Genomic DNA, 57,671 nt, shown 5'->3' with positions numbered 1-57,671 from the left:
GCGCGCAGCAGCGGGCCGTGTTCCAGGTCGAGGCTGCGTTGGGTGTCGGTGAACAGCGCGGTGCAGTGCGCCATATCGCGCACTTGCGCCTGCATCAACACGCCGCCTCGCGGCACGGCCAAATGCTCGGCGTGCCATTGCGCGTCGCGCTGGCAGAAGCTCAGGCGCAGGGCGTCGTGATGTTCCAACACTGCCAGCAGCGCTTGCTCCAGGCGATGGGGATCGAGCAGTTGCAGCGGCTTGAGGACCAGCGCCTGGTTCCAGTGCTGACGCTGTGGAATCTCGGTGTCGAAGAACCAGTGCTGGATCGGCGTGAGCCCCGAAGGCCCGGTCAGTACGCCCTGATCGGCCGTGACCTGCTCGGAGCGGGTGGCGACGGCGGCCAGGGTCTGCACGGTCTGGTGCTGGAACAGGTCGCGAGGGCTGAAATGAATCCCGGCCTGCCGCGCACGGCTGACCACCTGGATCGACAGGATCGAGTCGCCACCCAGCTCAAAGAAGTTATCGTCCAGGCCGACTTGTTGCACGTTCAGTACCGCACACCAGATCGCAGCCAGGGTGCTTTCAAGTTCATTGCGTGGCGCCACATATGTTTGGCGGTTTGCCTCAGGATCTGGTTGCGGCAGGGCACGGCGATCAAGCTTGCCGTTGGCGGTCAGCGGCATGCTGTCCAGCACGATCAAGTGCGCGGGCACCATGTAGTCCGGCAGTTGCGCCTTGAGATGGGCCTTCAGCGCGTCACGCAGCGCGCCGTGCTCGGCATCGCTGACCAGATACGCCACCAGCTGCTTGCCGCTCGGCGAATCCAGCGCCAGCACCACCGCTTCGCGCACGGCATCGTGCTCCAGCAGGCGGGTTTCGATCTCGCCCAGTTCGATGCGGAAACCGCGAACCTTCACTTGATGGTCGATACGCCCCAAGTACTCCACCAGGCCATCGGCGCGTTGGCGCACCAGGTCCCCGGTGCGGTACAGGCGCCCACCGTTGCGCGCAAACGGGTCCGCGACAAAACGCTCGGCGGTCATGCCCGGACGCTGGTGATACCCCTGGGCCAGGCCGGCGCCGCCGACGTACAACTCGCCGGTCGCGCCTTGCGGCACCAGGGCCAGGTCGGCGTCGAGAATGTAAGCCACGCGGTCACCGATGATGCTGCCGATCGGCACGCTGGCGGCGCCCTCCTCCAACTGCTCCGGTGCAAGGCTGGCCAGCGGCATCACCACGGTTTCAGTCGGGCCATAGGCGTTGAAGAACACCTGTGGCTTGAACGCGGCACGGATGCGCTGCAAGTGTTCGCCGGTCAGGGCTTCGCCGCCGGTGATGCACATACGCACCGGCAAGGTCTGCTGCTGAGTGGCCAACCACTGCGCCAACTGGCTGCCGTAGCTCGGGGTGAAGCCCAGGATGTTGATGCCATGGGTGCGGATCAATCCGCAGATTTCCTCGGCATCCCACTGGCCCTGGGCGCGCAGTACCACCTGCGCGCCACTGAGCAGCGGCACCAGCAAACGCTCGGTGGCGGCGTCGAAGTTGATCGAATAGAAGTGCAATTCGCAGTCATCCGGGCGCATGCCAAACCGCTCGATCACCGCTGTGCAATGCATGGCGATTTCACCGTGGGACACCACCACGCCTTTCGGCTTGCCGGTGGAGCCGGAGGTGTAGATCAAGTACGCCTGGTGTTGCGCCAGGCTGATAAACGGCAGCGCATCGGCCGGGTAGTTGGCGAGCACCGGCAAGTCATCTTCCAGGCACCAGCAGGCCACGCTCGCCGGCAATTCGCCGAGCGCTGCGAACATCGCCGCATCGCTGAGCAACAGGCCGATGCCGCTGTCTTCGATCATGTAGTGCAAGCGGTCCAGCGGGTATTCAGGGTCCAGCGGCACGTAGGCGCCGCCCGCCTTGAGGATCGCCAGCAGGCCGATGACCATTTCCAGCGAGCGCGGCAGTGCCAGGCCCACCCGCACCTGCGGGCCGACGCCGCGCTCACGCAGCATCCAGGCCAGGCGGTTGGCGCGGGCCTCCAGCTCGCGGTAGCTCAGCGTTTCACCGGCGAAGGTCAGCGCCGGTGCATCGCCACGGGCTGCCGCTTGCTGGCTGAACAGTGGATGGATGCACTGGTCAAGGCGGTGTTCGCCCGCCTCGATGCCCAGGCTGTCCTGCACGGCCCGCTGCTCGGCGACGCTCAGCAAGGGCAGCTCGCTGAGGCGCTGTTGCGGGTTGGCGATCAAGGCTTCCAGCAGGTTGCGCCAATGTTCGGCCATGCGCGCAATACGCGGCTCGTCGAACAGGTCGGTGCTGTAGGTCAGGCAGCAACCCAGCCGATGGTCGAGGTCGGTGACTTCCAGGTTGAGGTCGAACTTGGTCGCACGCGCATCGTTGGCCAGGTATTCGACGGTCATGCCGGCCAGTTGGCGGCTTTGCTGGAATTCCCAGCGCTGCACGTTGCACATCACCTGGAACAGCGGGTTGTACGCCGCACTGCGCGGTGGCTGCAGGGCTTCCACCAAGTGATCGAACGGCAGGTCCTGATGGGACTGGCCTTCGATCACGGTGTGGCGCACCTGCTCGAACAATTCAGCGACGTTCATCTGCCCAGTGAGCTGGCAACGCAGCACCTGGGTGTTGAGGAAGGCGCCGATCAGCCCTTCGCTTTCCGGGCGAATACGGTTGGCCACGGGCGCACCGATGCGCAGGTCGGTCTGGCCGCTGTAGCGGTAGAGCAACACAGCCAGGGTGGCGGTCATGGTCATGAACAGAGTCAGGCCGCGCTCGGCATTGAAGGCTCGCACGCGGGCCGCCAGGTCATCGCTCAGGTCGAAGCGGTAGAGTTCGCCCTGGTGGCTTTGCACCGGTGGCCGTGGACGGTCGCCGGGCAGCTCCAGCAAGGGGTGTTCGCTGCCCAATTGCGCAGTCCAGTAGTCCAGTTGACGCTGACGTTCGCCAGCCTCCAGCCATTGGCGCTGCCACACGCTGTAGTCGAGGTATTGCACTGGCAGCGGTGCCAGTGGCGATTCACGCTCATCGATAAAGGCTTCGTACAGCGCACTGAGTTCACGGGCAAAGATGTCCATGGCCCAGCCTTCGGTGACGATGTGGTGCAGGGTCAGCACCAAGTAGTGTTCGCGCTCGCCGGCCTTGACCAGGCAGGCTCGCAGCAACGGCCCGGTCTCCAGGTTGAACGGTGTATGGGCCTCGTGATCTGCCAATTGTTGCAACCGTGGCTGGCGTTCGGCTTCGTCCAGCGCGGAGAAGTCCTGCCAGCCCATGCGCAGGCCGGTCTGCGCCGCGACCTTCTGATAGGCCACGCCGTCGACACTCGGGAAGGTGGTGCGCAGGGTTTCGTGACGCATGATCAAGGCCTGCAACGCCGCCTCGAAACGCCCCACATCCAGTACGCCACGCAAGCGCGCCATGCCGCCGACGTTGTAGGCCGGGCTGTCCGGTTCCATCTGCCACAGGAACCACATGCGCTGCTGGGAATAGGACAGCGGCACCGGCTGGCTGCGGTCGACCTTGGCGATGGCGGTCTGCTGGTTGCGTTGGCCCGACGCCTGGATCAGTGCGACCTGCTCGGCAAATGCCCCCAACTCACTGGCTTCGAACAATGTGCGCAATGGCAGCTCGACGTCACATGCCTGGCGGGTGCGGGAGATGATTTGCGTGGCCAGCAACGAATGGCCACCGAGGGCGAAGAAGTCATCGCGCAGGCCGATTGGCAGGCCCAGCACTTCGCGCCAGATCGCAGCGATCTGCTGTTGCAGCGGGGTTTCGGGCTCGACATGTTCGCGCACGTGCCACACCGGTTCCGGCAACGCCCGGCGGTCCAGCTTGCCGCTGGGGCTCAGGGGCATGCTGTCCAGGCGCATCAGCAGCGCGGGCACCATGTACTCGGGCAGCTCGGCGGCCAGGGCGGTCTTGACCTGTTGTTCGTCCAGCTCGGCAGGGGCGGTGTAGTAGCCAATCATCTGAGCATCACGCACCAGCACCACGGCTTGGGCGATGCCTTCCAGGGCGAGCATGCGCGCTTCGATTTCTTCCGGCTCCACGCGAAAGCCACGCAGCTTGACCTGCTGGTCGAGGCGCCCGAGGTACTCGATCACACCGTCGGCATTCCAACGCGCGCGGTCACCGGTGCGGTAAAGGCGTGCCCCTTGGTGGTCAGCGACAAAACGCTCAGCCGTCAACCCGGCGCGGCCCAGGTAACCCCGTGCCAGGCCAATGCCGCCGATGCACAGTTCACCCGGCACACCCAGTGGCGCCGGGTTGAGCTGCTCGTCCAGCACGCGGCAGATCACATTGCCCAGCGGGCGGCCAATCGGCGAGCGCTCGCCGTCTTCGACACGGCAGTGCCAGTGGGTCACGTTGATCGCGGTTTCGGTCGGGCCATAACGGTTGTGCAGTTGCACCGCAGGCAACTGCGCCAGCACGCGGTTGCGCAGTTCGGCGGGCAAGGCTTCACCGCCGGAGAACAGGCGGCGCAGGCTGGTGCATTCGGCTACCAACGGTTCGTCGATAAACAACTGCAACAGCGGCGGCACAAAGTGCAGCGTGGTCACGCCGTGCTCCTGCACCAACTGCGCAATGCGATGCGGATCGCGATGTTCACCGGGGCCGGCCAGCACCAGGCGGCAACCGCTGATCAGTGGCCAGAAACACTCCCACACCGACACGTCAAAACTGATCGGCGCCTTCTGCATCAACACGTCGGTTTCATTGAGTTGATAAGTGGCCTGCATCCACTGCAAGCGCTCGGCCAGGGCCGCATGGGTGTTGCCCACGCCTTTGGGTTGGCCGGTGGAACCGGAGGTGTAGATCACGTAGGCGAGGTTGTCACCGTGCAGGTGCAAGCCGGGCGGCTGGGTGGGCCAGCTGTCGAGGTGCAGGCTGTCCATCGCAATCACGCACACGCCTTCGGCGCTCGGCACCTGTTCCAGCAATGCGGTCTGGGTCAGCAGCAGGTGGACGCCACTGTCCTTGAGCATGTAGGCCAGGCGCTCGGCGGGGTAATCCGGGTCCAGCGGCACATAGGCGCCACCGGCCTTGATGATTGCCAGCAGGCCGATCAGCAGTTGCGGCGAACGCTCGGCGGCGATGGCCACGCACACGTCCGGGCCGACGCCTTTATCGCGCAAGTAGTGGGCCAGGCGGTTGGCCTGGGTGTGCAGTTGGGCAAAGGTCAGGCTACCACCGTCCCAGACCAGCGCGGTGGCGTCCGAGGTCTGCTGGTTAAGCAGCTCCGGCAGCCACTGCTGGGCTGGCGCGCAGGGTGCTTCGCTGTAAAGCGCCTGTTCGTCCTGCTGCATCAGCGCGATGTCGCCGATGGCTTGCTGGGGGTGCTCGCAGACGGCGTGCAACAGGTTGATGTAGTGCTCGGCCAGGCGCTGGATGGTCGCGGTTTCGAACAGCTCATCGGCGTAGTCGAACGACAGGCTCAAGCGCCCGTTGCGGTCTTCTTCGGTGTGCAGTTGCAAGTCGAACTTGGCTTCGCGGCTGTGCCATGGCAGTTCATCGGCAAGCATGCCCGGCAAGCGGCGCAACGCGCTCAAATCGCGCTGTTGGTGGTTGAACATGACCTGGAACAGGCCCTGTTCGCGGGCCTGCGGGAAGGCTTCCAGCAGTTGTTCGAACGGCAGGTCCTGATGGGCCTGGGCGCCCAGTGCCGTCTGGCGCGTCGCGGCCAACAGCTCACTGAACGCCAGGCGCCCGTCCAGCTCGGCACGCAGCACCAGGGTGTTGATGAAGAAGCCGACCAGGCCTTGGGTTTCCTGGCGCGGACGGTTGGCGTTGGGCACGCCGATGCGAATGTCGCGCTGGCCGCTGTAGCGATGCAGCAGGCTTTGGAAGGCCGCCAGCAACAGCATGAAGGGCGTGGATTCGTTGGCCTGGGCGGTCTGGCGAATCGCTTCGCTGAGGCTCGTGCCAAGCCGCACGGTGTGGCGTGAGGCGGTGTGACGGTGGTGCGCCGAACGCGGGTGGTCGGTGGCCAGGCTCAGGGTTGGATGCTCTTCACCCAGTTGCGCTTTCCAGTACGCCAGTTGGCGCTCGCCTTCGCCCTCGGCCAGCCATTGGCGCTGCCAACTGCCGTAGTCGGCGTATTGCAGGGCCAGGGGCGGCAATTCCAGGGGTTGGCCCTGGACAGCGGCGGCGTAGAGGCGCGAGAACTCGTCGATGAGAATGTTGAGCGACCAGCCGTCGGCGATGATGTGGTGCAGCGTCACCAGCAGTTGGTGATCCTCATCGTCCAGGCGCACCAGCGTCACCCACAGCAGCGGGCCTTTTTCCAGGTCGAACTGGGTGCGGGCTTCGTCCTCGCGGATCTGTTGCGCGCGGGCTTCGCGTTCGGCCGCAGGCAGGTCACTGAGGTCGATGACTTGCAGCTCGAACTCCACCTTGGCATCGATGCGCTGGAAAGCCTGGCCGTCTCTTTCGTAGAAGCGCGTACGCAGCGCTTCGTGGCGCTGGATCAGTTGCTGGAAGCTGGCGCGCACGGCGTCTTCATCCAGCTCGCCGCGCAGGCGCAGGGCACCGGGGATGGTGTAGGCGCTGCTGTGCGGGTCCAGTTGCCAGGTGATCCACAGGCGGTTCTGCGCCAGGGATTGGGGCAGTTCATCCTGGCGTGACAGGCTGTGGATCACGCCTTGGGCGACGCCACCGTCTTGCTGCAACTGCGCAACGTTGGCCGCGAAGCCTTCCAGGGTCGGCGCTTCGAACAGCATGCGCAGGTTCAGTTCCAGGCCGAGGGTTTCGCGCAGGCGTGCGACCACCTGGGTGGCAGTGATGGAGTTGCCGCCGAGCAGGAAGAAATGATCATCGGCGGCAACGCTTGCGATGTTCAGTTGCTCACACCAGATCGCCGCAATCTGGTTGTGCAACTCGGATTCCAGCGCCCCATCGCTCACCTGCGCTTGCAGGTCGGGGAACTGGGCATAGCTGTCGAGGCTGCCGTCCTTGTGACGAAGCGCACAGGCTGCGCGCTGCACTTTGCCGCTGGAGGTCTTCGGCAAGGCGCCGGGGTTGAGCAGCACCACCACGCTGGGCGCCTCTTGGTAAGCCTCGGCCACGGCTTGGCGGATCGCCTTGATCAGCGCTTCGGGCGGCAGGATTTTCTGCACGCTGCGGCTGATTTCGGCGGCAATGCCAATGCCTTCCAGCCCCTTGTCGCTCACCGCAAATGCGGCGACCCGGCCTTTGCGCACCACTTCGACTTCGCGCTCGATGGTCTGCTCGATGTCCTGGGGGTACAGGTTGTGGCCGCGCACAATCAGCAGGTCTTTGAGGCGGCCGGTGATGTACACCTCACCGTCACGGATAAAACCCAGGTCGCCGGTGCGCAGCCAGGTACGGCCAGCATGTTGCACGAAGGTCTTGGCGGTGGCTTCCGGGTTGCGCCAGTAGCCATGGGCGATGCTCGGACCGCTGGCCCAGAGTTCGCCGACGCGGTTATCGGGCAGTTCGGTGAGGGTCTGTGGGTCGGCAATCAGTACGGCATGCTCGGGCTGGCTGGTGCCGCAGCTCATGATCGCACTGCCCTGCCCCGGTTCGGCGCGGTTGGCGGCCAGGGCCTGCTCGTCGACGCGCAACGCGGCAATACCCTGGCCCCGGGTGCCGCCGGCGACAAACAGGGTCGCCTCGGCCAGGCCGTAGGAGGCGAAGAAATTGTTTGGGGTGAAACCACAGGTGGCGAACTTTTCGGCGAAGCGTTCCAGGGTGTCGAGGCGGATCGGTTCCGACCCGGAATAGGCCACGCGCCATCGGCTCAGGTCCAGCCGCTCCAGCGCCGAGTCACTGACCCGTTCACTGCACAGGCGATAGGCGAAATCCGGACCACCGCTGATGGTACCGCCGTATGCGCTGATCGCCTCAAGCCAGCGCAACGGCCGGCCGAGGAAGTAGGCCGGCGACATCAACACGCACGGCACACCACTGAAGATCGGTTGCAGCAGGCCGCCGATCAGGCCCATGTCGTGGTACAGCGGCAGCCAGCTGACGATCACGTCATCCGGGTTGAGGTCGATGCCAAAACCACGGCGGATCAGCACTTCGTTGGCCACCAGGTTGCCGTGGCTGACCTGCACGCCCTTGGGCAGCGCGGTGGAGCCGGAGGTGTATTGCAGGAAAGCGATGTCGTCGGGGTGCAGGTCGGGAGCGATCCAGTTACCAGCGCTCTCCAGGCTATCGACGCTTAACACCGGCGGCGCATTGTCGAGCTGCGACAAGCCGTCGGCGAGGCTGGCGATGGTCAACAGCAGGCGCGGCTCGGCGTCGCTGATGATCGACAGCAGGCGCTCCTGATGGTGACGCCGCGTGGACTCCGGCGGGTAGGCCGGCACCGCAATAACCCCGGCGTACAGGCAACCAAAGAACGCCGCAACGTAATCCGGGCCACTGGGGAACAACAGCACCGCACGGTCACCCAGCTCGGCATTGGCTTGCAGCGCAGCGGCGATGGTGCGGGCGCGCTGGTCCAGGTCGCAGTAGCTGAGTACTACGCTGTGCTCGGCGGACTCGGCGAGGAAGCGCAGGGCGACCTGATCCGGGGTTTGCGCGGCACGACGCTGAAGGGACTGGACCAGGGTGCGGGGAAGTTCGAAGGCGTCCATCATGGGGTTCCTGCCTGAAATCGGCTTACGGGAAATTCGGGAATTGGGGAGCTTTTAGCCAGCGGCCAGTTGCCGCGCCGCGCCATTGCGCCAGCGGGCCAGGTGTTCGTCGGCATAGCGCCGCACGCAACGCAGCACGGCGCTTTCGTGCTGGATGAGGAAGAAGTGGTGACCGTCGAACATGTCCAGGGAAAAGCCACTGGCGGCGTCGAGTTGCCAGTCGAGCAACTGGTCGGCGCGCACGCTGTCCTGTTTGCCGCCGAACACGTGGATCGGCATGTCCAACGGCGTGCGCTCGCCATAGGTGAAGCTGCCGCACAGCAGGAAATCGGCACGCAGGATCGGCAGCATCAACTGCATCAACTCGGGGTTGGCCAGGGCTTCTTCAGCGGTGCCTTGCAGTTCGCGCAGGCGGGTGATGAGTTGTTCGTCGGTCTTTTCGATGGCGTACTCGCTGACGTCACGACGCGCCGGCCCGGCCGTGCCGGAGGCGAACAACGCCAGCGGCGCCGGCACGCCGCGAGCGCTCAAGGCGTGCGCCAGCTCAAAGGCGAGCAGGCCGCCAAGGCTGTGGCCGAACAGGGCGTAGGGACCGTTCAAGTCGCGGCTGATTTCCTCCGCGAGCTGCGTGGCCAAGGCCTTGATATCGCGCTGCAGCGGCTCGTCCATGCGCATGCCACGACCGGGCAATTCCAGCGGACACACCTGCAACCACTCCGGCAGGGCCCGGCGCCAGCGCGCATACACCATGGCGCTGGCGCCCGAATAGGGCAGGCAGAACAGGCGCAGTCGAGTCGGCGTACTCATCGAGCGACGACTCCAAACTGAAACACGCTGTATGCACGATAGAAACCCATTTCGTCCTCCTGCGGGTGCTGATCCTTGGCCGTTTTACTAACGGACCTGTCACCCAGAAGAACGGACGGCACCGGCAAATAATTAGTCGCCGGGTACGAGCGAGACGTGGTTCACACCAAACAAGAAAGCATAAGATTAGTTCGCCTTCTCATTTGACAATCATTATCATTAAGCATAATTTGTTGCCCGATGTGTAGGAGGCCTCAGCAAGGACGCCCTCCCCTAACCTCTTTTGCGACAAGGTGATTTCCATGACGGAACAAGTATCCACAGGCAGGTGCGACTCACCGCTTCTCCAGGCATTCGTCGATAACCGGCTGATTCTGGTGAAGATCGCGGCACGTATTACCGGGTGCCGCTCCCGAGCCGAAGACGTAGTGCAGGACGCCTACTTCCGGCTGCAATCGGCGCCGACGATCACCTCATCGTTCAAGGCCCAGCTGAGTTATCTGTTCCAGATCGTGCGTAACCTGGCGATCGATCACTACCGCAAGCAGGCCCTGGAGCTCAAATACTCCGGGACGGAAGAGGAAGGCTTGAATGTGGTTATTCACGGCGCTTCACCGGAAACCTCGCACATCAATTTCAACACCCTGGAAAACATCGCCGACGCCCTGACGGAGCTGCCCCAACGCACCCGCTACGCGTTCGAGATGTACCGCCTGCACGGCGTGCCGCAAAAGGATATCGCCAAGGAACTGGGGGTTTCGCCGACCCTGGTGAACTTCATGATCCGTGATGCGCTGGTGCACTGCCGCAAGGTGTCGGGCAGCCATAGCGATACGTTTGCGCGCAGGGTTTGACGCTCAGCAGAGTGATCTGACACTCAGCAAATCAAATGTGGGAGCTGGCTTGTGTGGGAGCTGGCGATGCGGTTTGACAAATACACCGAATCGCCCGCATTGCAGGCAAGCCAGCTCCCACATGAGCCTATGTCTACCAAGACGATCTGCAGCGTGCCTGTCAGGGCACCGGCATCACATCAATACGATACGGCTCGAAAATCTTCAGCATCTCGCCATCGTCACGCAAGCGCTTGAGCAACGCGGAAAAGGCTTCCCCCGTGATCGGCGCCTTTGGCCGCAGCAGCGCATAGTGGTGATACACCTGGTCGATGCGCTCCGACACCAGGAACTGCCCCGCCATGTCCGCGTTGCGCACCATAAAGTCACTCAAGTACGAACGGGTCACCAAGGCGATGTCGGCACGCCCGCGCGCAACCATCAGCAGGTTGCTGTCATGGGAGTAGGTCAACGTGGCGTTGAAGTGCTCGGCCATGTACTTGGGGTCGGGGTTGAAGTTGGCAAAGGCGTAGTGATACCCGCTGAATACGGCCAGGCGTTTGCCCTTGAGGTCGGCGAAATAATGTTGGTCGCGACCGGTCTCACGCTGGGCGACGAAGATTTCTGCATCTTCCAGGCCCATGTCGACGGTAGTGTGGGGAATCTTCTGCCAGCCCCAGTCGGGGTTTTCGAAGATGGCCATGTCCACTCGGCCCTGCTCGAAATCACGAAAGCGTCGCGGGATAGAAGTGGGCACCAGTACAAATTGGTAGTCGGTTTGCGAAGCGTTGAGGGCCTCGACCAGTTGCGGCAGCAAACCGGTGTCGGCGCCCTGCTCGGGGCGCACGGTGTAGGGCGGGAAATGTGCCGCACCGATGCGGACCAATTGCGCAGCCGAAGCCGGCACCCACCACGCGGTGCCCAGTGCCCAAAAGGTCAGTCCTGCAGCCAGCCGCCATGGCGAAAACATCAAGGCACACACCGTTCAAAAACACTCATGGCGATAAGCTAGGCGTTTTTGTCTGGCGAGACAACTTTCCACCGGCAAATTAATAGCTTGCGCCTCAATCCGCTTTCAGAACCATCAGCAGGGCTTCTTCGGCCAACTGCTCGAGCGTCAGGCTGCCCTCGGCGCGAAACCAGGTGGTGGTCCAGGACAAGGCGCCGGTGAGGAAACGCCGGGTAATAAATACATCGCCACGGATATAACCGGCGTCCTTGGCCTCGCCCAGTACCTGCAGCCAGATCGCCTCATACACATCGCGCAGGGCCAGCACCTGGGCCTGGCCTTCGGCCGACAGTGAACGCCACTCGTACACCAGCACCGCCATGGCTTCGCCGCTGCCGCCCATGATCGACTGCAATTCGCAGCGGATCAGCGCCAGCACGCGTTCGCGCACGTTGCTCGCTTCTTCAAGCGAAGCGCGCATCATCGCGGTGTTGTAGTGGATGGTTTCTTCCATCACCGCGCGCAGGATCTCGTCCTTGCTCTTGAAGTGATGAAAGATGCTGCCGGACTGGATGCCTACGGCGCTGGCCAGGTCGCGCACGGTGGTGCGCTCAAAACCCTTGTTGCGAAACAGGTGGGCCGCGGTTTGCAGCAGCTTGCCACGGGCACTGTCGGGGTCGGTCAATTGGCCGCCATCGACCATGGTGCGCATCACCCGCAGGGCTTTGTGCTCATCCATGCCTCTCTCCTCTACTTCCACGGACGTCTTGGCCGGCAATTTAGGCCGTGCCGGCCACCCAAGCAAGCGCTTGGCTAAAACTTGTGCCCGGAGTTTACAAACCAAGCGCTTGCTTGGTAGTCTCGTTGCCAGCCATTCGAGGAAGGATTTCTCATGAGCAAGACGGTTCGTATCGGCTGCGCCAGCGCCTTCTGGGGCGACACCTGCACCGCCGCAGCCCAATTGGTGCACGGCGGCAAACTGGATTACCTGGTGTTCGACTACCTGGCGGAAATCACCATGTCGATCCTCGCCGGCGCGCGCATGAAAGATCCCCAGGCCGGTTATGCCACGGATTTTGTCGAGGTGCTCACCCCACTGCTCGCCGATATCCAGCGCCAGGGCGTGCGGGTGATCAGCAACGCCGGCGGTATCAACCCCCAGGCCTGCGCCGCCGCCCTGCAAGCGGCCTGCGACAAGGCAGGCGTCGCGCTGAAAATCGCCGTGCTCCTGGGCGATGACCTGCAACCCCAGCTCAAGCATCTTCACACCATTACCGACATGTTCAATGGCACGCCACTGCCGCCGATGTGCGTGTCCGCCAATGCCTACCTGGGTGCACCGGGCATCACCCAGGCGCTGCAGCTGGGTGCGGATATCGTCATCACCGGCCGGGTGGTCGACAGCGCAGTGGTCAGCGCCGCGCTGGTGCATGAGTTCGACTGGTCATGGCAGGACTACGACCGCCTCGCCCAGGCCGCGCTGGCCGGGCATATCATCGAGTGTGGCGCGCAGTGCACCGGCGGCAACTTCACCGATTGGCGCGACGTGCCGGACTACGAGCACATCGGTTTTCCCATCGTCGAAGTCAGCGCCGACGGCCAGTTCACCGTCAACAAAGTCGACGGCACGGGCGGACTGATCAGCGAACTCAGCGTGGCCGAACAGCTGCTGTATGAAATTGGCGACCCACACGCATATCTGCTGCCGGATGTGATCTGCGATTTCAGCAAGGTCAAGCTGCAGCAACAAGGCAAGCACTGCGTACGCCTGCACGGCGCCAAGGGTTTGCCGCCGACCGACCAGTACAAAGTCAGCGCCACTTACCCGGACGGTTTCCGCTGCACGGCCAGTTGCCTGATCGCCGGGATCGATGCCGTGGCCAAGGCCGAGCGGGTCAGCCAGGCGATCATCAACAAGACCTCGGAACTGTTCAGCCAACGCGGCTGGGCGCCTTTCACCGGAGTGAACATCGAATTGCTCGGCAGCGAAGCCACCTACGGCGCCCACGCGATGCGCCAGGACTGCCGCGAGGTGGTGGTGAAACTGGCAGTGCGTCATCCCAACAAACAAGCATTGGTGCTGTTCGCCCGCGAAATCGCCCAGGCCGCTACTGGCATGGCGCCCGGCCTCACCGGCATCGTCGGCGGACGGCCAACGGTGTACCCGTTGATCCGGCTGTTTTCGTTCCTGATCGACAAGGCCTCCTGTGACATCGAGATCGACTTCCAGGGCGAACGCCACGCCTGCGCACGGCCGATGGCCGACACGCCCACCCTGCCGGATGCGCCGATTGAGCCACCCACGCCACAAGGCCGCGCCGATGCCAGCGTACCGTTGGTGAAACTGGCCGTGGCGCGCTCCGGCGACAAGGGCAACCACAGCAACATCGGCGTGATCGCCCGCGACCCCGACTACCTGCCGTGGATCGCCGAAGCACTCACCCCGGCAGTGATCGTCGACTGGATGGGCCATGTGCTCGACCCCGTGCATGGTCGCGTCGAGCGCTGGTACCTGCCCGGCAGCCACAGCCTCAATTTCCTGCTGGAAAACGCCCTGGGCGGCGGCGGCATCGCCAGCCTGCGCATCGACCCTCAGGGCAAGGCCTTCGCCCAGCAACTGCTGGAAATCCCCATCGCCGTGCCGCAACACATCGCAGATTCTCTCACCTGACAGGAGCCTTGCCGTGGCCTTCGACTCAATCTTCAAAGCCGATCTGTTCCAGGGGCAAACCGTGATAGTCACCGGTGGCGGCAGCGGCATTGGCCGTTGCACCGCCCATGAACTGGCGGCCCTCGGCGCTCACGTGATCCTGGTGGGGCGCAAGGCAGAGAAACTGCAAAACGTCGCGATTGAGATCGCCGAAGACGGCGGCACCGCCGATTGGCAGGTGTGCGACATTCGCGATGAAGAGGCGATCAAGGCGCTGGTCAAACACATCATTCAGGCGCATGGCCCGATCCACGGCCTGGTCAACAATGCGGGTGGCCAATATCCGTCGCCGCTGGCCGCGATCAATCAAAAAGGCTTCGAAACCGTGCTGCGCACCAACCTGGTTGGCGGCTTCCTGATGGCCCGGGAAGTGTTCAACCAATCCATGAGCAAGCACGGCGGCGCCATCGTCAACATGCTCGCCGACATGTGGGGCGGCATGCCCGGCATGGGCCACTCAGGCGCGGCGCGTGCCGGCATGGACAACGTCACCAAGACCGCCGCCTTTGAATGGGGTTATGCCGGCGTCCGCGTGAATGCCGTGGCGCCGGGATGGATCGCCTCCAGTGGCATGGACACCTACGAAGGCGCCTTCAAGGCGGTGATTCCGACCTTGCGCGAACACGTGCCGCTCAAACGCATTGGCACCGAGTCGGAAGTCAGCGCGGCGATCGTGTTCCTGCTCAGCCCCGCCGCCGCCTTTATCAGCGGCAGCACCTTGCGCATCGACGGTGCCGCCAGCCTGGGCAGCCGCGCCTGGCCATTGCACAAGGCGCAGTCGCCGAGCGAACCCTTCAATGGCTTCCACCGCGCTTACCTGCCCGATGTGCTCAAGACGGAGCAATAGACCATGCCGGTGATTGAATCCTTGATCGACACCCACAGCGCCCAGTTCGCGCAAAACCGCGAAGCCATGCTGGCGGCCATCGCCCAGCTTCAGCAGTTGGAACACAACCTGCTCGCCAAGGCGCAGGAAGCCAAGGCCAAGTTCGAAAAGCGCGGCCAACTGCTGCCCCGCGAGCGCCTCAACCTGCTGCTGGACCCCGGCGCACCGTTCCTGGAACTGGCCAGCCTGGCCGGCTACAAGTTGCACGACGACAAGGACGGCAGCGCCGCCGGTGGTGGGTTGATCGCCGGCATCGGCTACGTCAGCGGCGTGCGCATGCTGGTGGTGGCCAATAACAGCGCGATCAAGGGCGGTACTATTTCCCCCTCCGGCCTGAAGAAATCCCTGCGCCTGCAACAGATCGCCATGGAGAACAAACTGCCGGTGGTGACCCTCGCCGAAAGCGGCGGCGCCAACCTCAACTATGCCGCCGAGATTTTCGTCGAAGGCGCGCGCAGCTTCGCCAACCAGGCGCGCCTGTCAGCCATGGGGTTGCCGCAGATCACCGTGGTGCATGGCTCGGCCACGGCCGGCGGCGCCTATCAGCCAGGGTTGTCGGATTACGTGGTGGTGGTGCGCGGCCGGGCCAAGCTGTTTCTCGCCGGCCCGCCGCTGCTTAAAGCCGCGACCGGCGAAGTGGCGACCGATGAAGAACTGGGCGGCGCCGAGATGCACGCACAAACCGCCGGCACCGCCGAGTACCTGGCGGAAAATGACGCCGACGGCGTGCGCATCGCCCGCGAGATTGTCAGCCTGCTGCCCTGGAATGATCACCTGCCGCCTGCGACCAAGCGGGCTTATGCAGAGCCGCTGTACCCCATCGAAGACCTGCTGGGCCTGATCCCGGATGACCCGAAAAAACCCTACGACGTCCGCGAGATCCTCGCGCGCCTGGCCGACGGCTCGCACTTTCTTGAATTCAAGGGCGAGTTCGACGCCCACACTGTCTGCGGCCACCTGCACATCCAGGGGCGCGCGGTCGGTGTGATCGGTAACAACGGCCCCATCACGCCCAAGGGCGCGAGCAAGGCCGCGCAATTTATCCAGCTGTGCGACCAGAGCCGCACGCCGCTGGTGTTCCTGCACAACACCACCGGCTTCATGGTGGGCACCGAATCGGAGCAGCAAGGGGTGATCAAGCACGGCGCGAAGATGATCCAGGCGGTCGCCAATGCGCGAGTGCCTAAACTCACGGTGGTGGTGGGCGGCTCCTACGGCGCCGGCAACTACGCGATGTGCGGCCGCGGCCTGGACCCACGCTTCATTTTCGCCTGGCCCAACAGCCGCACGGCGGTGATGGGCGGTGCCCAGGCGGGCAAGGTGCTGCGCATCGTCACCGAGGCCAAGCAGTTGAAGGACGGCCTGGTGCCAGACCCTAAGGTCCTGGACATGCTGGAACAGGTCACCGCGCAGAAGCTCGACAGCCAATCCACTGCACTCTACGGCAGTGCGAACCTGTGGGATGACGGGCTGATTGATCCCAGGGATACCCGCACATTGCTCGGCTTTTTGCTGGATATCTGCCATGAGGCCGAAGTGCGGGCGTTGCAGCCCAACAGCTTTGGCGTGGCGCGTCTCTAACGTTCGCCCGAGACGCCCCGCGTCGCGATAAGGAGCACAATAAAAATGATCTTCACCCAGGAACACCAGGAACTGCGCCGCACCGTCCGCGCCTTCGTCGACCGCGAGATCAACCCCCATGTCGACGAGTGGGAAAAGGCCGGGCGCTTCCCCATCCACGAGATCCTTCGCAAGGCCGGTGACCTCGGCCTGCTGGGCATATCCAAGCCGGAGCAATTCGGCGGCATGGGCCTGGACTACAGCTATTCCATCGTCGCCGCCGAAGAGTTCGGCACCATCCGCTGCGGCGGTATTCCCATGTCCATCGGCGTGCAGACCGACATGTGCACCCCCGCCCTCGCCCGCTTCGGCTCCGATGAACTGCGCGATGAATTCCTGCGCCCGGCCATCAGCGGCGAGCAGGTCGGCTGCATCGGTGTTTCGGAAACCGGCGCCGGCTCCGACGTCGCCGGGCTGAAAACCCATGCGCGCAAGGACGGCGACGACTACGTGATCAACGGCAGCAAAATGTGGATCACCAATTCGCCCAGCGCCGACTTCATCTGCCTGCTGGCCAACACCTCCGACGACAAGCCGCACATCAACAAGTCGCTGATCATGGTGCCGATGAACACCCCCGGCATCAGTGTCAGCCCGCCCCTGGAAAAGCTCGGCATGCACAGTTCCGAGACCGCCCAGGTGTTCTTCGACGGCGTGCGCGTACCGCAGCGCAACCGCATTGGCCACGAAGGCGCGGGGTTCATGATGCAGATGCTGCAGTTCCAGGAAGAACGCCTGTTTGGCGCGGCCAACATGATCAAGGGCTTGGAGCATTGCATCGACAGCACTATCGAGTACTGCAAGGAGCGCCAGACCTTCGGCAAGGCGCTGATCGACAACCAAGTGATTCACTTCCGGCTGGCCGAACTGTCCACCGAAATCGAATGCCTGCGCGCGCTGGTCTACCAGGCCACCGAGCAATACATCAAAGGCCAGGACGTGACTCGCCTGGCTTCCATGGCCAAGCTCAAGGCGGGCCGCCTGGGCCGCGAAGTCAGCGACAGTTGCCTGCAATACTGGGGCGGCATGGGCTTCATGTGGGACAACCCGGTGGCCCGCGCCTATCGCGATGTGCGCCTGGTCTCGATCGGCGGCGGCGCCGACGAAATCATGCTGGGCATCATCTGCAAACTGATGGGCACCTTGCCGGGGAAAAAATCATGAACACCCTGCTGCTCGAACCGCACAACGGTGTGCTGCACATCACCCTAAACCGCCCGGAATGCCGCAATGCGATGAGCCTGGAAATGGTCAATGAACTGCGCAGCGTGCTGGCGCAGCTGGACAGCCAGACGCGGGCCGTGGTGATCAGCGGCGCGGGCGGGCACTTTTGCGCCGGGGCGGACGTGAAAGACCTGGTCACGGCGGGCAATCAACTCCAGGCGCTGAACCGCGCATTCGGCACCTTGCTGCAAGAAGTAGAAGCGGTGCCGCAAGTGGTGATCGTGGTGCTGCAAGGCGCGGTGCTGGGCGGCGGTTTTGGCCTGGCGTGCGTGAGCGATATCGCCATCGCCGATCACCAAGCGCAATTCGGACTGCCGGAAACCAGCCTGGGCTTGTTGCCGGCGCAGATTGCCCCGTTTGTGGTCAAGCGAATTGGCCTGACCCAGGCACGCCGCTTGGCACTGACCGCCGCGCGCTTTGATGGCGTAGAGGCCGAGCGACTGGGGGTCGTGCACTTTACCGAGCGCGATCCGCAGGCGCTGGCAGAACGATTGGATGAAGTGTTGAGCCAGGTACTGAAGTGTGCGCCAGGCGCTAATGCACGGACCAAAGCGCTGCTGCTCGCGAGTGTGGATGAACCGCTTGAAACGGTGCTGGATCGCGGAGCGCAGTGGTTTGCCGAGGCCGTGAGGAGTGAGGAAGGGATTGAGGGGACGCAGGCGTTTGTGCAGAAGCGGAAACCGAAGTGGTGCAGATGACGCCTTCGCGGGCAAGCCCGCTCCCACATTTGGACCGAGTACGGCACGTACAAACCGGTCGGCTCTAAGGCCGCCGCGCTTTTGATTTTGATCTTGGGCGCCCCGTCAAACACGCTGGCCGAACGCAGGCTTGAATCCGTGGGTAACCCGCTGTAAGAGCGGAACCGCCAGCAGCCGTTACCGCGGAAATGGATATGTACCCGAGGACCGCAGCAATGCCGCAGCTAACAAAAATCCTGATCGCCAACCGCGGCGAAATCGCCTGCCGCATCCAGCGCACCGCCCAGGCCCTAGGCTATCGCACTGTGGCCATCTACAGCGAAGCCGACGCCCAAGCCCTGCATGTGCAGATGGCTGACGAAGCCGTGCACATCGGTCCGGCCCCCGTCCACCAGTCATACCTCAACATCGAAGCCATCCTCAACGCCGCCAAACTAACAGGCGCCGACGCCATCCACCCCGGCTACGGCTTCCTCTCCGAAAACCCCGACTTCGCCCGCGCCTGCCAACACGCCAACCTCACCTTTATCGGCCCGAGCGTCGAGGCCATCGAACTGATGGGCAGCAAACGCCTGTCCAAACTCGCCATGCTCGAAGCCGGCGTTCCCTGCATCGCCGGCTACCAGGGCAGCGCCCAGGACGACACCACCCTGCAACAGGAAGCCGACCGCATCGGCTACCCCCTGATGATCAAGGCCAGCGCCGGCGGCGGCGGTCGCGGCATGCGCCTCGTACACCAATCGAAAGACCTGCTGGACAACCTGCACACCGCCCGCTCGGAAGCCAAAAACGCCTTCGGCAGCGACGAACTGATCCTCGAACAAGCGCTGATCGACCCGCGCCACGTCGAAATCCAGGTGTTCGGCGACAGCCACGGCCACCTGATCTACCTCGGTGAGCGCGACTGCTCGATCCAGCGCCGCCACCAGAAAGTCATCGAAGAAGCCCCCTGCCCTGTCATGACGCCCGAGCTGCGCCAAGCCATGGGCGAAGCTGCTTTGAAGGCCGGACGTGCGGTGAACTACGTCGGCGCCGGCACCGTGGAATTCCTGCTCGACCGCCACGGTCGGTTCTACTTCCTGGAAATGAACACGCGCCTGCAAGTGGAACATCCGGTGACCGAACTGATCACCGGCCTCGACCTGGTGGATTGGCAACTGCAGATCGCCGCCGGCCAGCCACTGCCGCTGACGCAGGCGGACGTCACCCTGAGCGGCCACGCCATCGAGGTGCGCCTGTACGCCGAAGACCCGGCCCAAGGCTTCCTGCCGCAAACCGGCGAAGTGCTGCGCTGGGAACCGGCGACTGGTGTACGCATCGATCATGGTGTGGTGCAAGGCCAGTGCATCAGCCCGTTCTACGACCCGATGCTCGGCAAGCTCATCGCCCACGGCGCCACCCGCGAAGAGGCGCGGCGTAAACTGCTAAGGGCGGTGGAAGACACGGTATTGCTGGGCCTGCAGACCAATCGGCAGCTATTGGCCGCCCTGCTCAAGCACCCGGACTTTATTGCTGGCGATTTCAGCACTGGGTTTATCGCGCGACACTTCAGCGAAATCCAGCCCCAGCCCCCCTCAGCAGAACAACTCAGCCTGGCCGCCGCACTGTTTTACGCACACAGCGCACACCAGCATCCCCAAGCCCTGGCCGGATGGCGCAACAACGCCAGCGCGTCCCGCAGCTACCGGCTCGAGGTCAACGGCGAGCTCCACACCGTCAGTACCGAGCCCCTGCCCCTCACCATCGACGGTCGCTTCGCCACCTGGGTGTCCAAGGGTATCCGCCGTCGCGTTGCCTATCACCTCGAAGCCAACCGACTGTGGCTACCCGGCCTCACCGTGGTCGACCGCAGCCAGCACATCGCCAGCCGCCAGGCCAACGCCAGCAGCGGCACGGTCAAGGCGCCAATGGACGGTGCGATCGTCGATGTGCGGGTCAGCGCCGGCGACAGCGTCACCAAAGGCCAACTGCTGCTGGTGCTCGAAGCCATGAAAATGGAGCATCCGCTGACGGCCGGTATCGACGGTGTGATCAAGGGCGTGCAGGTGGCCACGGGCGATCAAGTGCGCAATCGTCAGGTTTTACTGGAGATCGTCTAGCCCCTAGGCGGAACTACAGGGCCGGGCTACGCTCTATCCCCAACAGAAAGGGAAGAGAACGGGAACCTGCGCGATGCCCCATTGGCTGATTATTGACCTTGAAGCCACAACGGATGAAGGCGGCTGGCCCGTGACGGAGATGGAAGTCATCGAGATCGGCGCGAGCCTGGTGAACCGCCAGGGCCGCGAGCTGGATCACTTCCAGCGCTTTGTGCGACCGCTGCGCCGGCCATTGCTGACGCCCTTTTGTCGCCAATTGACCCACATCACCCAAGCGAACATCGATACCGCCGCGCCGATCACCGAGGTGTGGCCGTTGTTCGAACGCTGGCTGGGCCAGCATCAGGCGCGCCTGGAAGGTTGGGCCAGCTGGGGTGATTACGATCGCAAGCAGCTGGAGTTGGAGTGGCAGCGTCATGGCCTGGCCAGTGCACTCGCCCAGACACCCCATGTGAACCTCAAACAGCGCTTCGCCAAGGCCCGGCGCCTGGACAAGCCCCTGGGGCTCAACGGCGCCCTGCAATTGGCGGGGATGCAGTTCCATGGCCAGCAACATCGGGCGCTGGAGGATGCACGCAACACCGCGCGCCTGCTGCCGCTGATTCTGCCGGTCTAGGCAGCTCCCCAAGGCTTGGGCATACTGGCCGACCTATTTCCGTAATCTGCATTCCCTGTAGGCGCCGGCTTGCCGGCGATGAGGCCCGCATGCCGGGCATCGCACAAGCGAATGCCATCGCCGGCAAGCCGGCGCCTACAGGGTGCGTGAAGCCTTTACTCACTTTTCGAGGATTCGCCCATGTTCAAAGTCAACGAGTACTTCGACGGCACCGTCAAGTCGATCGCTTTCGGCACCCCAGAAGGTCCGGCGACCATCGGCGTCATGGCCCCCGGCGAATACGAGTTCGGCACCGCCCAGCGTGAAATCATGCACGTGGTGTCCGGTGCCCTGACCGTCAAGCTGCCTGACGCCAGCGAGTGGGAAACCTTCGCCGCCGGCAGCCAGTTCAACGTACCGGCCAACAGCAAGTTCCAGCTGAAGGTCGCCGTGGACACCGCTTACCTGTGCGAATACCGCGGCTAAGGGTCAGCCACAGGCAAAAAAAAGCCCGTCTCGCAGGAGACGGGCTTTTTTATGGGCGCGGGAAATTACTCAAGAATCGTCACCGGCATCCCGACTTCCAGGCGACCCACGCCATCGTTGACCAGGTTTTGGCCGAACATCGCGCCATTTTCAGTCTTGCGGTAGGCCTCCAGCGTCGCGAAGGGTTCGCGGTCGGCGCTGCGTTCGCCGGTCTGCGGGTCGATGGTGGTGAGGATGCAGCGCGAGCACTGCTTGACCGCCCGAAACTCAACATCACCGATGCGCAGGCGTTTCCAGCCGTCCTCGGCAAAAGCTTCGCCGCCTTCGATCACCAGGTTGGGACGAAAACGCAGCATCTCCATGGGGCGGCCGATGCGTTGCGACAGGTCATCCAGCGAGGCCTGGCCGATCACCAGCAGCGGGTAGCCGTCGGCGAACCCAACTTGATCGTCATCTTTGCCATAACCGGCTTCGGTGGTGCGGGCGCGTTCGAGGGGGATCTGCACCAGGCGCGTCGGTTTGCCGATAAAGGCACTGACCCAGGCCGCGGCCTCGTCGCCGGCGTCGGGCACACGCAAGGTGTCGCGCCAGATGGTCACACCGCGTAATTGAGCGTCGCTACCAGGCAACGCCACGTCCAACGGCGTGTAGCCTGGCGAACTCAGGGTGAGCCCGCCTTGGCTGTTCCACAGGGCCGAGAGTTGGCTCATCTTGGCCACGGCACGCTGCGTGAGGAAACGCCCGCTGGCCTCATCCACCAGCATCCAGCGTCGATCGCCGTCCACCCCAAGCTTATCCAGGCCGACCTGCTGCACTATTTCGGCCTTGCCGGACTTCAAGGGGTAACGGTACAACGCGCTGAGACGAAGCATGGGCCTGCATTCCTGAGGGGCAAAGCCGTCACCCTAAGGTCAAGCGGGCACTTCGTCCAGCATCAGACGCTGACGCACTACATCCACCAGCTTGTCGGGCTGGAATTTGGACAGGAAGTTGTCGCAGCCGACCTTCTTCACCATCGAGTCATTGAAACTGCCCGACAAAGAGGTGTGCAGCACCACATACAGCTTGCGCAGGCGCGGGTCGTTGCGGATCTCAGTGGTGAGACGGTAGCCGTCCATTTCAGGCATTTCGGCATCGGTGAAGATCATCAGCAGCTTGTCGGTCATCACCTGGCCACTGTCGGCCCAGGCCTTGAGCATGTTCAGTGCCTTGAGGCCGTCGCTGGCAATGTGCATCTTCACGCCCAGTTGGCCGAGGGTGTCGCGCAATTGCGAGAGGGCCACGTTGGAGTCATCCACCAGCAGCACTTCACGGCCACGGGCGCGCTCCAGCACCGGGTCTTCGAGTTTCTCGCGGGAGACCTTGGCGTTGTACGGCACAATTTCAGCCAGGACTTTTTCCACGTCGATGATTTCCACCAACTGGTCGTCGACCTTGCTGATGGCCGTGAGGTAATGCTGGCGACCGGCACTGGCCGGCGGCGGCAGGATGGCTTCCCAGTTCATGTTGACGATGCGGTCAACGCCGCCCACCAAAAACGCCTGCACGGAGCGGTTGTACTCGGTGACGATAATGGTGCTGTTGGGGCCCGGCACCAGCGGGCGCATGCCAATCGCCTGGGACAGGTCGATCACCGGCAGGGTCTGGCCACGCAGGTTGACCACGCCGCACACGAACGGATGACGTTGCGGCATCAAGGTCAACTTGGGCAGTTGCAGCACTTCCTGCACCTTGAACACGTTGATCGCGAACAACTGGCGCCCGGCCAGGCGGAACATGAGGATCTCCAGGCGATTCTCACCCACCAGCTGTGTGCGTTGATCTACCGTGTCGAGAATGCCGGCCATTAAAAGCTCCTGTTGCGCTGAGGAATTGTGCGGTTCACATAAGCCTGGTTATCGGCGGCGAACGCCAGACCTTGACCCTGGTAAAATGCCACGTAAATTCATTGATGTCACACTGACATCATGGTTTACTGCGCTGGCCACTCCAGATGGCGGTATAGCGACGTTGCGCGACATTCAATTCGACGCAAGGTTCCGCTATGTAAGGGATTCCCCTAGGCACAATCAGGCCCAACCTGATATTCGCAATATCTAATAGCCATTAATGTGACGCCATTCTCAATGCATGAATGGAGTCAGGCTTTTGTTTGCCATCCCAAGCCCTCGGCCCGCAGGCCTTCCAGACATACAGATGTCGGCCATTGAAGGTGTGCAACTGACCCCGCTCATGAGGGCAGCGCACCGCCGTTGCCGCCACTCTAATAAGCGTCCTACTGAAAACTCAGAAGCGACCTACAGATCCCAGTCATATTTCAGCGCTACTTTTAAGCCATTCACCCGGTGCGACATCTCATCACCCGACCTTATGTTGTGGAGACTTGCATGATGAACAGCGCAAATGAATGGCAGACCACACTTCCCGAGTTTTTGTTGGAAGCGGAAAGGCTACTGGCCAAGTCGGAAGAGTGCTTGAGCCATTTGCACCTGATTCGCGACGACAGCGACGCCATCGACTGCATGAAGTCCAGCCTGGCCAAACTGGCCGAGAAGGCCGACAGCCTGGCCCTGCAGGCAATCAGCGAGTTTTCCCGGCATATCCAGTACCTGATCGCCAACGCCGCCAGCCCCATGCAACTGCATGATCAGGCGCTGGATGCCTTGCATGCGTGCCTGACTTTATTGGCATGGCAACTGGAACTCATCGACACCCGCACCGGCGAACTGGGTATGGATGAGAGTGAGCAGGCGACATTGATTGCAACGGTTACGTTGCAGATTCCGCAAAAAGATTTCAGTTATAAACCGCAGCAGCGCTTGCATCACACGTCTTGAGTGAATATCCATGTCGTATTTAAACTGAAGTTGTCTGAAAACGACCCCACCATTAATCGAGTTGAATTGAGTCGCGCGGGCAAAGATATCAATTAGCCATTAACGGTAATAACGATACAACCTTGCAGAAATAATATAACTTCCCCACTTCATGAACTCTGGGAATACCGCCCGGAGCATTTGCGCGGTTATTAATCCTGCAAGGCACCGCACCAGGCGACCAACGGTAACAGTGGTGGTACTATGCCCCGCTCGAAGTGACTCAACTTCATCATGCATAAAAACGATTCGATAACGCATTCCAAACAGAGCCCAGTCAGCCGCCGTGACCGGTCTTCCCGCAGCGAACCTTCATTGGCTCCATCCGCTATGTACGCCAGTCTCAAGCCCCTCATCGCCAGGTTCGCGTCCCGCAGCAATGCACGCCGTTTGATCCTTGCCCTGTGCCTTGCTTCGCTGCTGCTCGGCCTGTGGGCCTACACCCGTTCCGAGCCGCTGCCATTGCTGGTGATCGTGCTCAACCTGGCCACCCTGGTGGTGGTCGGCCTGCAACAATGGCGCTCGCGCAAGTCCATCAAGTTCCAACCCCAGGAACTGGCCGACCGCCTATTGCAAGTGCAGGAGAACGAGCGCCACCGCCTCAGCCGCGAACTGCATGACGATATCGGCCAACTGCTCACCGCCGCCAAACTGCAAAGCGAATGGCTCAAGCGCCGCCTGCCCGAAGACCTGCAAAGCCAATGCACAGTGCTGTGCAACACCCTGAATGAAACCCTGGCCAAGGTGCGCGACGTCTCCGCCATCCTCAACCCTCGCCAGTTGGCCAGCCTGGGCCTGGAAGCCAGCCTGCGCGCGCACCTGCTCAAGACCCTGGAAAACACTCCGATTCACTGGAGCCTGGAATGCCAGCAACGGCTGACCGGCATCCCGGAAGAAATGGCCGTGGCGGCCTTTCGCATCACCCAGGAAGCCGTGACCAACATGTTGCGCCACGCCAAGGCGCGCAACCTGCTGGTACGCCTGCAACGCCTGCCCGAGGGCCTGTCGCTGGTTATCTGCGATGACGGGCAGGGTTTTTCGCCAGCCATCAACCCAGGCCTGGAAGGCCAACGGGGCATGGCCGGCATGTCCGAGCGGACTGATCAGCTTGGCGGTTCATTATCCGTCAGTAGCCAGCCAGGCAAAGGGACACGGATCGAAGCGCTTTTCCCCTGGGCGCCGCGCGCCCTCGAACGGGCCAGTTCCCCTAAGGTTCTCGAGTGACCTGCAAATTACTCCTGGTGGATGACCACGCACTGATCCGGGCCGGCGTTCGCGCGCTGGTCCAGGACATTCCCGGCTACACGGTGATAGGCGAAGCCAGCGATGGCGCGCAGTTGCTGGAGCAGTTCAGCGCCCTGCTGCCGGATATCGTGCTGTTGGACTTGTCGATGAAACACACCGGCGGCCTGGATGCCTTGCAGCAGCTCAAGCGCGTCTACCCCAAGAGCAAAGTGCTGATCCTGTCGATGCACACCGACCCGGAACTGATCATGTGCGCGCTGGAATCCGGCGCCCATGGCTACCTGCTCAAGGACACCACCGCCAACGAGCTGGAACACGCACTGCTGGCCTTGCGCAACAACGAACGCTACCTGAGCCCGGCGATTGCCCACACCGTGATCAACCAGGCGCTGGTGCGCAGCCAGGGGCCCACCACCCCCGCCGGCCACAGCCACAACCTCACGGCGCGGCAGTTGGAGATCCTGCGCCTGATCGTGCGCGGCAAGTCCACGCGGGAAATCGCCCACGGCCTGGGCCTGAGCATCAAGACCGTGGAAGCCCACCGCTCGCAGATCATGAAGCGCCTGCAGATTTTCGACGTGGCGGGCCTGGTGCTATTCGCGGTGCGCGAGCAGATCATCAGCCTGGACGACTAACGGCGAATCCACCGGCAGGTGCACGCGCAAGGCTTGAGGCAAGGCTTCGAAGTGCAGGTCATCACCCTCCAGCGGCTCCCCATCGAGGTTGATATACAGCCCTTGCGCGACCTTGATATTCACCCACGGCAGGCGCGCGCGGACAAACATGGTGTCCAGGCCCCAGCCGTTGTTCATCAACTCGCGCAATGTACCGACCACTTCCTGGGGGGCCGGCAGGATACTGACGTCCAGCAGGCCGTCATCGGCCATGGCGCCAGGGCAGAGCTCATGCCCACCGCCTGCCTGGCGACCGTTGCCGATCCCCAGGGCGAGCAGCTCGCCTTTCCAGTGGAAATCGGGGCCATCCAGCTCGGCGTAGGCGGCCTTCAACTCACTGAACCGCGTCAAGCCAGTGAACAGGTAGGCGGCGCCACCCAGGACTTTTTTCAAGTCTTCGGAGGTGTTGGCAGTGACCTGGCTGCCGAAACCGCCGGTCGCCATATTGAGGAAGATCTGCCCGCCGACCTGGCCCAGGTCGATGGCCCTGGGTGGCACGTCCAGCAGTGCCAGGGCCTGGGCAGGCTCCAGCGGCACGCCGGCGGCCTTGGCGAAATCGTTCGCGGTGCCCAGGGGCATCAACACTAGGCTGGCGTCGGTCTTGGCCTGGGCCATGGCTTCGGCCACATCGCGCAGGGTGCCGTCGCCGCCACCGGCGATGATATGGGTGTAGCCGTCAGTGAGGGCTTCGTTGACCAGCCGCTGGGCGTCGCCGCCTTCCCAGGTGACCCGCACCGCCAACTCGCCGCCCTGCTCGCGCCGGGCCTGCACGGCGGTGCGGACGTCCTCGTTGAGGGCTTGCTTGCCGTGGAGGATCAACAGGGCTTTGGGGGTGGTCATTGCGGGAATCTCCTGATTCAAGGGTGCTTGGAGGATGTGGACCTTGGGCGGGGAGAAAAAAGCCATTGGATGGGAAAAAAATTGGATGATTGAGTGCATATCCGTTTTTTGGGTAACGGCGGGTATTGGTTCCGCCCTTACGGCGGGTCACTTTTGAAAAGAGCCCAAAAGTAACCAAAAGGCTCTTGCCCCAACACTCGGTACCTCGCCTAGGCTCGGTATGCCCGTAATCCGACAGCGATTTGGGGGGCCGCCGCCACGCGCCATCCATGGCGCGGGGCGGCTAAACCGGCATCCCTGCCGGTTTACCCCCCAAATCCCTGCCGAATTCCGGCCAGCGTGTTTGACGGGGCGCCTAAGATCAAGATCAAGATCAAGATCAAGAGCAAGAGCACAGCGGCCTGACAGCCGGCTTGAGTGGTGTGAAGCAAAGGCAAAAGCCAACGCGGTCCTGTAGGAGCCGGCTTGCCGGCGATGGTCGTTAACGATGACGTGGGGTGTCTGGATGAACGCGGCGGTCTCACGTTTTTCGCCGGCAAGCCGGCTCCTACAAGCGACCGCGTATCCACGATGCGAAGCGAGTCGCTCTTGATCTTGATCTGAGGCGCCCCGTTAAACACGCTGGCCGAACGCAGGCTTTGGAGCGTGGGTAACCCGGCAGGACGCCGGGTTAGCCGCGCTGGGCCAAGGATGGCCCATCGCGGCGGCCCACGCTCCAAAGCCGGAGTGAGGGCACACCGAGCCTAAGCGAGGTGCCGAGTGTTGGGGCAAGAGCGTTTTGCTTACTTTTGCGCTTTTCAAAAGTGAGCCGCCGTAAGGGCGGAACCAATACCAGCCGTCACCGCAGCAACGGATATGTACTCACAACCCAATCAACTCTTATGCAACTTACTCATCAGTTGCGCTTCAGCCTGCGTCAACCCACATGACTGCGTCAGCTCATCCACCGTAGCCCCCATCCCCACCAACTTCGCCGCCTGCGCAAACGAAAGGCTCGACGGATCCCGCTGCTCAATCTGCGCCAGCTTGTCGGGCAACGGCGCAAGGATGGCACGCAGTTCATGCACCTCATCCCCCACCTTCACCGCACTCTGCTGGTAATGATCAACCCGCTTGACCAACTCCAGAATGCGCCGGTCACGCACCACATCACGCTCGGCCTGCTGCAGGAACAATTCGCGCTGCTGGCGCACATAGCGCAGCAGGAACGCCAGGGTCCCGGCCCACAACAGGGCCAGGACAATCACCGCGGCCTCAAAGAACAATCAGATGCTCTCCAGTTCCGACCATTCTTCTTCGCTCATCATCTTGTCCAGCTCAACCAGAATCAGCAGTTCGCCGTTCTTGTTGCATACGCCCTGGATGAACTTGGCGGACTCTTCGTTACCCACATTCGGTGCGGTTTCCACTTCCGATTGGCGCAGGTACACCACTTCCGCCACGCTATCGACCATGATCCCGACCACTTGCTTGTCGGCTTCGATGATCACGATACGCGTGTTGTCGTTGACCTCAGTCGGTACCAGGCCAAAACGCTGGCGGGTGTCGATCACCGTCACCACGTTGCCGCGCAGGTTGATGATGCCCAGCACGTAGCTCGGCGCACCCGGCACCGGGGCGATCTCGGTGTAGCGCAGCACTTCCTGCACGCGCATCACGTTAATGCCATAGGACTCGTTGTCCAGTTTGAAGGTAACCCATTGCAGGATCGGATCATCCAAACCTTGTGCGGACGCTGACTTATTCATACCCCTGACCCCTTCAAATGCCGCATGACACGGCGTGTGTGCTTCGCTGACCGCATTCGCATGCGGCCCTTATTGTTCAATCAACTGCGTTTGTTCTGTGGCATCGCCTTGACCGCGCCACTGGCGATCAACTCGGCCAGTTCGGCGACGTCGAGCAACGCGCACATATGTTCGATCACGGTGCCCGCCAGCCAAGGCCGTTGGCCCCGGTGGCTGCGCCATTTGATTTCGTTCGGGTCCAGGCGCAACGAGCGGCTGACCTGATGCACCGCCAGCCCCCACTCATAACCCTGCACCGAGATCACGTACTGCAAGCCTTGGCGGAAGTCGTCGCGATAGCGGTCGGGCATGACCCAACGCGCGGTATCCAACACTTTGAGGTTGCCCGCCTGGCTGGGCAGGATGCCGAGGAACCACTCCGGCTGCCCGAACAGCGGCGTCAGTTCCTGACCTTCCAGGGAGTAGATCGAGCCCAGGCACACCAGCGGTACCGCCAGGGTCAACCCGGCGACATCGAACAGCAGGCATTCGAACGGCTCGGCAGCCCAACTCGGACGCCCATCGCCAGTCACCGGCGGCGGGGTGATGCTCGGTGGCAGGTGCACTTCCACCACCGGCTCGACCACCACGGGCGCAACCACTGCCGGCGCGATCGGCACGATGACCGGGGCAACCGGCACAACCTGCGCGTCGCGGGCCTGCTCTTCCAGAACGGCCAACTGGAATTCATCCAGCGTGCTTTCCGGCTCTACAGCGGGCTCCAGCACCAGGATCGGTTCCGGCAATTCTTCCGCGGTCGCATCCTGCAGCAAGGCATCCAGGTAGGATTCCAGTGCCAGTTGCGGCCGGGTCTTGAGTTCTACGGGACGGTTCATCACGCCACCTGCGCCACAAGTTGCTGGGACAGCAGGTGCTTGAGCAACGCGCGGTAGGCCAGTACGCCTCGGCTTTTCGGGTCGAACTGCGACGGCGCCAGGCCGGCGCGGCTGGCGTCACGCAGGCGTGTGTCCACCGGGATGTAGCCGTTCCAGATGGTATCCGGGTAGGCATCGCGCAACACACGCAGGGTGCCGAGGGATGCCTGGGTGCGGCGGTCGAACAAAGTCGGCACGATGCTGAACGGCAGCGCCTGTTTGCGCGAACGGTTGATCATTGCCAGGGTGCTGACCATGCGCTCCAGGCCTTTGACGGCCAGGTGCTCGGTCTGCACCGGGATCACCAACTGCTGGCTGGCCGCCAACGCGTTGACCATCAACACGCCCAGCAACGGCGGGCTGTCGATGATGGCGTAGTCGAAGTCCTGCCACAGTTGCGCCAGGGTCTTGGCGATCACCAGGCCCAACCCGCTCTGCCCCGGCGACTGGCGCTCAAGGGTGGCCAGGGCGGTGCTGGAGGGCAGTAGGGAAATACTCTCGTTGCTGGTGGGTAGCAGCAGTTGCCCCGGCAAGTCGGCCGGCACGCTGCCCTTGTGCAGGAACAGGTCGTAGTTGCTGTGTTCCAGCGCATCCGGGTCGTAGCCGAAATAGCTGGTCATGGAGCCGTGAGGGTCCAGGTCCACCACGACCACGCGCTTGCCCGCCTCGGCCAGCAAGCCGGCTAAGGCGATGGAGGTGGTGGTCTTACCGACCCCACCCTTTTGATTGGCAACTGCCCAGACTCTCATTCGGTTGGTTCCTCCCGGCAGGCACAGGCGCGACCGAGACATTGCATAAGGTTATTGAGCCGGCGACGGAGAATTGACGGCGCTCTGACGAACCGGCGGTTTTACAGGGGGCGGTGCAGTTTGTGTGCCAGCCCGCTTCAAGGCGGCATCCGGTGTTGCATTGGCGGTACCGGTGCCGGTCAGGCTGCGGCGCACATCCAGGTTGCGCGAGACCACCAGCACCACCCGACGGTTACGTGCGCGCCCCTCCACCGTGGCGTTATTGGCCACCGGCTGGAACTCGCCATACCCCACCGACGCCAAGCGCCCAGGGTTCACACCCTGCATCGCCAGCATGCGCACGATGCTCGCGGCACGTGCCGAAGACAGCTCCCAGTTGGTCGGGTACTGCGCGGTGCTGATCGGAAAATTGTCGGTAAAGCCTTCCACGTGGATCGGGTTCTCGAACGGCCGCAGGATCGCCGCCACCTTGTCGATGATAGTGAACGCCTGGTCACTGGGCATCGCATCGGCACTGGCAAACAGCAGGCTGGAGTTCAGCTCGATCTCCACCCACAGCTCGTTGCCACGCACGGTCATCTGGTTGGAGCTGATCAAATCGCCGAACGCGGCGCTGATGTCATCGGCGATGCTTTTCAGCGGGTCGCTGGTGCCGCCCACGCCAGCGGCGGTTTCATCGCTGTCGTTGACCAACGGCTTGGCCGGCGTCACGGTCTTGGGTCGTTCTTCGCCGATGGGGATCGGCTTGAGGGCGCGGTCGGCATCGTTGAACACGCCGATCAGCGCCTGGGAAATGACTTTGTACTTGCCTTCGTTGATCGACGAGATGGAGTACATCACCACGAAAAACGCGAACAGCAAGGTGATGAAGTCCGCATAGGACACCAGCCACCGCTCGTGGTTGACGTGTTCTTCAGGCTCGCGACGGCGCCGGCTCATAATCGATCTCTCCCATCAATCCATGAAGCCCTGGAGCTTCAATTCGATGGAGCGTGGGTTCTCACCCTCGGCGATCGACAGGATGCCTTCCAGCAACATCTCGCGGTAACGCGACTGGCGCATGGCAATCGACTTGAGCTTGCTGGCCACCGGCAACAGCACCAGGTTGGCACTCGCCACGCCATAGATGGTGGCGACAAATGCCACGGCAATGCCGCTGCCCAGTTGCGACGGATCGGCGAGGTTGCCCATCACGTGGATCAAGCCCATCACCGCACCGATGATGCCGATGGTCGGCGCGTAGCCGCCCATGCTTTCGTAGACTTTGGCGGCGTTGATGTCGCGACTTTCCTGGGTGTAGAAATCCACCTCCAGGATGCTGCGGATCGCTTCCGGTTCGGCGCCGTCCACCAGCAATTGCAGGCCTTTGCGTGCGTAGCTGTCCGGCTCGGCGTCAGCCACGCCCTCCAGGCCCAGCAGGCCTTCCTTGCGCGCGGTGAGGCTCCAGTTGACCACGCGATCAATGCCACCTGGCAGGTCCACGCGAGGCGGGAAAATGATCCATATCAGAATCTGCATGGCGCGCTTGAACGAGCTCATGGGCGACTGCAACAACGCCGCGCCCACGGTACCGCCAATCACGATCAACGCTGCCGGGCCGTTGGCCAATGCGCCGAGGTGACCGCCTTCGAGGTAGTTGCCGCCGATGATCGCGACAAACGCCATGATGATGCCGATCAGGCTCAATACATCCATCAGAGGCAGGCCTCCACCAGATGCTTGCCGATGTCGTCCAAGCTATAGACGGCGTCGGCCAGGTCCGCCTTGACGATGGCCATGGGCATGCCATAGATCACGCAGCTGGCTTCGTCCTGGGCCCAGATTGCGCTGCCGCCCTGCTTGAGCAGCCGCGCGCCTTCACGGCCATCGGCGCCCATGCCGGTGAGGACCACCGCCAGAACTTTGTCGCCGTAGGACTTGGCCGCCGAACCAAAGGTGATGTCCACGCAGGGTTTGTAGTTCAGGCGCTCATCGCCCGGCAGGATTTTGATCGCGCCACGGCCGTCCACCATCATTTGCTTGCCACCCGGCGCCAGCAACGCCAGGCCAGGACGCAGGATGTCGCCATCCTCGGCTTCCTTGACGCTGATGCGGCACAGCTTGTCCAGGCGCTCGGCGAATGCCTTGGTGAACGCCGCGGGCATGTGCTGGATCAACACGATCGGCGCCGGGAAGTTGGCCGGCAGTTGGGTCAATACGCGTTGCAGGGCCACCGGGCCGCCCGTGGACGTGCCGATAGCCACAAGTTTGTAGGCCTTGCGCTTCGGCGCAGGCGAATGGGCAGTCGCAGGCGCAGCAGCGCGAACCGGCGCCACGGCAGGCCGTGCAACCGGCGCAGGCGCTGGACGAGCAAACGATGACGTCGGTGCAGCCGGTGCTGCAACCGGTGCAGGCGTCGGCGCTGGCGCGCTGAACAGGCTGCGACGGTTACTGCGCGAAATGCTGTGCACTTTCTCGCACAGCATTTGCTTGACCTTCTCGGGGTTGCGCGAGATGTCTTCGAAATTCTTCGGCAGGAAATCCACCGCGCCAGCGTCCAGCGCATCCAGGGTGACCCGGGCGCCTTCGTGCGTCAGCGAGGAGAACATCAACACCGGGGTCGGGCAGCGTTGCATGATGTGCCGAACTGCCGTGATGCCATCCATCATCGGCATCTCGTAGTCCATGGTGATCACGTCCGGTTTCAACGCAATGGCTTGATCAATCGCCTCTTTGCCGTTGGTGGCCGTGCCGACCACCTGGATCGTTGGATCGGCGGAAAGAATTTCCGAGACGCGGCGGCGGAAGAAACCCGAATCGTCCACCACCAGGACCTTGACTGCCATAAACACTCCGTTAGGCGGGGCGGGCACTACCGCCCTGCCCCACCAGAATCAAATACGCCGAGCGGCGTAACGCTTGAGCATGCTCGGAACATCGAGAATCAGCGCGATCCGACCGTCACCGGTGATGGTCGCACCCGACATGCCCGGGGTTCCCTGCAGCATTTTGCCCAAAGGCTTGATGACCACTTCTTCCTGGCCAACCAGTTGATCGACGACAAAGCCGATCCGCTGGGTGCCCACGGAGAGAATCACCACATGGCCTTCGCGCTGCTCTTCGTGCTTGGCCGATGCCACCAGCCAGCGCTTGAGGTAGAACAGTGGCAACGCCTTGTCGCGTACGATCACCACTTCCTGGCCGTCCACCACGTTGGTGCGCGACAGGTCGAGGTGGAAGATCTCGTTGACGTTGACCAGCGGGAAGGCGAAAGCCTGGTTGCCCAGCATCACCATCAGGGTCGGCATGATCGCCAAGGTCAACGGCACCTTGATCACGATCTTCGAGCCCTGGCCCTTGGTCGAGTAGATGTTGATCGAGCCGTTGAGCTGGCTGATCTTGGTCTTCACCACGTCCATGCCGACGCCGCGGCCCGACACGTCGGAAATCTCGGTCTTGGTCGAGAACCCCGGAGCGAAGATCAGGTTGTAGCACTCGGTGTCGGTCAGGCGGTCGGCGGCGTCCTTGTCCATCACGCCACGCTTGACCGCGATGTTGCGCAATACGGCCGGGTCCATGCCCTTGCCGTCGTCGGTAATCGACAGCAGGATGTGGTCGCCTTCTTGCTCGGCGGCCAGGATCACCTTGCCGTTGCGCGACTTGCCCGAGGCTTCGCGTTCTTCCGGGGTTTCCACGCCGTGGTCGACGGCGTTGCGCACCAAGTGGACCAGCGGGTCGGCCAGGGCCTCGACGAGGTTCTTGTCGAGGTCGGTTTCTTCACCCACCAGTTCCAGGTTGATCTCTTTCTTCAGCTGACGCGCCAGGTCGCGAACCAGGCGTGGGAAGCGGCCGAAGACTTTCTTGATCGGCTGCATCCGCGTTTTCATCACGGCGGTCTGCAGGTCGGCGGTCACCACGTCGAGGTTCGACACGGCCTTTTGCATGGCTTCGTCGCCGCTGCTCAAGCCCAGGCGTACCAGGCGGTTACGCACCAGTACCAGTTCGCCGACCATGTTCATGATGTCGTCCAGGCGTGCGGTATCAACCCGCACGGTGGTTTCGGCTTCACTGGCAGGCTTCTCGGCCACCGGTGCTGCAGCGGCACGCGCCGGAGCCGGTGCTGGCGCTGCGGCTGGCGTGGCAGCTGGCTTGGCGGCCGGGGCCGGCGCTGCGGCTTTGGCGGCCACCGGTGCAGCGGACGCGACCGCTGCGGCCGGGGCCACTTCGCTGAACTTGCCCTTGCCGTGCAATTCGTCCAGCAGGGACTCGAACTCGTGATCGGAGATCAGGCCGTCGCCCGCCGGTGCTGCATTGGCAGCGGCAGGCGCCGCAGCCGTGGCGGCGACTTCCGGCAAGGCGTCGGCCACGAAGGTGCCCTTGCCATGCAGTTGGTCGAGCAACGCTTCGAATTCGTCGTCGGTAATGTCGGTGCTGGCACTGGCGGCAGGCGCCTCTGCAGCAGCAACCGGTGCGACAGCATCGGCCGCAAACTGGCCTTTGCCATGCAACTGATCGAGCAGGGACTCGAACTCAGCGTCGGTAATGTCTTCGCTGGTCGGTGCCGCGACGGCAGCCGCCGGCGCCTCTGCCTCGGCCTTCACGGCACTGAGGGAGTTGAGCAGCTGTTCGAACTCGCTGTCGGTCACATCCGGCTCGGCTTGCGCCACGGGCTCCGGCGCGGCTTCCACCACAGGCGCAGCCGAGGTGTCGGCAGGTTCTGCCAGGCGCGCCAGCGCGGCCAGCAGTTCCGGGGTGGCCGCGGTGATCGGGGCACGTTCGCGCACTTCGCTGAACATGCCGTTGACCGCATCCAGCGCTTCGAGAATCACGTCCATCAGTTCCGAGTCGACGTGCCGCTCACCCTTGCGCAGGATGTCGAACACGTTCTCGGCGATGTGACAGCACTCCACCAGCTCATGGAGCTGGAGGAAGCCGGCGCCCCCTTTTACAGTGTGAAAACCGCGAAAAATTGCATTGAGCAGGTTCGCATCATCCGGGCGGCTTTCCAGCTCGACCAGTTGTTCGGACAGTTGCTCTAAAATTTCGCCGGCCTCTACAAGGAAATCCTGAAGGATTTCTTCATCGGCGCCGAAGCTCATGTGGGTGCTCCTTAGAAGCCTAAACTGGATAACAGGTCATCTACGTCATCCTGACCTGACACAACGTCTTCACGTTTATCGGCATGAATCTGCGGACCTTCACCCTTGGCGAGATGTTTTTGTGGATCTTTTTCCGAGAGGATCGCTTCGCGGTCATGTTCAATGCCGGCAAAGCGGTCAACCTGGCCTGCCATAAGCACCAATTTGAGCAAGTTGCTTTCCACTTCGGTGACCAACTGGGTCACACGCTTGATCACCTGGCCGGTGAGGTCCTGGTAATCCTGAGCGAGCAGAATGTCGTTGAGGTTGCTGGAAACCGTGCGGTTTTCCTGCTCGCTGCGTGACAAGAACCCGTCGACCCGACGCGCCAATTCTCGAAACTCTTCAGCCCCCACTTCCCGGCGCATGAAGCGGCCCCAGTCAACGCTGAGGGCCTGGGCTTCATTGGCCATGCCGTTGACCAGGGGCGTGGCGTTTTCCACCAGGTCCATGGTGCGGTTGGCCGCCGCCTCAGTCAGCCTGACCACGTAGGACAGGCGTTCGGTGGCATCAGTGATTTGCGAAATTTCTTCGGCCTGGGGCATATGCGGGTCAATCTGGAAATTGACGATCGCACTGTGCAGCTCGCGTGTGAGCTTGCCCACTTCCTGGTACAGGCCGCGGTCACGGGTCTGGTTGAGCTCATGGATTAACTGCACCGCGTCGCCGAACTGGCCTTTCTCAAGGCTGTCGACCAACTGATGAGCATGCTTTTTCAGGGTCGACTCGAAGTCTCCCTGTGACGTTTCTTTATGCTCCATAGCTCCCCCGCGATGGCATTAGCCGTGGATGCGTTCGAAGATTTTTTCGATCTTCTCTTTCAAGGCCAAGGCAGTGAATGGCTTGACCACGTAACCGTTAACCCCGGCTTGGGCGGCTTCGATGATCTGCTCACGCTTGGCTTCGGCGGTCACCATCAGCACAGGCAGGCTGCGCAGCTTTTCGTCAGCGCGCACGTGGCGCAGCAAGTCGATGCCGGTCATGCCCGGCATGTTCCAGTCCGTTACCAGAAAGTCGATGCTCCCGCTGTTGAGGATCGGAATCGCCGTAATGCCGTCATCCGCCTCGACCGTGTTAGTGAACCCAAGGTCACGCAACAGGTTTTTTATGATCCGCCGCATCGTTGAGAAGTCATCAACGATGAGGATTTTCATGTTCTTGTCCAATTCGACCTCCAAGCAGTCTTAAACGCGCCCAGCACCTGGACGCGCCATTTCAATCAACAGGCATTACACAAAAAGGACTGCCGGGGGCACCACGGGTCGAACCCGCGAAGGCTGCTTGCCCTCGCGGTATCGTCTACAGTGTCCCCACACTGCCTGTCAGCGCGCTCGCCACTCTCCCAAACGCCCCCGCAAGCGGGCTGCGCACTGGCTGTGCAACTGGCTGACCCGCGATTCGCTGACCCCCAGGACCTCACCGATTTCCTTGAGGTTCAGCTCTTCGTCGTAGTACAGCGCCAACACCAGTCGCTCACGCTCCGGCAAATTGGCAATCGCGTCCGCCAACGCCCCCTGGAAACGCTCATCTTCCAGGTCACGCGATGGCTCCATATGAGCGCTCGCGCCGTCCTCGTGCAGCCCTTCGTGTTCGCCGTCCTGCAAGAGGTCGTCGAAACTGAACAGGCGGCTGCCCAAGGTATCGTTCAAAATCCCGTAGTAATCGTCGAGACTCAATTGGAGTTCGGCCGCAACTTCGTGATCTTTAGCGTCGCGACCGGTTTTTGCTTCAATTGCGCGAATTGCGTCACTGACCATGCGCGTATTGCGATGCACCGAACGCGGCGCCCAGTCACCTTTGCGCACTTCATCGAGCATCGCGCCACGTATGCGGATACCCGCGTACGTCTCGAAACTCGCCCCCTTGCTCGCGTCGTATTTGGTCGACACTTCGAGCAAGCCGATCATGCCCGCCTGGATCAGGTCTTCGACCTGGACGCTGGCGGGCAGGCGTGCCAGCAAGTGATAGGCGATACGCTTGACCAGGGGCGCGTAGCGCTCGATCAATTCGCCCTGGCTGTCACGGGCAGACTTCTTGTACGCGTTGTAGCCGGTCGCTGTCATAGCACGGGTCCTGCGCTCGTCTGATGCACCAATCGCTCGACGAAAAACTCCAGATGCCCCCGAGGGTTGGCGGGCAACGGCCAGGTATCGACCTTCTGGGCAATAGCCTTGAACGCCAATGCGCATTTGGAACGAGGGAACGCTTCGTAGACTGCACGCTGCTTTTGCACAGCCTTGCGCACACACTCGTCGTAGGGAACTGCGCCGACGTATTGTAAGGCGACATCGAGGAAGCGATCCGTGACCTTGGTCAACTTGGCGAACAGATTGCGCCCTTCCTGCGGGCTCTGGGCCATGTTGGCCAGGACGCGGAAGCGGTTCATGCCGTAGTCACGGTTAAGCAGTTTGATCAGGGCATAGGCGTCGGTGATCGAGGTGGGTTCGTCGCAGACCACCAGCAACACTTCCTGTGCAGCACGCACGAAGCTGACCACGGACTCGCCGATCCCAGCGGCGGTGTCGATCACCAGCACGTCGAGGTTGTCGCCGATATCACTGAAAGCCTGGATGAGGCCGGCATGCTGCGCCGGGCTCAGGTGCACCATGCTCTGGGTGCCCGAGGCAGCCGGCACGATGCGGATGCCACCGGGGCCCTGCAGCAGCACATCGCGCAGCTCGCAGCGGCCCTCGATCACATCGGCAAGGGTGTGTTTGGGTGTCAGCCCCAGCAGAACGTCCACGTTCGCCAAGCCCAGGTCAGCATCCAGCAGCATGACGCGACGGCCAAGCTCTGCCAGGGCCAGGGACAAATTCACTGACACGTTAGTTTTCCCGACGCCACCTTTGCCGCCGGTCACCGCGATCACCTGTACGGGATGCATGCTGCCCATTTTATTTCTTTACCTTGTCTTGCTTAGACGCAGGCTACATGGCTTGGCCGCGTGAATCGCTTGCAGACCATCGATGTAGATACATTTCACGGTGTTCATCCTGACTCAACCCACCCGCTTTGCCGGGTTGTGGTAAAGGTCGGCGAACATATCGGCCATCGCTTCCTCGCTAGGCTCTTCTTGCATTTGCACGCTGACTGCACGGCTGACCAACTGATGACGGCGCGGCAGATGCAAATCATCCGGGATCCGCGGCCCGTCGGTCAGGTAGGCGACCGGCAATTCATGACTGATGGCCAGGCTCAGCACCTCGCCCAGGCTCGCGGTTTCATCGAGCTTGGTGAGGATGCAACCGGCCAGGCCACAACGCTTGTAACTATGATACGCAGCGGTAAGAACCTGTTTCTGGCTGGTGGTTGCAAGCACCAGGTAATTTTTCGACTTGATGCCACGCCCCGCCAGGCTTTCCAACTGCATGCGCAATGCCGGGTCGCTGGCTTGCAGGCCGGCAGTGTCGATCAGCACCACGCGCTTGCGCAGCAAGGGGTCCAGGGCGTTGGCCAGGGACTGGCCCGGGTCGACATGGGTCACCGACACATTGAGGATCCGGCCCAGGGTCTTGAGCTGCTCCTGGGCACCAATACGGTAGCTGTCCATGCTCACCAGCGCGATATTCTGAGCGCCGTACTTGAGCACGTAACGAGCCGCCAACTTGGCCAGGGTGGTGGTCTTGCCCATGCCGGCAGGGCCGACCATGGCGATCACACCACCCTCTTCCAAGGGTTCGATTTCCGGGGTGACGATCATCCGCGCCAAGTGGGCCAGCAACATGCGCCAGGCCTGGCGAGGCTCTTCGATTTCGGTGGTCAGGGCCAGCAGGTCGCGAGACAACGGGCCAGACAGGCCGATACGTTGCAAACGACGCCACAGGTTGGCCTGCTGCGGCTTGCTGCCTTGCAGTTGGGTCCAGGCCAGCGAGCCAAGCTGCACTTCAAGCAGTTCGCGCAGGCCGTTGAGTTCAAAGCGCATCGAATCAAACACGCGCTGGTCAACCGCAGGCGCCGGAGCAGGCGCAGCAGGACGCGGCGGTTCTTTGAAGGTGGGCTCGACCAGCGGCTCGGCAGCGGTCAGCGGCAAGCCGGCGAACAATTGGCGGTTGGTGGTGGCATCGCTGTCGCCGCGCATGCTCAGTTCAGCCTGGGCCGAGACAATCCGCGAAGCGGTCTTGCGCAGCTCGTCTTCGAGCTCCATGTTCGGCACGCGCGGCGCCAGGGCCTGGGGTGTGTAGTCCAGGGCAGCCGTCAGCTCGACACCGCCGGCAATACGACGGTTTCCGATAATCGCGGCGTCGGCGCCCAGCTCATCACGAACCAGTTTCATGGCCTGACGCATATCGGCGGCGAAAAAACGCTTAACTTGCATAACCCACTACCCTCAGCCGTTGGGCCCTACTGTCGCGACGATAGTCACTTGCTTGTTGTCAGGAATTTCCTGATAAGCCAAAACGTGCAAATTCGGTACTGCCAAGCGTCCAAACCGCGACAACATCGCCCTGACCGGGCCGGCCACCAGCAGTATCACCGGCTGGCCCTGCATTTCCTGGCGCTGTGCGGCGTCAATCAACGAACGCTGCAGTTTCTCAGCCATGCTTGGCTCCAGCAGAACGCCCTCTTCCTGGCCTTGTCCTGCCTTCTGAATACTATTGAGCAATATTTGTTCCAACCTTGGTTCCAAGGTGATCACAGGCAGCTCGGAGTCAAGCCCTACAATGCTTTGGACGATTGCACGCGACAATCCGACGCGCACCGCAGCCACCAGGGCGGCAGTATCTTGACTCTTGGCGGCATTGTTGGCGATGGCCTCGGCAATGCTGCGAATGTCGCGTACCGGCACCTGTTCGGCCAGCAGCGCCTGCAACACCTTGAGCAATTGCGACAGCGACAGGATGCCCGGCACCAGTTCTTCGGCGAGTTTTGGCGAAGCTTTGCCGAGCAAACCCATCAATTGCTGGACTTCCTCGTGGCCGATCAGCTCGTGGGAGTGCTTGTACAGGATCTGGTTGAGGTGGGTGGCGACCACCGTGCTGGCGTCCACCACGGTGTAACCCAGGGACTGTGCCTGGCTGCGCTGGCTGATTTCGATCCATACCGCGTCCAGGCCAAAAGCCGGATCTTTGGCGGTGATGCCGTTGAGGCTGCCGAACACCTGCCCCGGGTTGATCGCCAGTTCGCGGTCCGGGTAGATCTCGGCTTCGGCCAGGATCACGCCCATCAGGGTCAGGCGGTAGGCGCTCGGGGCCAGGTCGAGGTTGTCGCGGATATGCACCGTGGGCATCAAGAAGCCCAGGTCCTGGGACAGTTTCTTGCGCACGCCCTTGATCCGCGCGAGCAATTGGCCGCCCTGGTTGCGGTCCACCAGCGGGATGAGGCGGTAGCCGACTTCCAGGCCGATCATGTCGATCGGGGTCACGTCGTCCCAGCCCAGCTCCTTGGTTTCCTGGGCGCGGGCCGGGGATGGCAGCAGTTCCTGCTGACGCGCGATCTCTTGCTGGGCCTGGACCTTGACCGCATTCTGCTTTTTCCAGAACAGGTAGGCACCGCCAGCCGCCATGGCCGCCATGCTCAGGAACGACACGTGAGGCATGCCCGGCACGATCCCCATGATCGCCATGATGCCTGCCGCCACGGCCAGGGCCTTGGGCGAGGCAAACATCTGCCGGCTGATCTGCTTGCCCATGTCTTCGGAGCCCGACGCACGGGTCACCATGATCGCCGCAGCTGTGGATAACAACAGTGATGGCAATTGCGCCACTAAACCGTCACCGATGGTCAGCAACGCGTACACCTTGCCCGCATCGCCGAAGGTCATGCCGTGCTGGAAGATCCCCACGGCCATGCCGCCGATAAGGTTGATGAACAGAATGAGCAGGCCGGCGATGGCGTCACCGCGCACAAATTTGCTGGCACCGTCCATGGAACCGTAGAACTCAGCTTCCTGGGCGACTTCCAGGCGACGGGATTTGGCTTGGTTCTGGTCGATCAGGCCGGCGTTGAGGTCGGCGTCGATGGCCATCTGTTTGCCGGGCATCGCGTCGAGGGTAAAACGCGCGCTCACTTCGGAGATGCGCCCGGCGCCTTTGGTGACCACCACAAAGTTGATGATCATCAGGATCGCGAACACCACGATACCGACCACGTAGTTACCGCCGATCACCACCTCACCGAAGGCCTGGATCACCTTACCGGCGGCGGCGTGGCCGTCCTGGCCGTGCAGCATGACCACACGGGTCGACGCTACGTTGAGCGCCAGGCGCAGCAGGGTCGCCACCAGCAGAATCGTCGGGAATACCGCAAAATCCAAGGGCCGCAGGGCGTACACGCAGACCAGCAACACCACCACAGACAGGGCAATATTGAAGGTAAAGAACACGTCGAGCAGGAACGGCGGCATCGGCAACATCATCATTGCCAGCATCACCAGCAACAACAACGGCACACCCAGATTGCCTCGCGAGAGGTCAGTCAGGGTGCTGCGGGCGTTGCCGAGCATTTGAGAGCGATCCACCACCGGTATTCCTCGTGTCCTTTGAAGCAAAGTTTTGACGCAATTGGGCGTCTTGCAGGCGGTATTGCAAGAAGCCTTCCAACTTTTGCTCTAAGGGTCAGATCGCTCTCAGGGGCATTGCCTTGAAACCATCGGTGAGGACGAAACTACAAGGGTTTGACGTTATCGGCCTGGGGGCCTTTTGGGCCTTCAACGATGTCGTACTCGACTTTCTTGCCTTCTTCGAGGGTTCTGAAGCCATCGGTTTTTATTGCGGAATGGTGGACAAATACATCTGCGCTTCCATCGTCCGACGAAATAAAACCAAACCCCTTCTCCGCGCTAAACCACTTCACTGTACCTGTTGCCATTACCTTTCTCCCGGCCGCTCGCTCGATGCCCCCTATGGACATCGCGAGATGAGCTTGATATTGAACGCATAAACCCCTTTGGGCCGCTGGATCCTCGAGAACTGCACGTGCAGGCCATTCTTCAGCCAGCCCCCGGCTGAACTGAGAAGGTCAACACGTACAGGCTCATCCTCGCCATCCAGTGCAATCAAGCCTTCACCGGTTTTTCGACTATAAGATTTGATCGTGCCGGTTAGCGCTTCCATCACCGCTCCTCCGCACCGTTCAGGCATGCAGCGTGTAGCGCTATGGAACCGCGAGCTGGCGATACTGGCTACTGTTAACGTTGACAGGTAGAGCGACTTGGCGACGAACGGTATTCGCATCCCCGCCTTCCCCAAAACATGAGGGCGCATAGATCGTGTTAGACAAATGCGCCCTCATTTACCGCCGCATAAAATAGGCTTCAATATATTGACTACACAGACACTATCAACAACCCAGCATATTCAGCTTGATAGAAATAATCTGCTCCTCCAATGTCATCTCCTGCCCCTCATGCATTTTTTCAATGACATCCATCTCCCGACGAGTAAGCAAACCTTCATGGGTTAATATTGTTTCCAAGTCTTCTGTTTCAACCGGCACTGTTTGCGCTGTGAACTCAGTCGGGTCCATGGTCAGATATTTTTCCAGTTGACGCTCAATCACGGCAAACTTCTCAACCGCCCTTCGCTCCTCCGCTGTACGTGGATGACGCCCGTCGAGAAATTGGTACAGCCGTTGATCCTCGGGCGTAATCGTGGCTTTGGCTGTCTCCAGCACCTGCCCCATAACACTCTTATGGGCCTTAACCTCAGATCTGCCATCCACCACTACAACCGGTTTTTCCGAGACATTCTGTGCGACGGAAGCACCAGGCATAAAGCCCTTGAGAAAACTCGCAAGCGTTTGTGCGAGCTGATGAAACAAATCACTCAAAGACTGAACGACTGGATTACTCAATGGCTGATTCGTCATCTCACCCACCCAATTGGTGCCAACAACCGGCTGTGTGTATGAACGCTTCATCACATGACCGTCGCGATCACCGGGCGCCAAAGCAACCGCTTTATATAAATGTTTCTCCCTTCCAAATCTATCACCACACTGTTCTTCACGATGATGGGCAGGCATAGATAAGTGCCGAGATGCAATATCCATTATTCATAGTCCCTCAGAGAGCGATTCATTGAGTGTTTCATTTAAAAAAACACAGCATAAGATGCAGCCCTGATTGAGTGGGATAATCCCCCTCCAAGTTCCGACCCATAAAATTCAAGAAATTACATACAACGAATAAACGCCCCAATCACCGACCCACAACAGCAGCATTAAAAGAAACCCACACTATCGAGTCTGACTGAACAGATAGAAACTTCCCACCCGCCGGCTTGCCGGCAAAAAACCAAGGGCGTCGCGTTCAGCCTGTCTGCCTGCGTATTGTTAACGACCATCGCTGGCAAGCCAGTTCCTACAGCAGGTGGGTCTGCCGTTCGTCGTAAACTGTGCTTGACCTGTTAACCTTGACAGTAGGCACAGGGCGCTTCCCGATGTTCATTACACGCTATGCACTTCGCGCATGTAGTAAACGAGATGCAGGGAGAGCGGGATTGAAGGTGAGTAGAGGTATTGTTAAATCCTATGAATTGACCCGTGGTGAGTGGTTGATTGCGTTGGACGACGGAGAAGAAATCGTCTTCATCGATTGGAGCGACTGGCAATGGGCTGCGCTGTCGATTGGTGAGCCGATAATATTTCAAATGGTCCATAAACCCCAGGGCGTTTATGCGCTTCCCATTCGTGCGCATAACGATACCGAGACGGGTCCAGAGGTGTAAAGGAGAGCGGCAATGGCAACAGGCACAGTGAAGTGGTTTAGCGCGGAGAAGGGGTTTGGTTTTATTAAGCCGGATGATGGGGGTGAGGACGTTTATGTCCATTTCTCGGCAATTATGTCAGATGGGTTCAAAAGCCTTAATGAAGGCCAAAGAGTAGAATTTGACATAGTAAAAGCACAAAAAACTCTTCAGGCGAAGAATATACGACCTATTTAAAGGTTCAAATGTGGAGCGGGCTTTCAGTCGCTAGATGGCTCGCTGATATTAACCACATCAGGCTCGTTAGGTCTTGACCCCCAATAGAAATACCCACCGGTATTCCCATCAAGCAATAGTTGGAAGGCGTCTTGCAACACCGCCTGCAAGACGCCCAACAGCGTCAAACCTTTGCTTCATGCATTGAGGTTCGACACCGCCCCCGGATTAAGTATCGCGGCGCAGTTCCGGGGGAATGGGTAGGTCTTTGAGCGGGTCCGGGCGCTTACCCTTGCCCGCGCGGTACTGGCGAATCTGATAAACGTACGCCAACACCTGCGCGACGGCCAGATAGAGCCCGGCGGGGATCTCCTGGTCGAGGTCGGTGGAATAGAAAATCGACCGCGCCAGTTCCGGCGATTCCAGCAGCAGGATGTCATTGGCCACCGCGATCTCGCGGATCTTCAACGCGGTAAAGTCGCTGCCCTTGGCCAACAGCATCGGCGCGCCGCCCTTCTCCGGGTCGTATTTGAGCGCCACGGCGTAGTGGGTCGGGTTGGTGATGACCACGTCGGCGTCGGGCACCGAGGCCATCATCTTGCGCTGGGACATTTCCCGCTGCAGTTGGCGAATGCGCTGCTTGACCTCGGGGCGGCCCTCTTGGTCCTTGTGCTCGTCGCGCACTTCCTGCTTGGTCATCAGCAGTTTCTTGTGGCTTTCCCACAGCTGGATCGGGGCATCCACGGCGGCGATGATGATCAGCCCGGCGGCCATCCACAGCGCGCTCCAGCCCACCACCTGCACGCTATGGATGATCGCTGACTCCAACGGTTCATGGGCGATGCGCAGCAGGTCGTCGATGTCGGACGACAACACCATCAGCGCCACAAACAGAATCAGGATGAATTTGGCCAATGCCTTGAGCAACTCCACCAAGGCCTTGGTGGAAAACATGCGCTTGAGCCCGGCAGCCGGGTTCATGCGGCTGAACTTGGGCGCCATGCTGCTGGCAGCGAACAGCCAGCCACCCAGGGCGACCGGGCCGATCAGCGCGGCCAGCAGCAAGGTGATGAGGATCGGTTGCACCGCCAGGATCGCGATCTTGCCCGAGTGCAGCAGGTACTGGCCCATGGCATCAGGGTTGAGCAGCACCTCGCGGGGCAAGGCGAAGTTATGCTTCATCAACTCCATCAAGTCCAGCGCCAGCCCGCCGCCATAGATCAACAAGGCGCCGGCACCGGCCATCATGGTGGCGACGGTATTGAGCTCTTTGGAGCGCGCAATCTCGCCCTTTTCCCTGGAGTCCTTTTTACGTTTCTCCGTGGGGTCTTCTGTCTTGTCCTGACCACTCTCGCTCTCGGCCATGGCTCAGCGCGCCCGTGCCAGGTCACGTAAAAACTGCAAGGCGTCGGTCGCCAGCGGTTGATACTGATTGAGAATGTCGGCCAGGCCGACCCAGAAAATCCCCATGCCCAACACCAGGGTCAATGGGAAACCAATCGAGAAAATGTTCAGTTGCGGCGCTGCACGGGTCATGACGCCAAAGGCGATGTTGACCACCAGCAACGCGGTGATCGCCGGCAGCACCAGCAACAGCGAAGCCCCCAGCACCCAGCCGAGGCGCCCCACCACTTCCCAGAAGTGATTGACCACCAACCCCGAGCCCACCGGCAAGGTGGTGAAGCTTTCGGTCATCACTTCGAAGGCCACCAGATGGCCGTTCATGGCCAGGAACAGCAAGGTCACCAGCATGGTCAGGAATTGCCCGATCACCGCCGCCGACACACCGTTGGTAGGGTCGACCATGGACGCGAAGCCCATACCCATCTGGATCGAGATGATTTGCCCGGCAATCACAAACGCCTGGAAAAACAGTGAGAGGGAAAACCCCATCAGCGCGCCGATCAGGATCTGCTCGGCAATCAGCAGCAATGCACTCAGATCGATCGCGTTCACCGCCGGCATCGGCGGCAACCCAGGCACGATCACCACGGTGATCGCCACCGCAAAGTACAGGCGTATCCGGCGTGGCACCAGGGTCGTGCCGAACACCGGCATGGCCATCAACATCGCTGTCACCCGGAACAGCGGCAGGATGAAGGACGCCACCCAGGTGCTGATCTGGGTGTCGGTCAATGCCAGCAAGGACTGCATCGGGTCAGCCGATCAACTGCGGAATACTGCCGTACAACTGCAGGATGTATTCCATGAAGGTCTGCACCAGCCACGGGCCAGCCACGATCAGGGTGACCAGCATCACCAGCAGGCGCGGCAGGAAGCTCAAGGTCTGTTCGTTGATCTGGGTCGCGGCTTGGAACATCGCCACCAGCAAGCCCACCAACAGGCTTGGCACCACCAGCACGGCGACCATCACGGTGGTCAGCCACAGCGCTTCACGGAACAGGTCGACGGCGACTTCTGGCGTCATTGCGCTATACCCCGCCGAAACTGCCGGCCAGGGTGCCGATAATCAGCGCCCAACCGTCCACCAGCACAAACAGCATGATCTTGAACGGCAACGAGATGATCAACGGTGACAGCATCATCATACCCATGGCCATCAACACGCTCGCCACCACCAGGTCGATGATCAGGAACGGGATAAAGATCATGAAGCCGATCTGGAACGCGGTTTTCAATTCGGAGGTGACGAACGCCGGCACCAGGATAGTCAGTGGCGCCTGGTCCGGGGTGGCGATGTCGGTGCGCTTGGACAAGCGCATGAACAGCTCAAGGTCGCTGGAACGGGTCTGCGACAGCATGAAATCCTTGATCGGGCCCTGGGCCTTGTCGATCGCGTCCTGGGCGGTCATTTTCTCCGCCAGGTAGGGTTGCAGGGCTTGCTGGTTCACCTTGTCGAACACCGGCGCCATGATGAACAGCGTCAGGAACAAGGCCATGCCGGTGAGGATCTGGTTCGACGGCGTCTGCTGCAGGCCCAGGGCCTGGCGCAGGATCGAGAACACGATAATGATCCGCGTGAAGCTGGTCATCAGCATGACGAACGCCGGGATAAAACTCAGCGCGGTCATGATCAGCAGGATCTGCAGGCTGACCGAATACTCCTGCGCACCCGCCGCGTTGGTCCCCAGCGTAATCGCCGGGATCGACAACGGGTCGGCGCCGAACGCCAATGGCGCCGCCAGCAGCAGCATGAGCGTCAATAAAACGCGCATTACTTCTTATCCTTCTGATCCTTGCCCAGCAACTCCATCAGGCGCTGGGCGAATTCTGGCGTGGCGGACTGGCTCTGATCCACGCTCACCGGGGTCTTGAGCACATGCAGCGGGGTGATGCGGCCAGGGGTGATGCCGAGCAGGATCTGCTCCTCGCCCACTTGCACCAGCACCAGTCGATCACGCGGACCGAGGGCGCGGGCGCCGATCATCTCGATCACCTGGCCGTTGCCCGGGCCCACGCGCTGCACGCGGCGCATCAGCCAGGCCAGCGCAAAGATCAAACCCACCACCAGCAACAGGCCCAGTACCAGCTGGGTCAGTTGCCCGCCGATGCCGCTGCTCACCACCGGCGCTGCCGTCGCAGCCGCTTGCGCGACCGGCTCAGCCGCGAGGGCGCTCAATGGCAGCGCCAGAAACAGTCCCGCCATCGAATACTTCATATCAGCGCAACTTCTTGATGCGTTCGCTCGGGCTGATCACGTCGGTCAGGCGGATGCCGAACTTCTCGTTGACCACCACCACTTCGCCGTGGGCGATCAGGGTACCGTTGACCAGCACGTCCAGCGGCTCACCGGCCAGGCGGTCCAGCTCGATCACCGAACCCTGGTTGAGTTGCAGCAGGTTGCGGATGTTGATTTCGGTGCTGCCCACTTCCATGGAAATCGACACCGGGATGTCGAGGATCACATCCAGGTTCGGGCCGTCGAGGGTCACCGGGTCGTTGTTTTTCGGCACGCTGCCGAATTCTTCCATCGGCAGGCGGTTGCCGGCCGGCGCGGTGGCGGCGTCAGCGGCCAACAGCGCATCGATATCGTCCTGGCCAACATCGCCGGTTTCTTCCAGGGCTGCCGCCCATTCGTCAGCCAGTGCCTGGTCTTCGGCGGAAGTGTTTTCGTGTTCGGTAGCCATTACATGTCCTCGGCGGAGCAGAAATTAATGTGGATCAGCGACGGTTGATCGGTTCAATCACTTGCAACGCCAGGTTGCCTTTGTGAGAGCCGAGCTTGACCTTGAACGACGGCACGCCGTTGGCGCGCATGATCATTTCTTCCGGCAGTTCGACGGGAATCACATCCCCCGGCTGCATGTGCAAAATATCGCGCAAACGCAACTGACGACGGGCCACGGTGGCGCTCAGGGGCACGTCGACGTCCAGCAGATCTTCGCGCAGGGCCTTGACCCAGCGTTCGTCCTGGTCGTCCAGGTCGGACTGGAAACCGGCGTCGAGCATCTCGCGCACCGGTTCGATCATCGAGTACGGCATGGTCACGTGCAGGTCGCCACCACCGCCATCGAGTTCGATGTGGAAGGTCGACACCACAATGGCCTCGCTGGGGCCGACGATGTTGGCCATGGCCGGGTTCACTTCCGAGTTGATGTACTCGAAATTGACTTCCATGATCGCCTGCCAGGCTTCCTTCAAGTCGATGAAGGCCTGCTCCAGCACCATGCGCACCACGCGCAGCTCGGTCGGGGTGAATTCACGCCCTTCGATCTTGGCGTGGCGGCCGTCGCCACCAAAGAAGTTGTCCACCAGCTTGAACACCAGCTTGGCGTCGAGGATGAACAGCGCGGTGCCGCGCAGCGGCTTGATCTTGACCAGGTTAAGGCTGGTGGGCACGTACAGCGAGTGCACGTACTCGCCGAACTTCATCACCTGCACGCCGCCTACCGCAACGTCCGCCGAGCGGCGCAGCATGTTGAACATGCTGATCCGGGTGTAGCGGGCAAAACGCTCATTGATCATCTCCAGGGTCGGCATGCGTCCACGGACGATACGATCCTGGCTGGTGAGGTCATAACTTTTGACGCTGCCGGGCTCGGCAGCCATTTCGGTCTGTACCAGACCATCGTCGACGCCATGCAGCAGCGCGTCGATTTCATCCTGGGACAGCAGGTCTTGCACGGCCATGTCGTGATCCTACTGCAATACGAAGTTAGTGAAGAGCGCCTGCTCGACCACGACTTTGCCGAGTTCCTTCTGGGCCACTTCCTGCACGCTGGCCGTGACCTTCTGGCGCAGCATTTCCTGGCCCACCGGGGTGGCGAGTGTGTCGAAGCTCTGGCTGGAGAACAGCATCACCAGGTTGTTGCGGATCACTGGCATGTGCACCTTGAGGGCGTCCAGGTCCGACGCGTTGCGGGCCAGCAAGGTGATGCTCACTTGCAGGTAGCGCTGACGACCGTTCTGATTGAAGTTGGCGACAAAGGCCGGGAGCATCGGCTCGAAGATTGCCGGTTGCTTGACGTTAGTGGCGGTTTCGGCGGCGGGTGCCGGTTTGCTTGCACTGCTGTGCATGATGTACCAGGTGCCACCCACCGACGCGCCGATGGCCAGGAGCAGGCCCAGGACTATCAGCAGGATAAGCTTGAGCTTACCTTTGCCTGCGGGTGCTTTTGCTGCGTCGTCGCTCTTCGCCATGCCAATAATCCGTCACTATTCGGGGATTCATAGATCTACGGAATGGCAAGAGCAAGTGTTATGCCAGAGTTGTCTGGCAGATTGGGAAGAACACCCTGCAATCTGCCTTGCAACTGATCCCTGTGGGAGCGGGCTTGCTCGCGAAAGCGCTAGGTCAGCGATAGAAGTGCTGACTGATCCACCGCATTCGCGAGCAAGCCCGCCCCCACATCTGGGCCTGTGCAAGGCTTGAATCAGGCGTAGTAGTCGACCGCGCTGGAACCGATCACGGTTGAGGTCACGGGCGTCACCGCTTCAGCTACATCAATATGATTGCCGCTGTCGCCATTATCACCGCCACGCCCGCCGCTGCTGCTCACGCCACGGGTCTGGGCCTGTTGTTGCTGCTGTTCCTGGCCACGGGACTGGTCGGAGACGTTGACGTCCACCTGGCCCATGCCCTGCTGGGCGAACATCTCCCGCAGGCGGCCGGATTGGCTTTCCAACGCTTCACGCACCACCGGGTGGGCGCTCATGAAATTGACCTGGGCCTGTTGGTCGGCGGTCATGTTGACCTTGATATCCAAGCGACCGAGTTCAGCCGGCTGCAACTGGATCTCGGCCGACTTGAGGTTGGCGCTGGACAGGTACATCACACGGTTGACGATTTCGTCGGTCCAGCCGCTCTGGTGCATGGCCAACGGCGCATTGGTCACCGGCGGCAAGGCATTGGCGGTTTTCGGCGTGGCCGCTTGCGTCAACGCGGCCAGGCGGTTGGCGAAGTCATCGACACGGGTGTCGCTGCTGGCATTCTTCAGGTCCTTGAGGCCGTCGTCGATCAGCCCGCTGAAGGCCTTGTCGCCGCCCTGGTCGGTGCTGTCCTTGGTGGCTTGTTGGTCAACCATATTGGCGAGGCCAGCGGCGAAGTTCTGCGCGGCGGTCGGCTGATCCTGGGTCGGTGCCGGCGCGGTTTTGGCCGAGGCCTGGCTGCTGGCCGACACGTGGCCACCCTGCTCCATCGCCAGGCGCACGGTCGGCATGGCGTCGAGGGGATCGGCCTCCGGATCGAAGGCCGGCTTGGCCTCCTCGGTCGCGGCAACCGGCGCTGCCACCACCGGCTGGGTTTTGTCGTCCTTGGCGGTGGTGACAGGCGCTGGGGTTTCAACCGGCACTGGCACGGCCACCGGGGTGACGGTGGCAATCAGTGCCGGATCGACCACCGGGTCTGTCGGGGGCTGCTGTACCAGGGATGGGTCGGCAGGCGCGTCGTCGTCCTTGCTGGCACTGTCGTCGGTCTTGGCCGGCGGCTTGGCAGGCAAGGTATTGCCGCTATCGGCAACCGCTGGCGTGCTGGCGGCAGGTTTGTCGCTGCTTGCCGCTGGCTTGGCACTGGCGTCGGAAGACTTGCCGGCGGTGGGCTTGGGCGAATTGTCGTCGGCCTTGGCCGTGGGTTTGGAAGCCTGGTTGGCGAACACTTGAGCGAAGCCAGGGCCCTTGTCCCGTGGGTCCGCAGCCACTGCCGGTGGGTTGGCGGCGGGCGCTTGAGGCTTGGCCGCGGGGGCAGCCTGAAGGAGCGAATTAGGGGCGACTGGCATAGGTAAAGGTCTCCACTGCATGGGGGTCGGGGATGCAGTATTGGGAGGTAGAGCAAGAGTCGGGCCAGGTTTCGGGTTGTGGTGTGTATATCCGTTATTTGGGTAGCAGCGGGTATTGGTTCCGCCCTTACGGCGGGTCACTTTTGAAAAGAGCCCAAAAGTAACCAAAAGGCTCTTGCCCCAACACTCGGTACCTCGCCTAGGCTCGGTATGCCCGTAATCCGACAGCGATTTGGGGGGCCGCCGCCACGCGCCATCCATGGCGCGGGGCGGCTAAACCGGCATCCCTGCCGGTTTACCCCCCAAATCCCTGCCGAATTCCGGCCAGCGTGTTTGACGGGGCGCCTCAAATCAAGATCAAAAGCAAGAGCACAGCGGCCTGACAGCCGGCTTGAGTGGTGTGAAGCAAAGGCAAAAGCCAACGCGGTCCTGTAGGAGCCGGCTTGCCGGCGATGGTCTTCAACGATGACGCGGGGGAACCTGACAAAACGCGGCGTCCTCACGTTTTTCGCCGGCAAGCCGGCTCCTACAATGGACCGCGTATCCACGATGCGAAGCGAGTCGCTTTTGATCTTGATCTGAGGCGCCCCGTCAAACACGCTGGCCGAACGCAGGCTTTGGAGCGTGGGTAACCCGGCAGGACGCCGGGTTAGCCGCGCTGGGCCAAGGATGGCCCATCGCGGCGGCCCACGCTCCAAAGCCGGAGTGAGGGCACACCGAGCCTAAGCGAGGTGCCGAGTGTTGGGGCAAGAGCGTTTTGCTTACTTTTGCGCTTTTCAAAAGTGAGCCGCCGTAAGGGCGGAACCAATACCCGCCGTTACCTAAATACCGGATATGTACTCAATCAGATCTGAAACCGCTGCCGCTCCGTCTCATACAACGGCTTCACCAACGCAAACTCCCGATCAATCTGATCCACCAATGCCCTCAAATCCCTAACCTCAGCCCCAACGGACTCAACCTCCAACCGCTGACACAACTGCGCCAACCTCACCGCCCCAAGGTTCCCACTGCTCCCCTTGAAGCTATGCGCAATGCGCCCCAACGCCTTCGCATCATCCCTGGCCTTGCGCAACGCTTCGACGCGCTTCTGGGAATCATCGAGAAAGGTATCAAGCAACTTGGGATACTCGCCTTCCATGACTTCCTGCAGACCCGACAACACCTCCGGGTCCAGATGTAGATCAACCACTTGCTCGCTCCTTGATCAAGAATCGGCGGATTATGCCAGAGCCTCCCAGCAAAACTCCACGCAGACACTGCGCCCGCCATCAGACCAGCGTACATCGCTGCTCAACTGACGCACCAGGCTCAAACCCCGGCCAGACAGACGGTCAATATCCAGCGGCCGCGCCAGCACCTGTTCCACGTCAAAACCAGGCCCGCTGTCCTCGACGCGCAGGGTCATGCGGCCGCCCGCCGCGGTCGGCAGCACTTGCACATGCACGCGTATGTAGCCGCTGTTGAGCTGCGCCAGGCGGTCATTGCGCTGGCGGTAATACTCGGCAAACCCCTGGGCATCGCGCTTGAGCCGCGAATCCAGGCCCAACACCCCGTGTTCCAGGGCATTGGAATACAACTCGGCCATCACGCTGTAGAGCGCCCCGCTCTGCTCCCGCAGGCCATGGATCTCCAGCAACAATTGCAGCAGGTACGGCAATGGGTTGTAACGCTTCAAGGTCTCTGCGCGGAATTCAAAACTCACCGACCAGTCCAGCGGGCACGACTGGCCGCTGTCAGCATACAACGGCCCGCTGGCACGCAGTTGCTGGCCGGCTTGCAGGGTGATCTCCACCATGCTCACGTCATCTCGCGCCTCACCCCGAAACGCCGCCAAGGCCTGTTCAATGTCTTCAAACAGACGATCCGGCTCACGGTTGGCAGCGAATACCTGCTGCAAGCGTTCGGCGCCGAACAGCTGATCATTGGCATCGGCGGTATCCAACACACCATCGGACAGCAGGAACACCCGGTCACCCAACGCCATCGGCCAGACTTCGGTGCGGTCATCAAATGCTTCGGCCGACAACACCCCCAACGGCAAATGCCGCGACGCCAGCGGTGTACGCTTGCCGCTGGCGACTTCATGCACATAGCCTTCGGGCATGCCGCCGTTCCACACTTCCACCACGCGCCGCTGCGTGCTCAGGCACAACAGGGTGGCGCAGCAGAACATGTCCACCGGCAGGATGCGCTTGAGCTTGGCGTTCATCTCGCGCAGGGTCTGCGCCAGGCCGTAACCCTTGGCGGTCATGCCATAGAACACTTCCGCCAGGGGCATGGCGCCCACCGCCGCCGGCAAGCCATGGCCGGTAAAGTCGCCGAGCAGCACGTGCATATCGCCGGACGGTGTGTAGGCGGCCAGCAGCAGGTCGCCGTTGAACAACGCATAGGGCGATTGCAGGTAGCGAATGTTCGGTGCGGCATTGATGCAACCGGAATGCGCGACCTTATCGAATACCGCCTTGGCCACCCGCTGTTCATGCAGAAGGTAGTCATGATGCTTGGCAATCAGGTCGCGCTGCTGCAAGACCGTGGCCTGCAACCGCCGCAGGCGGTCCATGGCGTTGATCTTAGCGGCGAGAATAAGCTGGTTGTAGGGCTTGGGTAAAAAGTCATCGCCGCCCGCATCCAGGCACTGCGCCAGCGCTTCGCTCTCGCGCAGGGAGGTAAGGAAGATCAGCGGCACCAACTCTTCACCCGCCAGTTGCTTGATCCGGCGCGCCGCCTCAAAGCCGTCCATCACCGGCATCAGTGCGTCCATCAACACCAGTTGCGGGCGCTCGCGGATAAACACCTCGACCGCTTCGGCACCATTGGTGGCCGTGAGCACCTGGTGCCCTTGGCGCCGTACGATGGTCGACAGCAACAGCAGGTCGGCGGCGCTGTCTTCGGCGATCAGGATCGTCAGCGGCTCAAGGACCGGGGCCAGGGCGCTCAACTGATGTCGAACAGTTTGTCGAAGTTGGAGATGGCGAGGATCTTGCGCACATCGGGGTTGCTGTTGATCACCTGCACTTCGGCATTATCGCCACCGGCATGGTCACGCAACAGCAGGAGCATACCCAGGGCGGAGCTGTCCATGTAGGTGGCTTCCTTCAAGTCGACGACGTACAACTCAGGCACTTTATAGAAACGCTCGTAAGCATCACGAAACGCTTGATGGCTGCCGAAATCAAACCGGCCCTTGACCGCGATCGTCAACTTCGTCCCATCCGGGGATACTTCCGACTCGACTGACATGCGACTGCTTCCTTGTCTTTGGCAATGAGACAAGGTTTAGCAGGCGAACCCGATCTGAGCAACACCACACATCAACTGTGGGAGCGGGCTTGCTCGCGAATACGGTGTGTCAGTTGATATATCTGTGACTGACCCACCGCATTCGCGAGCACATTTAGAACTGGGACTGGCGTGGGAGGCGCTGGGACAGTTCGTCGAGCAGCTTTTGCTCGCGCTTGTCTTCAAGCGCGCGTGCTTCGTCGATATAACGCTGCACCAATTTGCGCAAACCTTCGACCCGGGCAAACGCCGCTTGCCAGCTCTCGCGGGCTTTATCGAGGTTGTTCTGGTGCCACGCCAGGCTCTGGCGCTGCTGGCCGACAGCCGTTTCCAACTGATTGAGAAAGCCCTGGTAGCCCATCAGCCACTGGCCCGATACGCCTTTGCTGCCGCGCTCGATCCACTGCTGCTGGTACTCGCCCCGGAAACGCTCCAGGTCGCCCAGTTTGCTTTCGGCCAAGCGCACCTGCCCCTGGAAATAACCCAGGCGCTGAACGGCGGTTTTCTCGGCCTTTTCGGCCATGTCCACCACCGGAGCCAGGCGTGCGGCGCGGCTGTTGGCCATGGCTTAGCCGCCCGGCGCGGGGGCGAAGATCGTCTGCAAGTGTGCTTCGCTCTCGCCCATGCTGATCTTGTCGTTGAGGCCCTGGCGCAGGTAGGTCACCAACTGCGGTTGCAGGGCGATGGCCAGGTCGGTGTCGCGATCACCGCCGGCCACGTAGGCGCCAACGCTGATCAAATCGCGGCTCTGTTGGTAGCGTGACCACAGTTGTTTGAAATGCTGGGCGCGGGCCATGTGTTCCGGCGTAACCACCGCCGGCATCACCCGGCTGATGGACGCTTCGATGTCGATGGCCGGGTAGTGCCCTTCTTCCGCCAGGCGCCGTGACAGCACGATGTGGCCGTCGAGCACGCCCCGCGCCGAGTCGGCAATCGGGTCCTGCTGGTCATCGCCTTCGGACAATACCGTGTAGAACGCGGTGATCGAGCCACCACCGGCTTCGGCGTTACCGGCGCGCTCCACCAACTTGGGCAGCTTGGCGAACACCGACGGCGGATACCCCTTGGTGGCCGGCGGTTCGCCGATGGCCAGGGCAATTTCCCGCTGGGCCTGGGCGAAACGCGTGAGCGAGTCCATCAGCAACAGGACGTTCTTGCCCTTGTCGCGGAAATATTCGGCGATGCGCGTGCAGTACATGGCGGCGCGCAAACGCATCAGCGGCGCATCGTCCGCTGGGGATGCAACCACCACCGAGCGCTTGAGGCCTTCTTCGCCGAGACTGTGCTCGATGAATTCCTTCACCTCGCGGCCCCGCTCGCCGATCAGCCCCACCACGATGATGTCGGCCTCGGTAAAGCGGGTCATCATGCCCAGCAACACCGACTTACCCACGCCGGTACCGGCGAACAGGCCCAGACGCTGGCCGCGGCCGACCGTCAATAATCCGTTGATACTGCGAATGCCCACGTCCAGCGGCACGCTGATCGGGTTACGGTTGAGCGGGTTGATGGTAGGGCCATCCATCGGCACCCAGTCCTCGGCCTTCATGCCGCCCTTGCCATCCAGCGCGCGACCGGCACCGTCGAGCACGCGACCAAGCATGCTCATGCCCATTGGCAGGCGGCCGGTGTCAGCCAAGGGCACCACGCGGGCGCCGGGGGCAATGCCCGCCAGGCTGCCCACGGGCATCAGGAAGATCTTGCTGCCGGAGAAGCCCATCACTTCGGCTTCGACCTGCACCGGGTGGTAGCTGTCGTCGTTGATCACCATGCAGCGGCTGCCCATGGCGGCACGCAGGCCTTCGGCTTCGAGGGTCAGGCCAACCATGCGCAGCAAGCGTCCTTCAAGGATCGGCTGGCCGGGCAACTCGGCGGCCTCGGCATAACCGCTCAAGCGCTTGGCGAAGCTGGTGCGATCAAGGCGCATCGGGGGCGTCCAGGTCCACGCTCAGGTCGGGCTCGGCCGGGTTCAACACCTGCTCGTGGGCTTGATCCAGCAACTTGGCCATGATCTGGCTGATGCGGGTTTCCACCGTGGCATCGATGCGGCTGTGTTCGGTTTCGACGCGGCAACCACCGGGCTGCAACGAGGCGTCCTCGACGATGCGCCAGGTTTCTTCGTGGCGCTCGCGCAGGGCTTTGACCTGTTCGAAATCCTGCGGGTTGATGTACAGCCGCACATTGCCGACACCCAGTGGCAGCAGTTTGAGGGCTTCGCGCATGACGCTTTCGATATGGCTGGAGTCCAGCACCAGCTCGCGCTGGATCACCTGCCGGGCGATGTGCTGCACCAGGTCGACCATGGCTTTTTCGATCTGTGAATCCTGCTCGGCGATCGGGTCGAACAACACCCCCATCAAGCGTTCCAGGCTGGCGAGCTTGACGCTCAGCGCCTCCTCCGCTTCCTGGCGCACCTTGAGGGTGGTGCTGCGAAAACCGTCTTTTTCACCCGCCGCGAAGCCCTCGTTGTAGGCCTCCTGGCGGATGGCTTCCAACTCTTCCAGGGTCAGTGGCTGGACTTCATCCAGCGGCACTTCTTCCATCTCCGCCGGAGGCTCTTCAACCGGTTCCGGTTCAGGCTCGGGCAAATGTGGGTCGAAGCTGGGCAACGACCAGATGTCGAACCCACCGACGTCCCGCGCGCGAATCAGATCGCTGGGCGCCTCATCTTTGTTCGACATGA

General features: G+C 61.8%; 53 protein-coding genes (1 of these 53 running past the window's edge). 14 read left to right on the top strand and 39 right to left on the bottom strand.

What is annotated here, in order from left to right; genetic code table 11:
• Nucleotides 1–8,603, bottom strand: the 5' portion of a protein-coding gene (locus CWC48_RS19475) for a non-ribosomal peptide synthetase (RefSeq protein WP_100492417.1). The gene continues 4,276 nt to the left of window position 1, outside the view; only the first 8,603 of its 12,879 coding nucleotides appear in the window; the start codon lies at nt 8,601–8,603; its stop codon lies beyond the left edge, outside the window.
• A gap of 51 nt (nt 8,604–8,654) precedes the next feature.
• Nucleotides 8,655–9,407, bottom strand: a complete 753-nt coding sequence (locus CWC48_RS19470) for a thioesterase II family protein (protein WP_100492416.1) — start codon at nt 9,405–9,407, stop codon at nt 8,655–8,657.
• Between the two features lie 302 nt (nt 9,408–9,709).
• Here CWC48_RS19470 and CWC48_RS19465 point away from each other — a divergent pair, with 302 nt between their 5' ends.
• Nucleotides 9,710–10,261 (top strand): RNA polymerase factor sigma-70, encoded by a 552-nt coding sequence (locus CWC48_RS19465; RefSeq protein ID WP_005789991.1) that lies wholly within the window; start codon nt 9,710–9,712, stop codon nt 10,259–10,261.
• Between the two features lie 160 nt (nt 10,262–10,421).
• On the opposite strand, the gene CWC48_RS19460 is transcribed toward CWC48_RS19465, so the two are convergent.
• Together CWC48_RS19460 and CWC48_RS19455 are read right to left on the bottom strand one after the other, a co-directional pair.
• Nucleotides 10,422–11,210 carry an ABC transporter substrate-binding protein gene (locus CWC48_RS19460; protein ID WP_100492415.1) on the bottom strand — a complete coding sequence of 263 codons (789 nt, stop codon included), beginning with the start codon at nt 11,208–11,210 and terminating at the stop codon, nt 10,422–10,424.
• 94 nt (nt 11,211–11,304) lie between these two features.
• Nucleotides 11,305–11,928 carry a TetR/AcrR family transcriptional regulator gene (locus tag CWC48_RS19455; RefSeq protein WP_078049586.1) on the bottom strand — a complete coding sequence of 208 codons (624 nt, stop codon included), beginning with the start codon at nt 11,926–11,928 and terminating at the stop codon, nt 11,305–11,307.
• A gap of 153 nt (nt 11,929–12,081) precedes the next feature.
• Between CWC48_RS19455 and CWC48_RS19450 the strand changes: the two genes are divergently transcribed.
• The 8 genes from CWC48_RS19450 (at nt 12,082) to CWC48_RS19415 (ending at nt 21,507) form a co-directional block, all read left to right on the top strand.
• A complete protein-coding gene (locus CWC48_RS19450) occupies nt 12,082–13,860 on the top strand; it encodes an acyclic terpene utilization AtuA family protein (RefSeq protein WP_100492414.1) in 1,779 nt (592 codons plus the stop codon).
• 13 nt (nt 13,861–13,873) lie between these two features.
• Complete coding sequence (locus CWC48_RS19445; protein ID WP_100492413.1) at nt 13,874–14,746, top strand: SDR family oxidoreductase; 873 nt, start codon at nt 13,874–13,876, stop codon at nt 14,744–14,746.
• Between the two features lie 3 nt (nt 14,747–14,749).
• Nucleotides 14,750–16,366 (top strand): geranyl-CoA carboxylase subunit beta, encoded by a 1,617-nt coding sequence (gene atuC, locus CWC48_RS19440; protein ID WP_100492412.1) that lies wholly within the window; start codon nt 14,750–14,752, stop codon nt 16,364–16,366.
• 45 nt (nt 16,367–16,411) lie between these two features.
• Nucleotides 16,412–17,569, top strand: coding sequence for a citronellyl-CoA dehydrogenase (gene atuD, locus CWC48_RS19435; RefSeq protein WP_100492411.1), 1,158 nt, complete (start codon nt 16,412–16,414; stop codon nt 17,567–17,569).
• Nucleotides 17,566–18,327: an enoyl-CoA hydratase/isomerase family protein gene (locus CWC48_RS19430; protein ID WP_100492410.1), complete on the top strand. Its 762-nt coding sequence runs from the start codon at nt 17,566–17,568 to the stop codon at nt 18,325–18,327. The genes atuD and CWC48_RS19430 overlap by 4 nt, the downstream gene beginning before the upstream one ends.
• A gap of 215 nt (nt 18,328–18,542) precedes the next feature.
• Nucleotides 18,543–20,426: an acetyl/propionyl/methylcrotonyl-CoA carboxylase subunit alpha gene (locus tag CWC48_RS19425; protein WP_100492409.1), complete on the top strand. Its 1,884-nt coding sequence runs from the start codon at nt 18,543–18,545 to the stop codon at nt 20,424–20,426.
• 73 nt (nt 20,427–20,499) lie between these two features.
• Complete coding sequence (locus CWC48_RS19420) at nt 20,500–21,042, top strand: exonuclease domain-containing protein (protein WP_078049594.1); 543 nt, start codon at nt 20,500–20,502, stop codon at nt 21,040–21,042.
• Nucleotides 21,043–21,222: 180 nt separating this feature from the next.
• Nucleotides 21,223–21,507 carry a pyrimidine/purine nucleoside phosphorylase gene (locus tag CWC48_RS19415; protein ID WP_034107898.1) on the top strand — a complete coding sequence of 95 codons (285 nt, stop codon included), beginning with the start codon at nt 21,223–21,225 and terminating at the stop codon, nt 21,505–21,507.
• A gap of 65 nt (nt 21,508–21,572) precedes the next feature.
• Here the strand turns inward: CWC48_RS19415 and CWC48_RS19410 are convergent, their stop codons facing one another.
• The gene (locus CWC48_RS19410) at nt 21,573–22,379 is read right to left on the bottom strand and encodes an MOSC domain-containing protein (RefSeq protein WP_100492408.1); all 807 of its coding nucleotides are present in this window, start codon (nt 22,377–22,379) and stop codon (nt 21,573–21,575) included.
• A 39-nt stretch (nt 22,380–22,418) separates the two neighbouring features.
• Nucleotides 22,419–23,354, bottom strand: a complete 936-nt coding sequence (locus tag CWC48_RS19405) for a chemotaxis protein CheV (RefSeq protein ID WP_078049596.1) — start codon at nt 23,352–23,354, stop codon at nt 22,419–22,421.
• A gap of 540 nt (nt 23,355–23,894) precedes the next feature.
• On the opposite strand from CWC48_RS19405, the gene CWC48_RS19400 reads away from it, so the two are divergent.
• The 3 genes from CWC48_RS19400 (at nt 23,895) to CWC48_RS19390 (ending at nt 26,263) form a co-directional block, all read left to right on the top strand.
• A complete protein-coding gene (locus CWC48_RS19400; protein ID WP_177409497.1) occupies nt 23,895–24,344 on the top strand; it encodes a hypothetical protein in 450 nt (149 codons plus the stop codon).
• A gap of 369 nt (nt 24,345–24,713) precedes the next feature.
• A complete protein-coding gene (locus CWC48_RS19395; protein ID WP_100492407.1) occupies nt 24,714–25,607 on the top strand; it encodes a sensor histidine kinase in 894 nt (297 codons plus the stop codon).
• Entirely contained in the window at nt 25,604–26,263 is a 660-nt protein-coding gene (locus CWC48_RS19390; RefSeq protein WP_078049598.1) for a response regulator transcription factor, read from the top strand. The genes CWC48_RS19395 and CWC48_RS19390 overlap by 4 nt, the downstream gene beginning before the upstream one ends.
• On the opposite strand, the gene yegS is transcribed toward CWC48_RS19390, so the two are convergent.
• The 18 genes from yegS to CWC48_RS19300 form a co-directional block, all read right to left on the bottom strand.
• Nucleotides 26,222–27,142, bottom strand: coding sequence for a lipid kinase YegS (gene yegS, locus CWC48_RS19385; protein WP_078049599.1), 921 nt, complete (start codon nt 27,140–27,142; stop codon nt 26,222–26,224). The genes CWC48_RS19390 and yegS overlap by 42 nt on opposite strands.
• 872 nt (nt 27,143–28,014) lie before the next feature.
• Entirely contained in the window at nt 28,015–28,407 is a 393-nt protein-coding gene (locus CWC48_RS19380; RefSeq protein WP_100492406.1) for a DUF2802 domain-containing protein, read from the bottom strand.
• Nucleotides 28,408–28,890 carry a chemotaxis protein CheW gene (locus CWC48_RS19375; protein ID WP_010564003.1) on the bottom strand — a complete coding sequence of 161 codons (483 nt, stop codon included), beginning with the start codon at nt 28,888–28,890 and terminating at the stop codon, nt 28,408–28,410.
• A gap of 80 nt (nt 28,891–28,970) precedes the next feature.
• Nucleotides 28,971–29,765 carry a CheW domain-containing protein gene (locus CWC48_RS19370; RefSeq protein WP_078049601.1) on the bottom strand — a complete coding sequence of 265 codons (795 nt, stop codon included), beginning with the start codon at nt 29,763–29,765 and terminating at the stop codon, nt 28,971–28,973.
• Nucleotides 29,765–30,553 carry a ParA family protein gene (locus CWC48_RS19365; RefSeq protein ID WP_016976611.1) on the bottom strand — a complete coding sequence of 263 codons (789 nt, stop codon included), beginning with the start codon at nt 30,551–30,553 and terminating at the stop codon, nt 29,765–29,767. Before CWC48_RS19365 ends, CWC48_RS19370 begins: the two co-directional genes overlap by 1 nt.
• 51 nt (nt 30,554–30,604) lie before the next feature.
• The gene (gene motD / locus CWC48_RS19360) at nt 30,605–31,492 is read right to left on the bottom strand and encodes a flagellar motor protein MotD (RefSeq protein WP_078049602.1); all 888 of its coding nucleotides are present in this window, start codon (nt 31,490–31,492) and stop codon (nt 30,605–30,607) included.
• A gap of 15 nt (nt 31,493–31,507) precedes the next feature.
• The gene (locus CWC48_RS19355; RefSeq protein WP_033900785.1) at nt 31,508–32,248 is read right to left on the bottom strand and encodes a flagellar motor protein; all 741 of its coding nucleotides are present in this window, start codon (nt 32,246–32,248) and stop codon (nt 31,508–31,510) included.
• A complete protein-coding gene (locus tag CWC48_RS19350) occupies nt 32,248–33,378 on the bottom strand; it encodes a chemotaxis response regulator protein-glutamate methylesterase (protein WP_028617312.1) in 1,131 nt (376 codons plus the stop codon). The genes CWC48_RS19355 and CWC48_RS19350 overlap by 1 nt, the downstream gene beginning before the upstream one ends.
• Nucleotides 33,379–33,426: 48 nt before the next feature.
• Nucleotides 33,427–35,631: a chemotaxis protein CheA gene (locus tag CWC48_RS19345; RefSeq protein WP_100492405.1), complete on the bottom strand. Its 2,205-nt coding sequence runs from the start codon at nt 35,629–35,631 to the stop codon at nt 33,427–33,429.
• A gap of 11 nt (nt 35,632–35,642) precedes the next feature.
• Nucleotides 35,643–36,431, bottom strand: a complete 789-nt coding sequence (locus CWC48_RS19340; RefSeq protein WP_078049605.1) for a protein phosphatase CheZ — start codon at nt 36,429–36,431, stop codon at nt 35,643–35,645.
• A gap of 18 nt (nt 36,432–36,449) precedes the next feature.
• Nucleotides 36,450–36,824, bottom strand: a complete 375-nt coding sequence (locus tag CWC48_RS19335) for a chemotaxis response regulator CheY (protein WP_015885173.1) — start codon at nt 36,822–36,824, stop codon at nt 36,450–36,452.
• A gap of 168 nt (nt 36,825–36,992) precedes the next feature.
• Nucleotides 36,993–37,733, bottom strand: coding sequence for an RNA polymerase sigma factor FliA (gene fliA / locus CWC48_RS19330; RefSeq protein WP_016976604.1), 741 nt, complete (start codon nt 37,731–37,733; stop codon nt 36,993–36,995).
• A complete protein-coding gene (gene fleN, locus CWC48_RS19325) occupies nt 37,730–38,563 on the bottom strand; it encodes a flagellar synthesis regulator FleN (protein WP_003192912.1) in 834 nt (277 codons plus the stop codon). The genes fliA and fleN overlap by 4 nt, the downstream gene beginning before the upstream one ends.
• A gap of 105 nt (nt 38,564–38,668) precedes the next feature.
• On the bottom strand, nt 38,669–39,985 hold the full coding sequence (gene flhF / locus CWC48_RS19320; protein WP_078049606.1) for a flagellar biosynthesis protein FlhF: 1,317 nt from the start codon (nt 39,983–39,985) through the stop codon (nt 38,669–38,671).
• Nucleotides 39,986–39,997: 12 nt separating this feature from the next.
• Nucleotides 39,998–42,112 carry a flagellar biosynthesis protein FlhA gene (gene flhA / locus CWC48_RS19315; RefSeq protein WP_250883698.1) on the bottom strand — a complete coding sequence of 705 codons (2,115 nt, stop codon included), beginning with the start codon at nt 42,110–42,112 and terminating at the stop codon, nt 39,998–40,000.
• Between the two features lie 161 nt (nt 42,113–42,273).
• Nucleotides 42,274–42,477: a cold-shock protein gene (locus CWC48_RS19310; RefSeq protein WP_078049607.1), complete on the bottom strand. Its 204-nt coding sequence runs from the start codon at nt 42,475–42,477 to the stop codon at nt 42,274–42,276.
• A gap of 32 nt (nt 42,478–42,509) precedes the next feature.
• Complete coding sequence (locus CWC48_RS19305; protein ID WP_100492404.1) at nt 42,510–42,722, bottom strand: cold shock domain-containing protein; 213 nt, start codon at nt 42,720–42,722, stop codon at nt 42,510–42,512.
• 226 nt (nt 42,723–42,948) lie between these two features.
• Nucleotides 42,949–43,659: a hypothetical protein gene (locus CWC48_RS19300; protein ID WP_149873268.1), complete on the bottom strand. Its 711-nt coding sequence runs from the start codon at nt 43,657–43,659 to the stop codon at nt 42,949–42,951.
• 389 nt (nt 43,660–44,048) lie between these two features.
• Between CWC48_RS19300 and CWC48_RS19295 the strand changes: the two genes are divergently transcribed.
• Complete coding sequence (locus CWC48_RS19295; protein WP_223204473.1) at nt 44,049–44,336, top strand: hypothetical protein; 288 nt, start codon at nt 44,049–44,051, stop codon at nt 44,334–44,336.
• 12 nt (nt 44,337–44,348) lie between these two features.
• Nucleotides 44,349–44,552 (top strand): cold-shock protein, encoded by a 204-nt coding sequence (locus CWC48_RS19290; RefSeq protein WP_078049611.1) that lies wholly within the window; start codon nt 44,349–44,351, stop codon nt 44,550–44,552.
• 207 nt (nt 44,553–44,759) lie between these two features.
• Here the strand turns inward: CWC48_RS19290 and flhB are convergent, their stop codons facing one another.
• The 15 genes from flhB to fliH all read right to left on the bottom strand — a co-directional run bounded on the left by flhB (nt 44,760) and on the right by fliH (nt 57,669).
• Nucleotides 44,760–45,896, bottom strand: a complete 1,137-nt coding sequence (flhB, locus tag CWC48_RS19285; RefSeq protein ID WP_078049612.1) for a flagellar biosynthesis protein FlhB — start codon at nt 45,894–45,896, stop codon at nt 44,760–44,762.
• A 3-nt stretch (nt 45,897–45,899) separates the two neighbouring features.
• Nucleotides 45,900–46,685 (bottom strand): flagellar biosynthetic protein FliR, encoded by a 786-nt coding sequence (fliR, locus tag CWC48_RS19280; RefSeq protein ID WP_078049613.1) that lies wholly within the window; start codon nt 46,683–46,685, stop codon nt 45,900–45,902.
• Between the two features lie 4 nt (nt 46,686–46,689).
• Nucleotides 46,690–46,959: a flagellar biosynthesis protein FliQ gene (gene fliQ / locus CWC48_RS19275; RefSeq protein ID WP_010208761.1), complete on the bottom strand. Its 270-nt coding sequence runs from the start codon at nt 46,957–46,959 to the stop codon at nt 46,690–46,692.
• A gap of 4 nt (nt 46,960–46,963) precedes the next feature.
• Nucleotides 46,964–47,707, bottom strand: a complete 744-nt coding sequence (gene fliP / locus CWC48_RS19270) for a flagellar type III secretion system pore protein FliP (RefSeq protein WP_016976565.1) — start codon at nt 47,705–47,707, stop codon at nt 46,964–46,966.
• Nucleotides 47,707–48,150, bottom strand: a complete 444-nt coding sequence (fliO, locus tag CWC48_RS19265) for a flagellar biosynthetic protein FliO (protein WP_078049614.1) — start codon at nt 48,148–48,150, stop codon at nt 47,707–47,709. The genes fliP and fliO overlap by 1 nt, the downstream gene beginning before the upstream one ends.
• Before the next feature lies 1 nt (nt 48,151).
• Nucleotides 48,152–48,619 carry a flagellar motor switch protein FliN gene (fliN, locus tag CWC48_RS19260; protein WP_033900765.1) on the bottom strand — a complete coding sequence of 156 codons (468 nt, stop codon included), beginning with the start codon at nt 48,617–48,619 and terminating at the stop codon, nt 48,152–48,154.
• Nucleotides 48,620–48,653: 34 nt separating this feature from the next.
• Nucleotides 48,654–49,622, bottom strand: coding sequence for a flagellar motor switch protein FliM (gene fliM, locus CWC48_RS19255; protein ID WP_017735217.1), 969 nt, complete (start codon nt 49,620–49,622; stop codon nt 48,654–48,656).
• A 9-nt stretch (nt 49,623–49,631) separates the two neighbouring features.
• Nucleotides 49,632–50,132 carry a flagellar basal body-associated protein FliL gene (gene fliL, locus CWC48_RS19250; RefSeq protein ID WP_071489823.1) on the bottom strand — a complete coding sequence of 167 codons (501 nt, stop codon included), beginning with the start codon at nt 50,130–50,132 and terminating at the stop codon, nt 49,632–49,634.
• Between the two features lie 233 nt (nt 50,133–50,365).
• Nucleotides 50,366–51,706, bottom strand: a complete 1,341-nt coding sequence (locus tag CWC48_RS19245; RefSeq protein WP_100492402.1) for a flagellar hook-length control protein FliK — start codon at nt 51,704–51,706, stop codon at nt 50,366–50,368.
• Nucleotides 51,707–52,550: 844 nt separating this feature from the next.
• Nucleotides 52,551–52,898 carry an Hpt domain-containing protein gene (locus CWC48_RS19235; protein ID WP_100492401.1) on the bottom strand — a complete coding sequence of 116 codons (348 nt, stop codon included), beginning with the start codon at nt 52,896–52,898 and terminating at the stop codon, nt 52,551–52,553.
• Nucleotides 52,899–52,928: 30 nt separating this feature from the next.
• Nucleotides 52,929–54,647 carry a fused response regulator/phosphatase gene (locus tag CWC48_RS19230; protein WP_099493525.1) on the bottom strand — a complete coding sequence of 573 codons (1,719 nt, stop codon included), beginning with the start codon at nt 54,645–54,647 and terminating at the stop codon, nt 52,929–52,931.
• Entirely contained in the window at nt 54,644–54,949 is a 306-nt protein-coding gene (locus CWC48_RS19225; RefSeq protein ID WP_078049618.1) for an STAS domain-containing protein, read from the bottom strand. Before CWC48_RS19225 ends, CWC48_RS19230 begins: the two co-directional genes overlap by 4 nt.
• Before the next feature lie 154 nt (nt 54,950–55,103).
• Nucleotides 55,104–55,553, bottom strand: a complete 450-nt coding sequence (gene fliJ / locus CWC48_RS19220; protein WP_028617325.1) for a flagellar export protein FliJ — start codon at nt 55,551–55,553, stop codon at nt 55,104–55,106.
• A gap of 3 nt (nt 55,554–55,556) precedes the next feature.
• On the bottom strand, nt 55,557–56,915 hold the full coding sequence (fliI, locus tag CWC48_RS19215) for a flagellar protein export ATPase FliI (RefSeq protein WP_078049619.1): 1,359 nt from the start codon (nt 56,913–56,915) through the stop codon (nt 55,557–55,559).
• Nucleotides 56,905–57,669 carry a flagellar assembly protein FliH gene (gene fliH / locus CWC48_RS19210; RefSeq protein WP_100492400.1) on the bottom strand — a complete coding sequence of 255 codons (765 nt, stop codon included), beginning with the start codon at nt 57,667–57,669 and terminating at the stop codon, nt 56,905–56,907. Before fliH ends, fliI begins: the two co-directional genes overlap by 11 nt.
• Nucleotides 57,670–57,671: the final 2 nt, after the last annotated feature.

The sequence above is a fragment of the Pseudomonas sp. S10E 269 genome (assembly GCF_002798465.1).
GTDB lineage: Bacteria > Pseudomonadota > Gammaproteobacteria > Pseudomonadales > Pseudomonadaceae > Aquipseudomonas > Aquipseudomonas pergaminensis.
This window is presented reverse-complemented; position numbering and strand designations above follow the sequence as displayed.

Coding starts and splice junctions, on each gene's coding strand:
- CWC48_RS19470 (WP_100492416.1), bottom strand. CDS start 9,407: ATGAGTACGCCGACTCGACTGCGCCTGTTCTGCCTGCCCTATTCGGGC.
- CWC48_RS19465 (WP_005789991.1), top strand. CDS start 9,710: ATGACGGAACAAGTATCCACAGGCAGGTGCGACTCACCGCTTCTCCAG.
- CWC48_RS19460 (WP_100492415.1), bottom strand. CDS start 11,210: ATGTTTTCGCCATGGCGGCTGGCTGCAGGACTGACCTTTTGGGCACTG.
- CWC48_RS19455 (WP_078049586.1), bottom strand. CDS start 11,928: ATGGATGAGCACAAAGCCCTGCGGGTGATGCGCACCATGGTCGATGGC.
- CWC48_RS19450 (WP_100492414.1), top strand. CDS start 12,082: ATGAGCAAGACGGTTCGTATCGGCTGCGCCAGCGCCTTCTGGGGCGAC.
- atuC (WP_100492412.1), top strand. CDS start 14,750: ATGCCGGTGATTGAATCCTTGATCGACACCCACAGCGCCCAGTTCGCG.
- atuD (WP_100492411.1), top strand. CDS start 16,412: ATGATCTTCACCCAGGAACACCAGGAACTGCGCCGCACCGTCCGCGCC.
- CWC48_RS19430 (WP_100492410.1), top strand. CDS start 17,566: ATGAACACCCTGCTGCTCGAACCGCACAACGGTGTGCTGCACATCACC.
- CWC48_RS19425 (WP_100492409.1), top strand. CDS start 18,543: ATGCCGCAGCTAACAAAAATCCTGATCGCCAACCGCGGCGAAATCGCC.
- CWC48_RS19420 (WP_078049594.1), top strand. CDS start 20,500: ATGCCCCATTGGCTGATTATTGACCTTGAAGCCACAACGGATGAAGGC.
- CWC48_RS19415 (WP_034107898.1), top strand. CDS start 21,223: ATGTTCAAAGTCAACGAGTACTTCGACGGCACCGTCAAGTCGATCGCT.
- CWC48_RS19410 (WP_100492408.1), bottom strand. CDS start 22,379: ATGCTTCGTCTCAGCGCGTTGTACCGTTACCCCTTGAAGTCCGGCAAG.
- CWC48_RS19405 (WP_078049596.1), bottom strand. CDS start 23,354: ATGGCCGGCATTCTCGACACGGTAGATCAACGCACACAGCTGGTGGGT.
- CWC48_RS19400 (WP_177409497.1), top strand. CDS start 23,895: ATGATGAACAGCGCAAATGAATGGCAGACCACACTTCCCGAGTTTTTG.
- CWC48_RS19395 (WP_100492407.1), top strand. CDS start 24,714: ATGTACGCCAGTCTCAAGCCCCTCATCGCCAGGTTCGCGTCCCGCAGC.
- yegS (WP_078049599.1), bottom strand. CDS start 27,142: ATGACCACCCCCAAAGCCCTGTTGATCCTCCACGGCAAGCAAGCCCTC.
- CWC48_RS19375 (WP_010564003.1), bottom strand. CDS start 28,890: ATGAATAAGTCAGCGTCCGCACAAGGTTTGGATGATCCGATCCTGCAA.
- CWC48_RS19370 (WP_078049601.1), bottom strand. CDS start 29,765: ATGAACCGTCCCGTAGAACTCAAGACCCGGCCGCAACTGGCACTGGAA.
- CWC48_RS19365 (WP_016976611.1), bottom strand. CDS start 30,553: ATGAGAGTCTGGGCAGTTGCCAATCAAAAGGGTGGGGTCGGTAAGACC.
- motD (WP_078049602.1), bottom strand. CDS start 31,492: ATGAGCCGGCGCCGTCGCGAGCCTGAAGAACACGTCAACCACGAGCGG.
- CWC48_RS19355 (WP_033900785.1), bottom strand. CDS start 32,248: ATGGATGTATTGAGCCTGATCGGCATCATCATGGCGTTTGTCGCGATC.
- CWC48_RS19350 (WP_028617312.1), bottom strand. CDS start 33,378: ATGGCAGTCAAGGTCCTGGTGGTGGACGATTCGGGTTTCTTCCGCCGC.
- CWC48_RS19345 (WP_100492405.1), bottom strand. CDS start 35,631: ATGAGCTTCGGCGCCGATGAAGAAATCCTTCAGGATTTCCTTGTAGAG.
- CWC48_RS19340 (WP_078049605.1), bottom strand. CDS start 36,431: ATGGAGCATAAAGAAACGTCACAGGGAGACTTCGAGTCGACCCTGAAA.
- CWC48_RS19335 (WP_015885173.1), bottom strand. CDS start 36,824: ATGAAAATCCTCATCGTTGATGACTTCTCAACGATGCGGCGGATCATA.
- fliA (WP_016976604.1), bottom strand. CDS start 37,733: ATGACAGCGACCGGCTACAACGCGTACAAGAAGTCTGCCCGTGACAGC.
- fleN (WP_003192912.1), bottom strand. CDS start 38,563: ATGGGCAGCATGCATCCCGTACAGGTGATCGCGGTGACCGGCGGCAAA.
- flhF (WP_078049606.1), bottom strand. CDS start 39,985: ATGCAAGTTAAGCGTTTTTTCGCCGCCGATATGCGTCAGGCCATGAAA.
- flhA (WP_250883698.1), bottom strand. CDS start 42,112: ATGCTCGGCAACGCCCGCAGCACCCTGACTGACCTCTCGCGAGGCAAT.
- CWC48_RS19310 (WP_078049607.1), bottom strand. CDS start 42,477: ATGGCAACAGGTACAGTGAAGTGGTTTAGCGCGGAGAAGGGGTTTGGT.
- CWC48_RS19305 (WP_100492404.1), bottom strand. CDS start 42,722: ATGGAAGCGCTAACCGGCACGATCAAATCTTATAGTCGAAAAACCGGT.
- CWC48_RS19300 (WP_149873268.1), bottom strand. CDS start 43,659: ATGGATATTGCATCTCGGCACTTATCTATGCCTGCCCATCATCGTGAA.
- CWC48_RS19295 (WP_223204473.1), top strand. CDS start 44,049: ATGTTCATTACACGCTATGCACTTCGCGCATGTAGTAAACGAGATGCA.
- CWC48_RS19290 (WP_078049611.1), top strand. CDS start 44,349: ATGGCAACAGGCACAGTGAAGTGGTTTAGCGCGGAGAAGGGGTTTGGT.
- flhB (WP_078049612.1), bottom strand. CDS start 45,896: ATGGCCGAGAGCGAGAGTGGTCAGGACAAGACAGAAGACCCCACGGAG.
- fliR (WP_078049613.1), bottom strand. CDS start 46,685: ATGCAGTCCTTGCTGGCATTGACCGACACCCAGATCAGCACCTGGGTG.
- fliQ (WP_010208761.1), bottom strand. CDS start 46,959: ATGACGCCAGAAGTCGCCGTCGACCTGTTCCGTGAAGCGCTGTGGCTG.
- fliP (WP_016976565.1), bottom strand. CDS start 47,707: ATGCGCGTTTTATTGACGCTCATGCTGCTGCTGGCGGCGCCATTGGCG.
- fliO (WP_078049614.1), bottom strand. CDS start 48,150: ATGAAGTATTCGATGGCGGGACTGTTTCTGGCGCTGCCATTGAGCGCC.
- fliN (WP_033900765.1), bottom strand. CDS start 48,619: ATGGCTACCGAACACGAAAACACTTCCGCCGAAGACCAGGCACTGGCT.
- fliM (WP_017735217.1), bottom strand. CDS start 49,622: ATGGCCGTGCAAGACCTGCTGTCCCAGGATGAAATCGACGCGCTGCTG.
- fliL (WP_071489823.1), bottom strand. CDS start 50,132: ATGGCGAAGAGCGACGACGCAGCAAAAGCACCCGCAGGCAAAGGTAAG.
- CWC48_RS19245 (WP_100492402.1), bottom strand. CDS start 51,706: ATGCCAGTCGCCCCTAATTCGCTCCTTCAGGCTGCCCCCGCGGCCAAG.
- CWC48_RS19225 (WP_078049618.1), bottom strand. CDS start 54,949: ATGTCAGTCGAGTCGGAAGTATCCCCGGATGGGACGAAGTTGACGATC.
- fliJ (WP_028617325.1), bottom strand. CDS start 55,553: ATGGCCAACAGCCGCGCCGCACGCCTGGCTCCGGTGGTGGACATGGCC.
- fliI (WP_078049619.1), bottom strand. CDS start 56,915: ATGCGCCTTGATCGCACCAGCTTCGCCAAGCGCTTGAGCGGTTATGCC.
- fliH (WP_100492400.1), bottom strand. CDS start 57,669: ATGTCGAACAAAGATGAGGCGCCCAGCGATCTGATTCGCGCGCGGGAC.